The sequence below is a fragment of the Aggregatibacter actinomycetemcomitans genome (assembly GCF_023518055.1).
Lineage (GTDB): Bacteria > Pseudomonadota > Gammaproteobacteria > Enterobacterales > Pasteurellaceae > Aggregatibacter > Aggregatibacter actinomycetemcomitans.
In genome coordinates this window covers 1,902,858-1,960,528 of sequence record NZ_CP085096.1, presented here as the reverse complement: position 1 = coordinate 1,960,528, position 57,671 = coordinate 1,902,858, and the positions used below count along the sequence as shown (strand labels likewise).

The 57,671-nt window shown below is 44.6% G+C and carries 48 protein-coding genes and 2 tRNA genes (2 of these 50 cut by a window edge); 18 read left to right on the top strand and 32 right to left on the bottom strand.

Annotation, left to right across the window (positions count from 1 at the left end; translation table 11 throughout):
* The 7 genes from LIN98_RS09625 to LIN98_RS09595 all read left to right on the top strand — a co-directional run.
* Positions 1–1,200, top strand: partial view of an MFS transporter gene (locus tag LIN98_RS09625; RefSeq protein WP_014167931.1) — the 3' portion only. Its footprint begins 144 nt before the window's first position; the window shows 1,200 of its 1,344 coding nt (coding positions 145–1,344); its start codon lies off the left edge, out of view; the stop codon is at positions 1,198–1,200.
* 237 nt (positions 1,201–1,437) lie between these two features.
* The gene (locus tag LIN98_RS09620) at positions 1,438–2,946 is read left to right on the top strand and encodes a CoA-acylating methylmalonate-semialdehyde dehydrogenase (RefSeq protein WP_014167930.1); all 1,509 of its coding nucleotides are present in this window, start codon (positions 1,438–1,440) and stop codon (positions 2,944–2,946) included.
* Between the two features lie 90 nt (positions 2,947–3,036).
* A complete protein-coding gene (locus LIN98_RS09615; RefSeq protein ID WP_050846464.1) occupies positions 3,037–4,176 on the top strand; it encodes a Gfo/Idh/MocA family protein in 1,140 nt (379 codons plus the stop codon).
* A 300-nt stretch (positions 4,177–4,476) separates the two neighbouring features.
* Positions 4,477–5,415, top strand: a complete 939-nt coding sequence (locus LIN98_RS09610) for a substrate-binding domain-containing protein (RefSeq protein WP_005570606.1) — start codon at positions 4,477–4,479, stop codon at positions 5,413–5,415.
* A gap of 83 nt (positions 5,416–5,498) precedes the next feature.
* Positions 5,499–6,431 carry a sugar ABC transporter substrate-binding protein gene (locus LIN98_RS09605; RefSeq protein ID WP_005570608.1) on the top strand — a complete coding sequence of 311 codons (933 nt, stop codon included), beginning with the start codon at positions 5,499–5,501 and terminating at the stop codon, positions 6,429–6,431.
* A gap of 68 nt (positions 6,432–6,499) precedes the next feature.
* Entirely contained in the window at positions 6,500–8,005 is a 1,506-nt protein-coding gene (locus LIN98_RS09600; protein WP_061869923.1) for a sugar ABC transporter ATP-binding protein, read from the top strand.
* A gap of 50 nt (positions 8,006–8,055) precedes the next feature.
* Positions 8,056–9,009: an ABC transporter permease gene (locus LIN98_RS09595; RefSeq protein ID WP_005592122.1), complete on the top strand. Its 954-nt coding sequence runs from the start codon at positions 8,056–8,058 to the stop codon at positions 9,007–9,009.
* An 82-nt stretch (positions 9,010–9,091) separates the two neighbouring features.
* On the opposite strand, the gene adhE is transcribed toward LIN98_RS09595, so the two are convergent.
* The 6 genes from adhE to tgt form a co-directional block, all read right to left on the bottom strand.
* Positions 9,092–11,713: a bifunctional acetaldehyde-CoA/alcohol dehydrogenase gene (gene adhE / locus LIN98_RS09590; protein WP_014167928.1), complete on the bottom strand. Its 2,622-nt coding sequence runs from the start codon at positions 11,711–11,713 to the stop codon at positions 9,092–9,094.
* Positions 11,714–12,062: 349 nt separating this feature from the next.
* Positions 12,063–14,690 carry a TonB-dependent receptor domain-containing protein gene (locus LIN98_RS09585; RefSeq protein WP_005567602.1) on the bottom strand — a complete coding sequence of 876 codons (2,628 nt, stop codon included), beginning with the start codon at positions 14,688–14,690 and terminating at the stop codon, positions 12,063–12,065.
* 219 nt (positions 14,691–14,909) lie between these two features.
* A complete protein-coding gene (secF, locus tag LIN98_RS09580; protein WP_005569927.1) occupies positions 14,910–15,875 on the bottom strand; it encodes a protein translocase subunit SecF in 966 nt (321 codons plus the stop codon).
* Positions 15,876–15,891: 16 nt separating this feature from the next.
* Positions 15,892–17,742, bottom strand: coding sequence for a protein translocase subunit SecD (gene secD / locus LIN98_RS09575; RefSeq protein ID WP_005545646.1), 1,851 nt, complete (start codon positions 17,740–17,742; stop codon positions 15,892–15,894).
* Positions 17,743–17,772: 30 nt separating this feature from the next.
* A complete protein-coding gene (gene yajC, locus LIN98_RS09570; RefSeq protein ID WP_005540052.1) occupies positions 17,773–18,072 on the bottom strand; it encodes a preprotein translocase subunit YajC in 300 nt (99 codons plus the stop codon).
* Between the two features lie 291 nt (positions 18,073–18,363).
* On the bottom strand, positions 18,364–19,515 hold the full coding sequence (gene tgt, locus LIN98_RS09565; RefSeq protein WP_005545649.1) for a tRNA guanosine(34) transglycosylase Tgt: 1,152 nt from the start codon (positions 19,513–19,515) through the stop codon (positions 18,364–18,366).
* 472 nt (positions 19,516–19,987) lie between these two features.
* Between tgt and LIN98_RS09560 the strand changes: the two genes are divergently transcribed.
* Complete coding sequence (locus tag LIN98_RS09560) at positions 19,988–21,124, top strand: pyridoxal phosphate-dependent aminotransferase (RefSeq protein WP_005588606.1); 1,137 nt, start codon at positions 19,988–19,990, stop codon at positions 21,122–21,124.
* Positions 21,125–21,167: 43 nt separating this feature from the next.
* Here the strand turns inward: LIN98_RS09560 and queA are convergent, their stop codons facing one another.
* The 3 genes from queA to LIN98_RS09545 all read right to left on the bottom strand — a co-directional run bounded on the left by queA (position 21,168) and on the right by LIN98_RS09545 (position 24,567).
* Positions 21,168–22,259, bottom strand: coding sequence for a tRNA preQ1(34) S-adenosylmethionine ribosyltransferase-isomerase QueA (queA, locus tag LIN98_RS09555; protein WP_014167926.1), 1,092 nt, complete (start codon positions 22,257–22,259; stop codon positions 21,168–21,170).
* A gap of 296 nt (positions 22,260–22,555) precedes the next feature.
* Positions 22,556–23,944, bottom strand: a complete 1,389-nt coding sequence (yegQ, locus tag LIN98_RS09550) for a prephenate-dependent tRNA uridine(34) hydroxylase TrhP (protein ID WP_005567594.1) — start codon at positions 23,942–23,944, stop codon at positions 22,556–22,558.
* A gap of 170 nt (positions 23,945–24,114) precedes the next feature.
* Positions 24,115–24,567, bottom strand: a complete 453-nt coding sequence (locus tag LIN98_RS09545; protein WP_006710245.1) for a 50S ribosomal protein L11 methyltransferase — start codon at positions 24,565–24,567, stop codon at positions 24,115–24,117.
* A 340-nt stretch (positions 24,568–24,907) separates the two neighbouring features.
* On the opposite strand from LIN98_RS09545, the gene LIN98_RS09540 reads away from it, so the two are divergent.
* Entirely contained in the window at positions 24,908–25,249 is a 342-nt protein-coding gene (locus LIN98_RS09540; RefSeq protein WP_014167925.1) for a cupin domain-containing protein, read from the top strand.
* A gap of 56 nt (positions 25,250–25,305) precedes the next feature.
* On the opposite strand, the gene LIN98_RS09535 is transcribed toward LIN98_RS09540, so the two are convergent.
* From LIN98_RS09535 to dnaQ, 5 genes are all read right to left on the bottom strand, one after another.
* Positions 25,306–25,596: a type II toxin-antitoxin system RelE family toxin gene (locus LIN98_RS09535; protein ID WP_005540089.1), complete on the bottom strand. Its 291-nt coding sequence runs from the start codon at positions 25,594–25,596 to the stop codon at positions 25,306–25,308.
* The gene (locus LIN98_RS09530) at positions 25,586–25,840 is read right to left on the bottom strand and encodes a type II toxin-antitoxin system Phd/YefM family antitoxin (RefSeq protein WP_005545663.1); all 255 of its coding nucleotides are present in this window, start codon (positions 25,838–25,840) and stop codon (positions 25,586–25,588) included. The genes LIN98_RS09535 and LIN98_RS09530 overlap by 11 nt, the downstream gene beginning before the upstream one ends.
* Positions 25,841–26,022: 182 nt before the next feature.
* Positions 26,023–26,099: transfer RNA gene (locus LIN98_RS09525), tRNA-Asp, on the bottom strand.
* 22 nt (positions 26,100–26,121) lie between these two features.
* Positions 26,122–26,198: transfer RNA gene (locus LIN98_RS09520), tRNA-Asp, on the bottom strand.
* Between the two features lie 93 nt (positions 26,199–26,291).
* A complete protein-coding gene (dnaQ, locus tag LIN98_RS09515) occupies positions 26,292–27,053 on the bottom strand; it encodes a DNA polymerase III subunit epsilon (RefSeq protein WP_005567590.1) in 762 nt (253 codons plus the stop codon).
* 67 nt (positions 27,054–27,120) lie between these two features.
* Here dnaQ and rnhA point away from each other — a divergent pair, with 67 nt between their 5' ends.
* Positions 27,121–27,588 (top strand): ribonuclease HI, encoded by a 468-nt coding sequence (gene rnhA, locus LIN98_RS09510; protein ID WP_005565412.1) that lies wholly within the window; start codon positions 27,121–27,123, stop codon positions 27,586–27,588.
* An 87-nt stretch (positions 27,589–27,675) separates the two neighbouring features.
* Here rnhA and aroA read toward each other — a convergent pair whose 3' ends face one another.
* The 3 genes from aroA to serC all read right to left on the bottom strand — a co-directional run bounded on the left by aroA (position 27,676) and on the right by serC (position 31,272).
* Entirely contained in the window at positions 27,676–29,007 is a 1,332-nt protein-coding gene (aroA, locus tag LIN98_RS09505; RefSeq protein WP_005594223.1) for a 3-phosphoshikimate 1-carboxyvinyltransferase, read from the bottom strand.
* A 10-nt stretch (positions 29,008–29,017) separates the two neighbouring features.
* Positions 29,018–30,115: a histidinol-phosphate transaminase gene (hisC, locus tag LIN98_RS09500; protein ID WP_005567586.1), complete on the bottom strand. Its 1,098-nt coding sequence runs from the start codon at positions 30,113–30,115 to the stop codon at positions 29,018–29,020.
* 74 nt (positions 30,116–30,189) lie between these two features.
* Positions 30,190–31,272 (bottom strand): 3-phosphoserine/phosphohydroxythreonine transaminase, encoded by a 1,083-nt coding sequence (gene serC, locus LIN98_RS09495; protein ID WP_005567583.1) that lies wholly within the window; start codon positions 31,270–31,272, stop codon positions 30,190–30,192.
* A gap of 199 nt (positions 31,273–31,471) precedes the next feature.
* On the opposite strand from serC, the gene LIN98_RS09490 reads away from it, so the two are divergent.
* Positions 31,472–31,804: a DUF496 family protein gene (locus tag LIN98_RS09490; RefSeq protein WP_005540112.1), complete on the top strand. Its 333-nt coding sequence runs from the start codon at positions 31,472–31,474 to the stop codon at positions 31,802–31,804.
* 154 nt (positions 31,805–31,958) lie between these two features.
* Here the strand turns inward: LIN98_RS09490 and LIN98_RS09485 are convergent, their stop codons facing one another.
* The 10 genes from LIN98_RS09485 to LIN98_RS09440 all read right to left on the bottom strand — a co-directional run bounded on the left by LIN98_RS09485 (position 31,959) and on the right by LIN98_RS09440 (position 42,083).
* Positions 31,959–33,548, bottom strand: coding sequence for an L-lactate permease (locus LIN98_RS09485; RefSeq protein WP_005540114.1), 1,590 nt, complete (start codon positions 33,546–33,548; stop codon positions 31,959–31,961).
* Between the two features lie 242 nt (positions 33,549–33,790).
* Positions 33,791–34,936: an FMN-dependent L-lactate dehydrogenase LldD gene (gene lldD / locus LIN98_RS09480; RefSeq protein WP_005545672.1), complete on the bottom strand. Its 1,146-nt coding sequence runs from the start codon at positions 34,934–34,936 to the stop codon at positions 33,791–33,793.
* A gap of 308 nt (positions 34,937–35,244) precedes the next feature.
* Positions 35,245–35,391 carry a hypothetical protein gene (locus LIN98_RS09475; protein ID WP_005540118.1) on the bottom strand — a complete coding sequence of 49 codons (147 nt, stop codon included), beginning with the start codon at positions 35,389–35,391 and terminating at the stop codon, positions 35,245–35,247.
* A gap of 176 nt (positions 35,392–35,567) precedes the next feature.
* Entirely contained in the window at positions 35,568–36,518 is a 951-nt protein-coding gene (locus LIN98_RS09470) for a ribose-phosphate pyrophosphokinase (protein WP_249856116.1), read from the bottom strand.
* A 40-nt stretch (positions 36,519–36,558) separates the two neighbouring features.
* The gene (gene ispE / locus LIN98_RS09465; RefSeq protein WP_005567582.1) at positions 36,559–37,470 is read right to left on the bottom strand and encodes a 4-(cytidine 5'-diphospho)-2-C-methyl-D-erythritol kinase; all 912 of its coding nucleotides are present in this window, start codon (positions 37,468–37,470) and stop codon (positions 36,559–36,561) included.
* The gene (gene lolB, locus LIN98_RS09460; RefSeq protein ID WP_005567581.1) at positions 37,470–38,093 is read right to left on the bottom strand and encodes a lipoprotein insertase outer membrane protein LolB; all 624 of its coding nucleotides are present in this window, start codon (positions 38,091–38,093) and stop codon (positions 37,470–37,472) included. Before lolB ends, ispE begins: the two co-directional genes overlap by 1 nt.
* Positions 38,094–38,127: 34 nt before the next feature.
* The gene (locus tag LIN98_RS09455; protein WP_249856115.1) at positions 38,128–39,432 is read right to left on the bottom strand and encodes a multifunctional CCA addition/repair protein; all 1,305 of its coding nucleotides are present in this window, start codon (positions 39,430–39,432) and stop codon (positions 38,128–38,130) included.
* Positions 39,432–40,043, bottom strand: a complete 612-nt coding sequence (locus LIN98_RS09450; protein WP_005545687.1) for a TIGR04211 family SH3 domain-containing protein — start codon at positions 40,041–40,043, stop codon at positions 39,432–39,434. Before LIN98_RS09450 ends, LIN98_RS09455 begins: the two co-directional genes overlap by 1 nt.
* Before the next feature lie 68 nt (positions 40,044–40,111).
* A complete protein-coding gene (locus LIN98_RS09445; RefSeq protein ID WP_005539270.1) occupies positions 40,112–41,377 on the bottom strand; it encodes an inorganic phosphate transporter in 1,266 nt (421 codons plus the stop codon).
* 25 nt (positions 41,378–41,402) lie between these two features.
* Positions 41,403–42,083 carry a TIGR00153 family protein gene (locus LIN98_RS09440; RefSeq protein ID WP_005539264.1) on the bottom strand — a complete coding sequence of 227 codons (681 nt, stop codon included), beginning with the start codon at positions 42,081–42,083 and terminating at the stop codon, positions 41,403–41,405.
* Positions 42,084–42,247: 164 nt separating this feature from the next.
* On the opposite strand from LIN98_RS09440, the gene LIN98_RS09435 reads away from it, so the two are divergent.
* The 6 genes from LIN98_RS09435 to LIN98_RS09410 all read left to right on the top strand — a co-directional run bounded on the left by LIN98_RS09435 (position 42,248) and on the right by LIN98_RS09410 (position 50,607).
* Positions 42,248–43,402, top strand: a complete 1,155-nt coding sequence (locus LIN98_RS09435) for a CYTH domain-containing protein (RefSeq protein ID WP_005567578.1) — start codon at positions 42,248–42,250, stop codon at positions 43,400–43,402.
* A gap of 2 nt (positions 43,403–43,404) precedes the next feature.
* Positions 43,405–44,778, top strand: coding sequence for a DNA repair protein RadA (radA, locus tag LIN98_RS09430; protein ID WP_005567575.1), 1,374 nt, complete (start codon positions 43,405–43,407; stop codon positions 44,776–44,778).
* Positions 44,779–45,316: 538 nt separating this feature from the next.
* Positions 45,317–45,796: a leucine-responsive transcriptional regulator Lrp gene (gene lrp, locus LIN98_RS09425; protein WP_005540269.1), complete on the top strand. Its 480-nt coding sequence runs from the start codon at positions 45,317–45,319 to the stop codon at positions 45,794–45,796.
* A 3-nt stretch (positions 45,797–45,799) separates the two neighbouring features.
* The gene (locus tag LIN98_RS09420) at positions 45,800–48,544 is read left to right on the top strand and encodes a DNA translocase FtsK (protein ID WP_014167921.1); all 2,745 of its coding nucleotides are present in this window, start codon (positions 45,800–45,802) and stop codon (positions 48,542–48,544) included.
* Between the two features lie 92 nt (positions 48,545–48,636).
* A complete protein-coding gene (gene lolA / locus LIN98_RS09415) occupies positions 48,637–49,254 on the top strand; it encodes an outer membrane lipoprotein periplasmic chaperone LolA (RefSeq protein WP_005540265.1) in 618 nt (205 codons plus the stop codon).
* 12 nt (positions 49,255–49,266) lie between these two features.
* A complete protein-coding gene (locus LIN98_RS09410) occupies positions 49,267–50,607 on the top strand; it encodes a replication-associated recombination protein A (protein ID WP_005568320.1) in 1,341 nt (446 codons plus the stop codon).
* Positions 50,608–51,103: 496 nt separating this feature from the next.
* Here LIN98_RS09410 and LIN98_RS09405 read toward each other — a convergent pair whose 3' ends face one another.
* Positions 51,104–52,771, bottom strand: coding sequence for an anaerobic C4-dicarboxylate transporter (locus LIN98_RS09405; protein WP_025298503.1), 1,668 nt, complete (start codon positions 52,769–52,771; stop codon positions 51,104–51,106).
* A gap of 307 nt (positions 52,772–53,078) precedes the next feature.
* On the opposite strand from LIN98_RS09405, the gene serS reads away from it, so the two are divergent.
* A complete protein-coding gene (gene serS / locus LIN98_RS09400; RefSeq protein WP_005567230.1) occupies positions 53,079–54,395 on the top strand; it encodes a serine--tRNA ligase in 1,317 nt (438 codons plus the stop codon).
* A gap of 78 nt (positions 54,396–54,473) precedes the next feature.
* On the opposite strand, the gene cdd is transcribed toward serS, so the two are convergent.
* The 4 genes from cdd to potB all read right to left on the bottom strand — a co-directional run.
* Complete coding sequence (gene cdd / locus LIN98_RS09395; RefSeq protein ID WP_005547383.1) at positions 54,474–55,370, bottom strand: cytidine deaminase; 897 nt, start codon at positions 55,368–55,370, stop codon at positions 54,474–54,476.
* A 121-nt stretch (positions 55,371–55,491) separates the two neighbouring features.
* The gene (locus tag LIN98_RS09390; protein WP_005573972.1) at positions 55,492–56,589 is read right to left on the bottom strand and encodes an extracellular solute-binding protein; all 1,098 of its coding nucleotides are present in this window, start codon (positions 56,587–56,589) and stop codon (positions 55,492–55,494) included.
* 130 nt (positions 56,590–56,719) lie between these two features.
* Entirely contained in the window at positions 56,720–57,493 is a 774-nt protein-coding gene (gene potC, locus LIN98_RS09385) for a spermidine/putrescine ABC transporter permease PotC (protein WP_005542482.1), read from the bottom strand.
* Positions 57,493–57,671, bottom strand: the 3' portion of a protein-coding gene (gene potB / locus LIN98_RS09380; protein ID WP_005547379.1) for a spermidine/putrescine ABC transporter permease PotB. It continues 682 nt past the right edge of the window; 179 of the gene's 861 nt are visible here — the last part of the coding sequence; its start codon lies off the right edge, out of view; the stop codon is at positions 57,493–57,495. Before potB ends, potC begins: the two co-directional genes overlap by 1 nt.

Here is a 57,671-nt window from a genome sequence, read left to right as displayed (position 1 = left end):
AATGTGGCGAAGCCTGCGTTGGTCAATAACGGCATATTAAGCGCAACGGAATTGGGGGTTATCGGTTCCGCAACCTTTATTACTTATGCGGTCGGGAAATTCGTGAACAGTGCGTTGGCGGATCATTCCAACATCGTTCGTTTCTTTTCCGTCGGCTTGTTCTTTTCCGCGCTTGCCAATTTCGCCATGGGCATGAACACCAGCGCCATTGTGTTGACCATTATTTGGGGATTCAACGGTTGGGTGCAATCCATGGGGGTGGGACCTTGCGTCGTGGCGTTATCCCGTTGGTATGATGACAAAGACCGTGGTTCCTATTATGGTTTCTGGTCTGTTGCGCATAATGCGGGGGAAGCGATTACTTTTGTGGTGACAGCCGCCATTATTACCGCATTCGGTTGGCGCGCCGGGTTTAATTTTGCCGGTATCACCGGCTTGTTAGGTGTGCTTGTGACCATCATGTTCATGAAAGATTCGCCGGAATCCTGCGGATTTAAACCGATTATTAAAACCGAATCAAAAGAAGAAACTTTCGATAATAAAGAAGTATTAAAACACCAATGGGAAGTGATAAAAAATCCGGCGATTTGGATCCTGGCAGTCGCTTCTTGTTGTATGTATATTGCCCGTTATGGCGTGAACAGTTGGGGCGTATTTTTCCTGGAAAACGGCAAAGGCTACACCACCATTGAAGCGGCTTCTATTATTAGCGTAAACAGTATTGTCGGTATTCTGGGAACGGTGGCTTCAGGCTGGTTATCCGATCGTTTCTTACAGGGTAGACGGAATATCATGACCATCGGGGTCAGTTTGCTTAACGTCATTTCTTTGGCAGCCTTCTTATTCGCCCCGAACGGTAATACCTGGTTCTCCATTATTGCACTTTCCGTCTTTGGTATTACACTCGGTATTCAATTATGTTTCTTAGGCGGTTTATTGGCGACGGACATTTCCCATAAATCCGCATCTGGTATCGCATTAGGCATGATGGGCGTATTCGGTTATGCCGGTGCGGCGGCAGGGGAGTTTCTCACCGGCTTTATGTTAGATAAAACCACGGTGATTAATGAAGCCGGTAAGAAAATTTATGATTTCGACAGCTTGTCCTATTTCTGGGTCGGCGCCGATGTGTGCTCCGTATTGGCATCCGTGCTGTTTGCTGTGGTTGTATACTATCAAACCCGACGGGTTACAAATTAATCATGACGGACAAAAAAGTGCGGTAGATTTTCACCGCACTTTTTTATGGGATTGACTAAAATCAGACACAGATCACAAAAGTGAAATAAAAAAATTAATTTAAAATAAAATGATTTGAAAATTTTATTTTATTTTCCTACTCTATAGCTACTTTGGGTGATAAGCGTCATCGTTTTATGTAAATTACCATTCGTTTATCGCAATGTTAATTTCTTAAGCTATAAGAAGGAGTTCAAAATGGAAACCGTTTATAACTTTATTAATGGTAAACAAGTTCCAAGCAGAGGGACAAAAGCGCATCCGATTTATAACCCGGCAACCGGCGAGCAAATTCGTCAGGTGATCATGAGTTCGCCTGAGGATGTCAATGAAGCGATTGAAGTGGCGCATAAAGCCTTTGCCGATTGGTCGGCAACCGCTCCGCTACGTCGTGCCCGTATTATGTTTAAATTTAAGGAATTATTGGAAAGAGATTGGGATTCATTGGCTCGTTTGATTGTTGAAGAACATGGTAAAGTGTATTCCGATGCGTGCGGTGAATTGACGCGTGGCTTGGAAGTGGTGGAATTTTCATGCGGGATTCCTCATTTGTTAAAAGGTGAATTTTCAGAACAGGCGGGACGTGGTATCGATATTCACTCTTCATTGCAACCGTTAGGCGTAACTGTGGGAATCACGCCATTTAACTTCCCGGCAATGGTGCCGATGTGGATGTTCCCGATTGCCTTAGTTTGTGGTAATACCTTCATTTTGAAACCGGCAAAAGCCGATCCTTCTTTATCTATTCGTTTAGCCGAGCTGTTAAAAGAAGCCGGTTTGCCTGATGGAGTATTTAATGTGGTGCATGGCGATCGTAATGACAATGAAATTTTATTGCGCGATCTGCGTGTTCATGCGGTGAGTTTTGTGGGGTCAACACCGGCAGCGGCACATGTGTATAAAGTCGGTTCTGAATTCGGCAAACGCGTACAAACCTTTGGGGCTGCGAAAAATCATGCACTTATCATGCCTGATGCGGATATTGAATCCACGGCGAATGCTCTCTTGGGGGCGGCATTCGGTGCGGCCGGGGAACGTTGTATGGCGTTGGCACTGGCAGTGACGATTGATGATGAAACCACAGATAAATTGGTTGCCGCCTTAAAACCGAAAGTGGAAGCGCTTCGTTATGGTCCGGGCATTCCGAAACCGGGTGAAAAAGAAATGGACTTTGGTCCGCTCATTACGCAACAACACTTGAATAACGTGACCAATTACATTACAACCGGGGTAGAAGAAGGTGCTACTTTAGTGGTTGACGGACGTGGCAAAAAACCGGCAGATTATGAAAATGGCTTCTTTATCGGCGGTTCCTTATTTGACAATGTGACTTCCGATATGGTGATTTATAAAGAGGAAATCTTTGGCCCGGTACTCGGCATTGTCAGAGCGAAAAGCTTTGAAGAGGCGATGAAGCTGATTAATGAACATCCTTACGGAAACGGTACGGCAATCTTTACTTCCGACGGCGGCGCGGCGCGTGAATTCGCTTACCATGTTCAAGCCGGTATGGTGGGGATCAATGTGCCGATTCCGGTACCGATGTCATTCCACTGTTTCGGCGGCTGGAAACATTCTTCTTACAGCACCTTGAATGTTTATGGTCCGGATGGTGTTCGTTTTTATACGAAGATGAAAACGGTAACAACACGTTGGCCGAATAAATATGTGATTGAAAATGCGGCATTTAGTATGCCTACACTTTAATCGGCGTCATTTTTAAATCACGGGGAGGAGATAATGGAACTTGAGGACTTATCTCCTCTTATTTTATGTCATAAACAGTAAGGACATAGTATGAAACAAGTGCGTATCGGTTTAGTGGGAACGGGATATATTGGGCGTTGTCACGCAATTGCTTATGCTCAGGCGCCGACGGTGTTTCCTCTTGATGCCGAGTTGGTTTTAGAGTATTTGGCGGAAGTCACCCCCGAATTAGCGGAAAAAAAAGCAAAAGAATTTGGTTTTAAACGTTTTACCGGTGATTGGCGTGATATCGTGCAGGATCCGAATGTGGATGTGGTGGATATATGCACACCGAATTTTCTCCATAAAGACATTGCGTTGGCGGCCATTGCAAATGGCAAACACGTTTATTCCGAAAAACCGCTGGCATTGACGGCGGCAGATGCCAAGTTAATGTACAAAGCAGCAAAAAAAGCTGGGGTTAAGACTTTAGTCGGGTTTAACTACATCAAGAATCCGACAACCCAATTGGCACGGGAAATTATTGCCAAGGGCGAAATCGGTGAAGTTATTCATTTCTATGGCACACATAATGAAGATTATCTCGCTAATGAAAATACACCGTTGGATTGGCATTGTGTCAAAGAAAAGGCTGGTTTGGGCACATTAGGTGATCTTGCCGCACACATTGTGCAAATGTCTCAGTATTTGTTAGGACAAGAGATTCGCGTGGTTATCGGTGATATGCAAACGGTGATTCAAACCCGACCTAATCCTAACAGTCTGCAAGAGCGTCTGACGGTAGAAAATGAAGACCAGGCGAGCGCGTTGGTGCGTTTCGCCAATGGTTGTATGGGAACGATTGAAACCTCCCGTATCGCTTGCGGGCGTAAAATGGGGCTAAGTTATGTGATTACGGGAACAAAAGGCACAATTTCCTATACTCAGGAACGAATGGCTGAATTGAAGCTTTATCTGCATGATGAAGATCCTGCAAGACAAGGGTTTAAAACCATTCTCACCGGACCGTTACACCCTGATTACAAGCATTTTTGCGTAAGTGCCGGCCATGGTATCGGTTTTAATGACCAAAAAACGGTGGAGATCAGAGATTTGGTCAATGGTCTTGCGTCTTCTGAAAATACCTTATATCCGGATTTTGAAGAAGGTTACAAGGTTTCCCGCGTGTTGGATGCTATTGCGTTTTCATGTGAACAAAAGCGTTGGATAGACGTAGAAGAGGTTGCGTAACGAATTCGTATTGAGCATGAACATAGGAGTCTTTGGACTCCTATTTTTTTGCTAAAAATAAAATATTTAGTTTATTTTTGCAGTAGTTAAATTTTCCTTCCAAAAAATAAGATCTATCTCACACTTTCAAAAAATGGCGGTTGCAGGAAATCTTCTTTTAATGATATAGATACTAAACGGACGATTTGTTTCAAATTGTATATTGGTGAAATTTATATTCGCATGTGATTGTTGTGGTGGGGTATAGCAGTATTTCAATTTTTGTTGTTATTCGTTTAACCGATAAAAGGGAGTAGCATTATGAAAAAGACACTACTTGCGTTACTTTGTGGTGGAATCCTATTAACGTCTCAAGCTGTTATTGCTAAAAATGTTGTAATTGGCGCTCCGATGGTTGCCTTCTCCGATAAATGGCAAACCTATCTTCAAGATGCGATTCGTGAATTTGATAAAACTCACGATGATGTTGAAATCAAACTTGCCGATGCGAACGGTGACCCTGCCCGCTTATTAAATGATGCGGAAACCTTCATTGACCAAAAAGTCGATGCCTTACTGGTTGTGCCGACCGATCCGAATATTGTTAAGGTAATTGGCAGAAAAGCCAAACGCGCCGGCGTTCCTCTCATTATTATTAATCGTAAACCGTTAGATGAAGATATGCAGTATGTCACCAGTTATGTGGGATCTGATGAAATTGAAGGGGGACGTATTCAAGCGGGCTTCATTGTGAATACATTGAAAGGTAATCCTGCCGAAGCCGCCATTTTAATGGGACCTTTAGGTCAGGATGCGCAAATTAAACGGACACAAGGTAACAAAGAAATTTTTGCACAGAATAAAAATATCAAAATCTTTACCGAACAAGAAGGTAAATGGGACAGAGCTAAGGGATTGGAAATTGCAGAAAACCTACTTGCGGCAAACAAAAATCTGAATGTTGTGGTAAGTAATAATGATGAAATGGCGATTGGTGCCGTATTGGCAGGTAGAAAGTTAGGACTTAAAGACGAAGATTTAATTATTGTGGGATTGGATGCGACACCGGATGCGTTGGATTACCTGGGTAAAGGTTTAGATGCGACCGTGTTCCAATCTGCTGCCGGTCAAGGTGCTGCAGGCGCGGAAATGGCATATCTCGCGGCTAAAGGTGAAAAAGTGCCGTCCGTGAAATGGGTACCTTTTGAACTTGTCACACCGGATAAAAAAGAGGAATACCAGGCGAAATATAAAAAATAGTTTTTAATCAGCTATAACGGAAAGGACAGCATTGTCCTTTCCGTTACCCATAAAACATCTATTCACAAACGGAGGGATAAACAATGTTAAAAAAGATGTGCATCTTGGTTCTTGGTCTCTTTTTCACTCCGCTCATTCTTGCCAAATCCATAGTGGTTGGCGTTTCAATGTATAGTCTCGCTGATAAATACCCGACCTATTTGCAGGATTCAATGAATAAATTTGTGCGTTCGCAAACAGATCTTAAATTTAAATATGCGGATGCCAATGGTGATCCGGCAAAAATGCTGAATGACGTAGAGAATTTTATTGATTCCAATGTGGATGCGTTAATTATTATGCCAACGGATCAAAAAATTGTGAAAGCCATCGGCTTAAAAGCAAAAAAAGCCAAAATCCCTTTAATTGTCGTCACTGTAAAACCGAATGAAGAAGATATGCAATATGTAGCAAGTTATGTGGGATCCGAGGAAGTTAAAAGCGGGGAAATGCAAGGTGAATTTATTGTTAATTCGCTGAACGGTAAACCGGCGAAAGCGATTATTTTACTCGGTCCGTTGGGCTTGGAAGCGCAAATTAAACGTACGGAAGGCAATAAAAAGATTTTTGCGCAACATCCTGAAATTAAGGTGGTGGCGGAACAAGAGGCAAAATGGGACCGATCAAAAGGCATGGAAGTGGCGGAAAATCTGCTTTCGGCACATCGCGATGCCAATGTGATTTTGAGTAATAATGACGAAATGGCAATCGGCGCATTGCTCGCGGCGAGGAAACTGGGCTTTAAAGATGAAGATTTGCTTATTGTCGGCATTGACGCGACACCGGATGCGTTGGGGTATTTAGGTAACGGTCTTGACGCGACTGTTTATCAATCGGCATCAGGGCAGGGGCGTTTGAGTGCAGAAATGGCATACAAAGCTGCGTTAGGCGAAGACATTCCGAAATATAACTGGATTCCTTTTGAATTGGTGACACCCGATATGAAGGAGCAATATATCAACAAATATAAGGAGTAAATTGACCGCACTTTATAACGATAACGACGATTTTAGTATTCGTTCTTAACCGATTTAAGGAGTTAAAAATGACTAACAGTTCAAATTCTCCGTATATTTTAGAAATGCGAAATGTGTCAAAAACATTTCCGGGGGTGAAGGCACTTGACGGCATTAATCTTCGCGTAAAACGTGGAAGCGTTCATGCCTTAATGGGGGAAAACGGTGCCGGGAAATCCACCTTGATGAAAGTGCTGTATGGCATCTATATCCCGGATGATGGCGGAGAATTAATTTTGGACGGCAAACCCTTTAAACCAAGTCGTCCTATTGATGCGATTCGTTGCGGCTTAACCATGGTGCCGCAGGAAATTTCCCCGGCTGCCAATTTGACCATCGCCGATAATTTTTACTTAGGGCGTGAAATTACCCAAGCCAAGTTTTTTCTCGATCAGAAAGCAATGGATGAGCAGGCTTCGGCGATATTAAAAGAGCTTGGCGTGCCGATGGACGTGACCGCCAAAATGTCCGATGTATCGGTGGCAAAAGCGCAGTTAGTTGCTATTGCTACGGCGGTTTCTAATGACGCCAAAGTCATCATTATGGACGAGCCGACCACGGCATTGACGGAAAATGAGGTCGAGCAGCTTTACCGCATTATTGAAACGGTAAAAGAAAGAGGCATCGCGATTATTTTTATTTCCCATAAATTAGATGAAGTTTTCCGTGTATCTGATGAGATTACCGTCATTCGTGACGGGCAATATGTAGATACCAAGCCAACCAAAGACGTTAGTAAAGAACAGCTTATTTCCATGATGGTGGGACGAGATATGTCGGAAATGTTCCAGCGTGAGCGTTTTGATTTATCCGATGAAATTGTGCTGGAAATTAAACATTTCACCCGCGCAGGAAAATATCAGGATATTAATTTCGCCGTGCGTAAAGGCGAAATTTTTGGTATTGCCGGATTGGTCGGTGCGGGACGTTCGGAAATCGTGGAAGGGTTATTCGGTTATAAACCGGCGGATAGCGGCGAAATTTATATTAAAGGCGAAAAAGCGATTATCAATAATCCGTTAGATGCCATGAAATATAAAATCGGTTTTGTGACGGAAGACCGGAAACTGACAGGGCTATTTTTAAATTTGAGCATTACAGACAACATGATTATGCCGAAAATGTCGCCATATCTGGAAAATTTCCTGGTGTCTGTCGTCAGAGCAAAAAGAACAGCAAATGAACAAAAAACAAAGCTCAAGATAAAAGCCCCGAATGTGGAAGTGATTACAAACAATCTTTCAGGGGGAAATCAGCAAAAAGTCTTACTTGCCCGCTGGCTATTGTTAGAGCCGGACATTCTGATTTTGGATGAACCGACAAAAGGGATTGATGTGGGGGCAAAAGCGGAATTGTATAAACTAATGGTTGAGCTATCAAAACAGGGCAAAACCATCATTATGATTACGTCGGATATGTTGGAGCTTTTATCGATGAGTGACCGCGTGATGGTAATGCATGAAGGATATCAAGTGGGTATTATTCCTCATACGGATCTGACACAAGAACGCATTCTTGAATTGGCTTCAGGCTAATTTTTTTATTTATCAGGGTCGGTTTTTAATTAGAAAATGAGAGGTTTATTATGGAAAACGTGACATTGAAGAAAATTATCAATGCTTATGGAATGGTCCTAATTTTAATTCTTCTCTTTTTGGGCTTATCTGTTTCAATTGATGGTTTTTTCTCAGCAAGAACAGTGTGGAGTATTGTTGAACAAGTCTCTATGTTCGGTATTATTGCCATTGGGGTGACATTTATCATTATTACTACCGGTATTGATTTGTCATCAGGCTCAGTGGTCGCATTAACTGCTGTAGTTTCCGCGTCAGTGGTAACGGGCGGCGATACTTTTTCTGCCGCATTACTGGCTTTTGCAGTGTCTATTTTAATTGGTGCCGGATTGGGGTTAATTAACGGTGGGCTTACGGCAATTGGCAGCATTCCGCCGTTTATCGCCACATTGGGGATGATGATTATTGCACGTGGTGCAGCGCAACTTTATTCTGATGGTCGTCCGATTGACGCTTCTTCCGAAGCCTTTACCTGGATTGCCGATGTCAATATTTTAGGGTTGCCGGGATTGGTACTGTTATACATTTTAATTGTGATCGTCAGCCATATTTTACTCAGCCGTTCAACATTCGGTCGCCATGTTTATGCTGTTGGCGGAAACTTAAATGCAGCTAAAATTTGTGGTATTAACACCAATCGAACTTTAATCTGGGTTTATATCCTTGGCGGAGCGCTATCCGGTTTAGCCGGCGCATTGTTGGCGGCGCGTACTTATGCAGGTAACCCGTCTTATGGCTTGGCGTGGGAGCTTGATGCCATTGCGGCAGCCGTTATCGGCGGGGTTTCCTTAAGTGGTGGTTTCGGTACGATCCCAATGTGCGTTATCGGCGCATTGATTATCGGTACAACCAATAAAGGATTAAATATGCTCGGCGTTGACCCTTATTGGCAACAAATTGTTAAAGGGGCGATTATCGTTGTCGCCGTATTACTTGATACCTTAAAACGTCGTAAAAAAGGATAATTTTTTTGACCGCACTTTTACTGGAAAAAAGAAAAGCCTAGAAAATATTTCTAGGCTTTTTTGTGGAACTCACAACGGTGAATTAATAATCCTTTGGATCATAACCAAAATAAGCGCGGGTGAGGATGTCTTCCATATCGGTAACCATCGGTAAACGAGGGTTTGCCGGGGAACATTGGTCTTCAAAGGCGAGCAGTGCCACATCACGACGGGCATCCATCCACGCTTTTTCATCCAAGCCTTGTTCTTTGAAAGACATCTTAATGCCACAACGCACAGCTAAATCGTAGCAGGCTTGTGCGTAAGAACGCACGCCTTCTTCCGGTGTGCTGCAAGGCAAGCCGAGCATACGGGCGATGTCTTGGTATTTTACATCTGCTTTGTAGTAATTATATTTCGGCCACGTAGCGGTTTTTTCCGGGCGGGTACCGTTATAACGAATCACGTGCGGCATTAAAATCGCGTTGGTGCGTCCGTGTGGTGTATGGAAGCGACCGCCGATTTTGTGGGCAAGGGAGTGGTTCATCCCTAAAAACGCATTGGCGAATGCCATACCTGCCATGGTGGAGGCGTTATGCATTCTTTCGCGCGCTTCCTGATCTTTTTCGGTCACAGATTTTTCCAGGAACTCAAACACCAGTTTAATGGCTTGCAAGGCAAGACCATCGGTGAAGTCGCTGGCAAGAATGGATACATAAGCTTCGGTGGCGTGGGTTAATACGTCCAAGCCGGTGTCGGCGGCGACATGTGCCGGTACAGTGATCACTAATGCCGGATCCACAATGGCGACGGTCGGGGTAAGCGAGTAGTCGGCAATCGGGTACTTTTTATTACCTTCGGTGATAACCGCAAACGGTGTCACTTCAGAACCGGTACCGGATGTTGTCGGAATACCGATAAATCTGGCTTTACGACCTAGTTGCGGGAATTTAAACGCGCGTTTACGTATATCCATGAATTTCTGTACCAAATCGCGGAAATCCACTTCTGGTTGTTCATAGAATAACCACATCACTTTTGCCGCATCCATTGCCGAACCACCACCCAGGGCGATAATGGTATCCGGTTTGTAGTTACGGATTAACTCCGTACCACGGCGTACGGTTTCAATGGACGGATCCGGTTCTACATCGGCAAATAATTGGTAGGTTACGTGATTGCCACGAGCCGTAATTTGGTGGGCGATTTTTTCTACGAAACCTAAGTCCACCATGGTACGGTCGGTGACGATGACCACGCGTTCCATGCCGCCCATGGATTGAAGATATTGAATTGAATCCCGTTCAAAATAGATTTTTGACGGCACTTTAAACCATTGCATATTGTTTCTCCGTCTGCCTACTCGTTTAATGTTAATTAAATTGACCGCACTTACGTTGTTGCCCACGGAATTTTTACCATAAGAACCACAACCTAACGTGAGGGAAGGCAGGAAGGCGTTATACACATCACCGATACCGCCGAAGGTGGAAGGCGAGTTCCAGATAACGCGAATGGCTTTCACCCGTTTACCAAATTCTTTGGCAAGCTCCGCATCGGAGGTGTGAATGGCGGCGGAGTGACCCAAACCATGGAATTCCACCATTTGTTCCGCTTTTTCAAGACCGTCTTCACGGGAGGTAGATTTAATTAAAGCCAGTACCGGAGAAAGTTTTTCACGGGTTAGCGGCTCTTTTTCGCCCACTTCTTTACATTCGGCAAGCAGAATATTGGTTCGCGGTAGCACTTTGAAGCCCGCCTGTTCCGCAATCCAGGCGGCAGGTTTACCCACCACATTGGCATTCAGTTTCGCGCCGCCACAGTTCTTGCTGTTGGCTTTTGTGCCGAACATGAATTCTTCCAGCATGGCTTTTTCTTTCTTGTTCACCATATAAACGCCGTAAGAAAGCATTTCTTTTACAAAATCGTTATAGATTTCTTCATCGACGATGGCCGCCTGTTCGGAGGCGCACACCATGCCGTTATCGAAGGATTTGGACATCACGATGTCGTGCACTGCTTGTTTTAAGTTGGCGGATTTTTCCACATAAGCCGGCACGTTACCTGCACCGACGCCCAATGCCGGTTTGCCGCAGGAATAAGCAGCTTCTACCATGGCGTTCCCGCCGGTGGCAAGGATGGTGGCGATGCCCGGGTGTTTCATTAATGCGGATGTGCCTTCCATAGATGGTTTTTCGATCCATTGAATACAATTTTTCGGCGCACCGGCGGCAATAGCAGCTTCATACACAATGCGGGCGGCGTGCGCGGAAGATTGTTGGGCGGAGGGATGGAAGGCAAAAATGATTGGGTTACGGGTTTTTAGCGCAATGAGGGACTTGAAAATGGCGGTGGATGTCGGGTTGGTTGTCGGGGTGATCCCACAGATGACGCCCACAGGATCGGCGATTTCGGTGATGCCTGTTACATCATTTTCACTTATTACGCCGACGGTTTTTAAATGCCGCATATTGTTCACGACATATTCACAGGCGAATAAATTTTTGGTCGCTTTATCCTCAAATACGCCACGCCCGGTTTCTTCATAAGCGTGCATTGCCAGCACACCATGTTGATCCAGCGCCGCCACAGAGGCTTTCGCCACAATGTAGTTCACCTGCTCTTGGTTTAATTGGCGGAATTCTTCCAGCGCAACCAAACCTTTTTCAACCAGAGCATTCACTTCTGCTTGTGCAGGACTTACTGCATTTTCAACATTACTCATAATGTTTTCTCCTAAAGTTTAAAAATTAAAATATAACTACTTAGAATTATATTGTATGCACAAGTGATCTTAATCACATTTTTTGGTGATTAGCTGAAATGTTTGATCTGGGTCAAAAAACAAACTGCTTTGACTACCGTTATTTATTTGGGGTTGATTGGATTGGCGCGGTTATGCTGGTCATATAAAAATAAAGGTAACGCATTGCAAACCAAAGAAATTGAGAAATATAACGGAATCGATAAAAAATCTTTTCCGTTATTTTTTGAAAGAATATAAACTTAGATTTAACTTTGAGGACATAAACGCATTAATTAATAACCTTATAACACTAGTGTGGCATTTAAGGCTAATCAAATATAGACCCAAATTTATAATCCAGGTTTAACCTCAAGGTTCTGCCCGGTGCAGGATTTAATCCCATATTGTTCGCGTCTAAATAATATCTGTTAGTTAGATTATCCAGCGTTGCAGATATTGTTAGATCCTTTGAAATTTTATAATTTGCGAAAAGATCGACTATTGCATATGGCTTCCATTCGGCAGAATTTGTCTCCCCGGTACTATTGTTTGGCGAAAATATCGAAACTATGCGTTTTGAGTAGTAATTGTGGCGCGCACCCAGTTCAAGTTTATCATCCCAGAATCTAAATCCGACTGTAGTCGTTATCGTTGTTTTAGGAGGCAACGTATTGGCGAGATTGCTTCCGCTGATACCGCCCTCAAAGCACTGCGGTGTATCTCTTATTCGTCCGACTTGATCGTCCCTACGGCAAAATTTCGTTTTTAGATAGTGTGTCATACCTATCTGTGTATAGAAGCTTCTCATATCAAAATATGCCGAAGTCTCATACCCACGAAAAAGGGCAGATCTAATATTGACGGTTTGTAGTCTGCCTTGCGTACTCGTTCTGGTGAGATAATCTTTCGTGAAGTTATTAAAATAAGCAAATTTAAAACCTAAAAAATTATCTCCACCGCCTATATCATCAAATAATAGATTTGTGCCAATTTCCCAGTTCTTTTGTCTCTCAGGCTTTAACTTGTAGGTTTGATAATCGACTATTTGTGTGCTAAATCCGCGTGATGCTTGAAACAAACTCGCTGAGCGTACAGCCTCGGCATATTTTATGTAAATTTGCGCGTTCTCATGTGGTTCGAAGGTAAACATCGCGATTGGTGATGTGGCCTTAACGCTTGGAGGTTGCGGCCAAGAATAAATCCGACATCTTTTTTGAAACGGGTTGTTGCGCACCGGTTCACAGACGGAATTCTTCGGATCGGGCATATTTTTGCGTACGAATTTATCTTCGACTCTGGGCTGAAAATCATGAATTGCGGTGCGGATGTGTCGCAGACCTAGATCTATTTTAAGCCAGTTCGTGATTGGATAGTTAAGCGAAATGAAGGCACTTTTTTCTTTGCGCTTTGCGTTTCTGATGTAAAACGGTGCTACAGCATTGTCAGGATAGCCTTTTGCGCGTACTCTAGCAGCCATATCTTTAGGCGGATGAATTCTTTCGCGCGAGTAACTTATGCCGTAGTTTATCGTTAGTGGTCTATCGAAAATTTGCGCTACACTGGTGTTGCTTAAATTTAGTCCCTTCTGCTCGGAGATTGTAAAGTGCGCGTGGCGAGAGCTGAAATCAACCAGATCCTCGATGAAAGGTGTAAAGCTAGAAGTGTCACTTTTAGTGTAATATCCGCTTAAAGTTAGCTTGATAAATGGATTTGTCGGATCGAAGATATATTTTGCGCTGTAGCTATCGGTCTTTACTTCCGTGCCTTCTCCCTGCAGCGCACCGTCTCCACGAAAGCTCGTAATGGACGGCATCAGCTCGCCGAATTTGCTTCTATAGCCGCGGTAGGTCAAATTTAAAGCATGCGTGTCGTTGTAAGTGTTAAACTTAGCCAGATAGGACTTATTATCCTGGCTGGTATTTAGTACTTCCTCGCCACCACGAAAGTAGGTATAACCGTTTTGCTCTTTAAATCTCAGCCTACCGATCCTAACATCTTCTTCAGTCACAAGAGGTCTGCCGAATCTGTCCTTTCTCGTAGGGTCTCTGTGTACTTCAAAATCATCTTCATTTTTATATTCGATATCTTCTATCACTGGTACGGCGCCATGGCGTCCGACGAAATAATTGCCCTGCTTCTTTTTGGCGTAGGCCAACACAATGTCGGCGTTTTCCCACTTTTTAGAAAATGCGAGCGAGTAGTTGTAGCTTTTGCCTAAATTCTGAAAAGGATTTTTGGATGCGTATTTCGCGTTGGGGTTGTAGGTTTGCTTCGGACATTTACCCGAACGGTTGGTACGACATTCGTCTATCCATTTAGTGCGGTATCCGCCGCGTGTATAAAGAGGCGGTTTGTCTGTAGTATTAGACATCGTGCCGAACCGCAAGCGAAGTCCCCAGTTCTTATTTTCGGGGATTATGTCTTTGTAGCCTACGGTATTCATTCTCACTACACCACCTGTGGCGCCGGTAGCATCTGCTTTGAGTGACGGGCCTTTTTCTATTTCTACGCGCGAGATAAGATCAGGATCCAGATATGTTCGGGTACTTGAACCTGCATAGCCTTGCCACGAAGGGATAGACTGAAGCGAATCATCGATCAAAACAGGAATTCTGTTTTCGTTGGCTATACCTCTAATTATAGGGGTTATAGCGCCGCTGTTTCGTTTGTTGCCGACCATAACGCCCGGAATTCCGCTTAAAAAATCACCTACTGATGAGCCGCGAAAACGTTGAATTTTTGTATCATTGAGATATGAGTACGAACCGGATTTTAGATAGCTTTCCAGTTCATCCTCATATGAAGTTTTACTTTGCCCGGTAACTACTATGTCCGGTAGAACCGTAGTTTGAGGGGCAGCATCGATACTTTGTGACGTGCAGATCAAAGTGGTCAAAAAGAGTAGTGTAGGGTTGCGTTTGTCACTTTTTTGAGATTTTTTAAATTTAAAATTCATACTGCTCCTTTAAAATATAATTATAATTTTAGGGACGGTATTAGATTAGCAGTTATATTACTTTGTGAAAATTAACATAATTAATTGAAATAACTGCACTTTCATCTGAGAATTTATTAGATATTACTCCTGATTCTCCGTCTTATTCTATTGAAAAATTTGAAAGTAAAAAGTGCGGTCGAAATTCACTATGAATTTTAACCGCACTTTTGTTATTGACTAAGGCAGCTCATCAATATCATCTTTGTTCACTTTGGGTTGCACCATGTGTTCACGGTCAAGACCTAAGTCATATGCAATAGCAATCGCAACGAAGATAGAAGAGTATGTCCCGAATCCGATACCTATTAAGAGGGCCAACGAGAAACTATGGATTGTCGGACCGCCGAAGACAAAAAGGGCGATGACCACAATTAACGTCGTCACTGAAGTCATAATAGTTCGGGAGAGAGTTTGTGTTAATGAAATGTTAATAATGTCGATAGAAGCAATCCGTCTGATTTTACGGAAGTTCTCACGCACACGATCGAATACCACGATACTGTCATTGAGGGAATAGCCCACCACGGAAAGAATCGCTGCGATAAAGGTTAAATCCATTTCAATTTGCAAGTAGGAGAAAGCACCTAAGGTAACAATCACATCGTGCGCAAGGGAAAGTACGCCGCCAACAGCTAAGCGCCATTCAAAACGTATACCGACATAAAGTAACAACATGATAAGAGTTGTTAACGTGGCATAAATGGCGCCTTGAGTCAGTTCTTCTCCAACATTCGGACCAACAAACTCAGTAGAGCGAATCTGAATATCGCTATCTAACGTACTTAGCATTCTCTTAACATTATCACCGATTTGTGCGTTATCCGTCGCGGGCAGGCGAATCATCACATCACGCACACCACCGGTGGTTTGTACCAATGGACTTTCAATCCCGTTTTGGACCAGAGTAGAACGGATTTTTTCCAAATCTGCCGGTTGAGAAAAGTGGGTGTCCACCACCACACCCCCGGTAAAATCCAGACCCCAGTTGAAGCCTTTGGTAAATACAAAGAACAGGGAAACGGCAATGATGATCACCGATGCAAGATAACCCCACATGCGGTATTTCATAAACTCAACTAAACGGAAAGGGAGTTTAATGCCTTGAATTTCTCGAATTGACTGACTTCTGTTTTCTAAATTCACAATATGTTCCTCACCATTAAATTGATAATTTATCAATTCGTTTGCCGCCGTATAAGAAATTCACGATTGCCCGTGTTCCGGTGATTGCGGTAAACATTGAGATGGCAATACCTAAAGATAGGGTGATTGCGAAACCTTTAATCGGACCGGTACCCACCGCGTAGAGGGCGACTGCGGTTAAAATCGTGGTTAAGTTGGCATCGAAGATGGAACTGAATGCGCCGCTATAACCTTCATTAATGGCTTGCTGGATTGGACGACCGTTGCGGATTTCTTCTTTAATTCGCTCGAAAATCAATACGTTCGCATCCACCGACATCCCTACTGCCAATACGATACCGGCAATGCCCGGCATGGTGAGCGTGGCGCCTGGCAATAACGATATTAAACCGACCAATAAAACGATATTGGCGATTAAAGCAATATTGGCGATGATGCCGAATTTACGGTAGTAAATAACCATAAATGCCACCACGATCATTAAGCCCCAGAAGCTGGCCTGTAAGCCTTGTTCTACATTTTGTGCCCCGAGAGACGGACCGATGGTACGTTCTTCCACAATTTGAATTGGCGCAATTAACGCACCGGAACGGAGTAGCACGGCAAGGTTTTGTGCTTCTGCCGGGGAGTCGATACCGGTAATTTGGAATTGACTGCCGAAACGACCTTGAATAGTCGCGACGTTAATGACTTCTTCGTGTTTTTGTAAAATGGTTTTACCGTTTTCGTCTTTTTTACCGCTGTCTTTATATTCTACATATAAGGTCGCCATCGGTTTTTTCAGGTTTAAACGGGTGGTTTGTGACATGATTTCGCCGCCCTCGCTATCCAAGGTCACGCTCACTTGCGGCAACGACGTGTTTTGATCGACACCGGAGCTGGCATTGGTAATGTGCTCGCCACCGAGTACTGCGCGTTTATATAACACCACAGGACGATTGTTTCTGTCGTATTTGACTTCGGAATCGGAAGGCACCATACCACGCGCTGCCGCTTCTAAATTAGCGCTTGCATTAACTATACGAAATTCAAGGGTAGCCGTTGCACCGAGAATTTCTTTCGCACGGGCAGTGTCTTGTACCCCCGGTAATTCAACCACAATGCGTTCCGCCCCTTGACGCTGAATAACGGCTTCGGCGACGCCCAATTCGGTAACACGTTTACGTAAAATACTCAGGTTTTGCTCAATAGCGCTCTCACGAGCTTCATTCAATACGGAATCAGATAAGCCTAGGGACAAGGTGTTCTCGGATGTGACACTAACATCTAGATTCGGGTGCTGTTTGCGTAAGTAGCGTTGTACGTCAGAAAGTTGTTCAGAATTGGTTAAGGTTACGCCGGTGCTGAAATTATCAATGGATTTAATGGCGCTGTATTGATATTTTTCTTTGCGCAGTTCGGTACGCAAAGAATCCTGCAACTGTTCCTGACGTTTGGACAGTGCGGAATTCATGTCCACCTCCATCAGGAAGCGCACGCCACCACGTAAGTCCAGACCCCATTTCATCGGGTTACCGCCAATGCTACTTAGCCATTTCGGGGTTGCCGGTGCAAGGTTTAACGCGACGGAATAGTTGGTGCCTAATTTTTCGGTAATTTTGTCTTTGGCGAGTAATTGTGTATCCGTATTGTTAAAACGCACTAAAATCGATCCGCTTTCCAATACGATGGATTTGGTTGTCAGATTATTATCTTTAAGCACGGATTGAACATCGCTAAGTACAGCAGAATTGGCTTCCTGACCGCGAGTTCCTGAAATTTGTACGGCAGGATCTTCACCGTAAAGATTTGGAAGAGCATATAAAATACCAATGGCGACCACGAAGATCACCATTAGATTCTTCCATAAAGGGTAACGATTTAACATAGATTTCCTGTTCCCTTGAGGAATGTAAGATTAAAGGGTTTTGATTGTACCTTTCGGTAATACCGCGGCAATGTAATTGCGGTTGATGGTCACTTCGGTACTGTCGTTTAATGCGATAACAATGTTGTCACTGTTTTCAACCATTTTGGTGATTTTACCGATGATACCGCCGGCGGTAAGCACTTCAGTGCCTTTGGCTAATTCAGACATAAGTTTTTTATGTTCTTTATTTCTTTTTGCCTGCGGACGATAAATCATGAAATAGAAAATCAATCCGAATATGACGAAAATAAATAACATTGACATTGGGCTGCCTTGTTGCGTTTCCATTCCAATTTCCTTTTAGTTAATGAAAATATAAAGACGCCGTGAAGCGTCCGTAACTGATAAAAAAACCGTCGCCTAAAATACCACAAATCTGTTGGAATGTGAAAATGATATTGTAAGCATACCGTGAAAAAAGACTACGATTTTGTGCATTGAGCAAATTTGTTTATTTAGCAGATTTGATGATTTTTAAGCTTCTTCAGATCCGGTAGAAAAAAGATGTGGTTGTTTCTGTCGTTGAGAAAAGTGCGGTCGATTTAAAAAACGTTTTTTAAAATGACCGCACTTTTCGGATTACTGATTTGCTTCTGCTAATTGCAACGGCGGAACAGGTTTGCCGATTCTGGCATAAAATTCCACCACGAAATCATCAAAACGATCCGCTTCGATCGCCTGGCGAATTTCTGCCATTAAGCGTTGGTAATAACGCAAATTGTGGATGGTATTAAGGCGTGCACCAAGAATTTCGCCACATTTGTCCAGGTGATACAAATAGGCTTTGGTATAGTGTTTGCAGGTGTAACAGTCACAGTGCGGATCCGGCGGGCTGGTGTCGTCTTTGTATTTGGCATTACGGATTTTAACGATGCCGTCGGTGACGAATAAATGCCCATTACGCGCATTGCGGGTTGGCATCACGCAATCGAACATATCAATGCCGCGACGTACGCCTTCCACTAAATCTTCCGGTTTTCCTACACCCATTAAATAGCGCGGTTTGTCGGCGGGAATCTGCGGGCAGATGTACTCCAAAATGCGGTGCATATCTTCTTTTGGTTCGCCCACGGCTAAACCGCCCACCGCATAGCCGTCAAAGCCGATATTGATTAAGCCTTCCAGTGAAACTTTGCGCAATTCTTCAAAGGTTCCGCCTTGGATAATGCCGAACAGCGCGTTTTTGTTGCCTAATTCGTCAAAACGAGCGCGGCTGCGTTGCGCCCAGCGCAGGGACATTTCCATGGATTGCTTGGCATAATTAAACGTGGCGGGGTAGGGCGTACATTCATCGAAAATCATCACGATGTCGGAACCTAAATCATATTGAATTTCCATGGATTTTTCCGGCGATAAGAAAATACGTTCGCCATTAATCGGGTTTTGAAATTTCACGCCTTCTTCAGTGATTTTGCGTAACTTGCCCAAACTGAACACTTGGAAACCGCCGGAATCCGTCAAAATCGGACGATGCCATTGCATAAAATCGTGTAAATCACCGTGCTTGCGCATGACTTCCTGCCCCGGGCGCAACCACAAATGGAAGGTATTACCGAGCAAAATTTCCGCACCGGTGGTGCGCACTTCTTCCGGCGTCATGCCTTTCACTGTGCCATAAGTGCCTACGGGCATAAATGCCGGCGTTTCAACGGTAAAGGTGCCTTGCGGGCGTTCAAATACCAAGCGACCACGACGGGCATTGCCGCTGGTTTTGTCTAATTCATACTTCATTAAATTTCCTCAACGAATAAACAGTTCGAAGATTTTTGGTTAATAAAAAAGCCTGTTTAAATATACAGGCTTCATGCTATAATTTTTCGCAATGCTCTTACGAGCAGAGGCGGACTCTACTAATGATAGTCCGCCAGTTGCCGCTGTTGGGCTAGATTAGTAGATCCTTGTTATAATCATAAGGATAAAAATATGATTAAATTTTTTATTAAATTGGTCATCATTATTCTACTTTGCCTGTTATTGAAAAGTAGCACTGGCTCATAGTAATTGATGCCGCAAGGAATGGTTATCGCCATTCCTTGTTTTTTATTTTATGACTTGCCCGAAAATAAGTCAAACACCGCCTTCTTTCGGCGCTTAATAAGTTTCAATTTTTGGCATAGCCCAAGGTTTTTCTTGAAAAAGATATTTATCGTATTAATATTTATACTTATATTTTAAATGTGATTATTCATAAAGGTAGAGCTTTATGCAACGGAGAAAACTTCTGAAATTAACCGGCGCCGCAGTTATCGGGATGACTATTGCGCCGGGGTTGATAGCAAAAAAGAAAGGCAGAGGTAGTGGTTCCGGTATTCTACATTTGAATTTCAATGAAAATTCATTGGGTATGTCGGAAAAAGCAAAACAGGCGATTATTAATAGCATTGGGATTGGTTCCCGTTATCCCGATGAGCATCGTAGTGAATTAATCCGTCAATTAGCTGAAAAATATAATCTGGAAGATAATTTCGTTTCCTTGGGGAATGGATCCTCTGAAAATATTCGTGGAATTATTCAGTCACAGGTATTTAAAGCCAGACAGGCGAAACAGACGGTTCAGCTGGTGGTGCCGGATCCGACGTTTAATTATGCCGAATTATATGCGCAAGCCATGAATGTGCCGGTTGTTAAGGTGCCGCTGACTAAAGATTTCCAATTTGATTTGGCAAAATTACAAGAAACCGCCGAGCAGTTTAGTGGCGTGAGTATTTTCTATTTGTGTAACCCGAATAATCCAACTTCAACCGTTACGCCGGCAAAAGAGTTATTCCGTTGGATTAAAAAAGCGCCGGAAAATTATTTCTTTTTACTAGATGAAGCCTACGCCGAATATGTACAGGATCCTGCTTTTGAAAGTGGCGTTAAGCTGATTAAACAGGGTTTTAAAAATGTTGCCGTCACCCGCACTTTCTCTAAATTTTATGCCATGGCAGGTTATCGCGTGGGGTATATGCTGGCGAATTCCGATGTGGTGGAAGAAGTGGATAAATTCATGTCCATTGACAATATCAACATTGCCGGTGCTGTTGCCGCGCTTGCTTCCTTGAAAGACAAAACTTTCTCCCAACTGAGCTTACAAAGCAACGAAGCCTCCCGTAAAATCGTGCAAAACGCATTGCGAGAACTGGGTTTAAAATTTGCACCGTCTAACGGCAACTTTATTTTTCATGAAATTAAAGGGGATGTCCAAACCTACCAGGAGCGTATGAAAGAAAATGGCATTTTGGTCGGACGTGAATTTTTACCGATTCAAAGCTGGAGCCGTTTAACCTTAGGAACGCCGGAAGAAATGCAACGTTTTGTTAAAGTCCTCAAAGAATTCAGACAAAACGGTTGGGTATAAAAATAAAGGTGGGACAGCCCATCTTTATTTTTTCTGAGACCCGTTATTTCAATCCCTTCACATCAGGATTTTTACTGATAAACATTGCATCGCCGTAACTGAAAAAACGATAGCGATTTTCTACCGCACTTTTATAGGCATTCATCGTATAGGAAAAACCCGCAAAGGCGGAAACCAACATAATTAACGTGCTTTCCGGCAAATGGAAATTGGTAATCAGGCAATCCACCACGCGGAACGATTTGCCCGGATAAATAAAAATGGACGTATCGGAAAAATAAGGCTCAATAAGCACCGCACTTTTCTTCTCTTCCGCTGCCAATGCCGCACTTTCAATGGAACGCACGGAGGTTGTCCCTACCGCAATCACCCGTTTACCGGCTTTTTGGGTCGCCAAAATGGCATCACACACTTCTTGCGGCACTTCCACATATTCCGCGTGCATCACGTGATCTTCAATATTTTCCACGCGAACCGGCTGAAATGTTCCCGCCCCAACGTGTAGCGTAACAAAGGTAAAATTTACCCCTTTGGCTTTGAGTTTCGTCAACAATTCATCGTCAAAATGTAGCCCTGCCGTTGGGGCGGCAACCGCGCCGGGCACTTTGTTATACACGGTTTGGTAGCGTTCCTGATCCGCTTCTTCATCGGGGCGATCGATATACGGCGGCAACGGCATGTGCCCGATTTTCTGCAATACATCAAAAAGTGCGGTCTGTTTTTCGGCTATTTCGATCTCAAACAAACTGCCTTGACGCCCCACCATGACGGCGTTTACGCCGTGACCTTCTCCCAGTTTATCCTCGCCTAAGATCAATTCCGCGCCTTCCTTCGGTGCTTTGGAGGCGCGAACATGAGCTAAAAAAAGGGATTCGCTTAACACCCGCTCCACCAACACCTCTATTTTCCCGCCACTGCTTTTACGCCCGAACATCCGTGCAGGAATCACACGGGTATTATTGAAGATCATCAAATCGCCGGGGTTAATCAGATCCAACACATCACTAAAAGTGCGGTGAAAAATTTCCCCGTTTTCACCATCCAGTTGTAACAATCGGCTGGCTGTCCGCTCCGTTTTCGGATAACGGGCAATCAACTCATCAGGTAAATCAAAATAAAAATCGGCAACACGCATAATGGAATATTTGGTTTAAAAAAGAGGGCGGTAGTCTAGTGCGGATTGGGGAGGATCTCAAGGGGAATGAATAATCTATTAAAAAGAAATTGCGCTGGTTTCTGTTAGCAATACAAATAGCAGGTAATTGTGAGCATACTTAAAGGTATTTTTTACTCAATTCTACTTTCTACAAGACGAAAAAAAGCCCTTTCAAGGGGGAAGGGCTGAATAATGTATTTTGAGTTATATTTTTCTAGGGTATGTGCGTATTATATAGACCCAAATTAATATTGCAACATGATTTTAACAAAATATTAACTTTTCTTTTCGTGAGGGTTGCGTGTGTTAGTGTTGACCAGGTTTCGCATTAACAGCGCGTAATCCAAGTTGATGTCTTGCGGCACGTCTAAGAAGACAAAATGTCCGTCGCCTAATGCGGCATCTACTTCGACGTTTTTGCGATTAAGCATTTTATTGATTTTGAAGACGATATTGCCTTGCGGTGTCATTATTTCCACTTCGTCGCCAAGCAGGAATTTATTTTTCACCGCCACTTCCGCCATGCCTTGTTCGTTACGTTTGCCGGTGAATTCACCGACGAATTGTTGACGTTCGGAAATGGAATAGCCGTATTCGTAGTTTTGGTATTCATCATGGGTGTGGCGGCGCAGAAAGCCTTCGGTGTAGCCACGGTGCGCCAAAGATTCCAACGTATCCATCAGGCTTTCGTCGAATGGTTTGCCGGCAGCCGCATCGTCGATCGCTTTGCGGTAAACTTGCGCAGTACGGGCGCAGTAATAGAAGGATTTGGTGCGCCCCTCAATTTTTAAGGAATACACGCCAAGTGCGGTCAATTTTTCCACATGTTGCACGGCGCGTAAATCTTTGGAGTTCATGAAATAAGTACCGTGCTCGTCTTCAAAGGCGGTCATTTGCTCGTCGGGATTTTGTGCTTCGGTGTAAAGGAACACTTTGTCGGTCACGGTGCCTTCGCCCAACGTCGGGGCGACGTTTTTCACTTCAATTTGTTGGCGCGGATCGATTTTCGGCACGATGTTGCCGACGTCATCCACTTTGCCTTCTTCCATTTTATATTCCCAACGGCAAGCGTTGGTACAGGTGCCTTGGTTCGGGTCGCGTTTGTTGATATAGCCGGAAAGCAGACAACGACCGGAATACGCCATGCAAAGTGCGCCGTGAACGAAAATTTCAAGTTCAATATCCGGCACGTGCTGGCGGATTTCGGCGATTTCATCAAGGGAAAGCTCGCGGGATAAAATCACGCGGGTTAAGCCCATTTGTTTCCAGAATTTCACCGTCGCCCAGTTTACCGCGTTGGCTTGCACGGAAAGGTGAATGTCAATGTTGGGGAAGTTTTCGCGTACCAGCATGATCAAGCCCGGATCGGACATAATTAACGCATCCGGCCCCATGTCGATGACCGGTTGTAAATCTTTGATAAAGGTTTTGAGCTTGGAATTATGTGGCGCGATGTTCACCACCACATAGAATTTTTTGCCGAGGGCGTGAGCTTCATCAATGCCGATTTTTAAATTGGCGTGATTGAACTCGTTGTTGCGCACGCGCAGGCTGTAACGTGGCTGACCGGCATAAACCGCATCTGCACCGTAAGCAAAGGCATAGCGCATATTTTTCAACGAGCCGGCAGGAGAAAGTAATTCAGGTTTAAATGGGGTTGTCATAAAAGTCTCTTTGTCTGATTTCAAGTCAGGAATTTGCCCAAGGCAAATCGTAAGGACGGCTATTTTAGGCGGATTTTGGTTTTTGTAAAGGAAAAGTGCGGTGGGTTTTTTCGGTGTTTTTTAACGCAAAACGCCCGCTTGGTTTGCGGGCGTGGAAATTTCGGTAAAGGTTAAATCTTGGATTTATTCGTCAGTCCGATATAAAGGCAGACCACAAAACCGATGACGAATACATAAGGCGTAAATTGTGTCACGCCGGCAGGGGAAGCAGCGAGCGCAAAATTATGCGCGGCGGTAGCACCTAACACCATTCCTAATACAAAGAGGGCGGCGTCATTATTGCCTTCGCCGATGTTCACCAATTTTTTGCCCGGGCAACCGCCACCGAGCGAGAAGCAAAGTCCGCAAAGTGCCATGGAGAATGCGCCCAATACCAAACCGATAAGTTCGGGGCGTAAATATTGTAACGGTGTGGCGCGATGCAGACCGAGTGCGCCCGCTGTGTCGCGCAAGAAACAGGCTGCGCAGAAGCCCATATTGCCGGGATTGCCATTGTAGGTTAGAAGTGGAGCAACGATACCAAGTGCAGCACCTGCAACCACAGGCCAAGTTAAGATTTTCATAATAAGACCCTTGTGATATCTGAAGTAAATGTGAATGGTGTTTTTAATGTTTTAAAAACGCTTTCATTGTAAAAAGACGCTCAAAATAAGAAAAGCATCTTGTGGTCATATTGTGAGCGGGATCAAGGATTTATTTTTAAATGCAAAAACGACCGCACTTTTGGCGACGGGGAGCGTATTTTTCTCTAAAGTGCGGTGGTTTTTGGCGATGTTTTTTTGATGTAAACCAATAAATATTCAGATGATAATGAATTGCATTTGTTGTAGGGGTATAATCGGCTTGTCGCCTATTTATTGAGCGACAAGCAGTTTGATTTGACGATTTAAAAGGAGCAAAAATATGTTAAAAAACATTGAAAAAGCCACCGTTCTTAAATTGAATGATCTTCTGGCATATCAAGACGGACAAGTTATCAGCAAAACATTTTCACAAAACCCTGCCGTGGGCTTAACCATGTTTTGTCTGCCGAAAGGCGAGGAAATCAGCGCCCATAAATCCCGTGGTGATGCTTTGGTGACAATAATATTGGAAGGCAAAGCCAGAATCACTATCGACACAACCGACTACGAAGTCAATGCCGGCGAAAGTATCGTGCTGCCTGCGGACATTCCCCATGCTTTGTATGCCTTGGAGAATTTCAAAATGTTCTTGACGGTGGTGTTCCCGAAAGAGGGGAGATAGTGAGGTAAGCAGAGAGGCACTTGGATTGTAAATTCAAGGGTTAAAAAAAGCCCGTTTTACCGAGCTTGTCTGAATTCTGCATTTTTGTATGCGTCTAATCTATTCCGTTTACCCACGGATAAAACAAGAATATAAATTTGGTTATCATTAACTTCATAAACTAAGCGATAACCGGCTGCGCGGAGTTTGATTTTATAAAGGTTTTGATAACCTCTTAATTTGTCGCCCGGTACTCTCGGATTTTCTAAGCGTTCCGCAAGTTTATTTTTGAATTGTTGGCGTATGGTATCGCCTAACTTTTGCCACTCTTTTAAAGCCCTTTTATCAAAAGTGAGTTTATAAGTCATCAAGGCTTACCTCAATCGGATCAAGGGTTGCCAGACGCTCTTCAGCAATTCTGCCTAATTCTGCATCTTCTACCAGATTTTGAAAATATTCAAATAATGCAGGCGTGACGCAATAAAAGGCTGGTTGGTTACGGTTTAATATGGCTACGGCACCATCTTGGCTTGCGTACGCAATGCCCATTGGGTCCCGTTTTAAATCGGTAATGCTTGCGGCTTGTTGTGTCAAAATTTGATGTATTGCCATAATGTTTCCCCTTTCTACTGATTCTGGCGTCTTATAATAATACTTTTAAAAATTTTTTAAAGGTATTCTTGCGTTATTTGGACGGATAGATAATAGTAAATCTTTAATAAAGAAGGTCGGCGTGGATGTGAATTATAAAATTTTAGGCGATAAAATAATGTGAACGTTTAGTTTAGAGAAATTGGCGGAACGGACGGGACTCGAACCCGCGCCCCCCTGCGTGACAGGCAGGTATTCTAACCAGCTGAACTACCGCTCCGAATTAGAATAGATAAAACAATTGGCGGAATGGACGGGACTCGAACCCGCGACCCCCTGCGTGACAGGCAGGTATTCTAACCAGCTGAACTACCACTCCGCACAGGTGAGGTGCATAATAATGGCGCAGGGACACTCCGTCAACTTTTTTTTTCTCTTTTGGGGTTACTTGTTTAATCGGTGAACGATTTTATTAATGCAAGGTTTCTTCCTGGGCTTGACGCTCCCAAAGGCAATTATCCTTGCTTTTTTTATTGATTAATTTGAGGTACTCCAAATGCGCCTGCAGTTCTTCTTCCGTCGGGGTGAGCAGGCGTAAATTGTGTGAAAAAACGACCGCACTTTGTACTTGCTGTTCGCCGGCGTGCTGAATAATTTCCGGTTCACTTTCATCAAACAGGCTGGTTTGCCCGCCCGTCATGGCAAGATATACATCCGCCAGAATCTCCGCATCCAGTAACGCGCCGTGTAGCGTACGTTTACTGTTATCTATCCCCAAACGGCTACAGAGCGCATCCAAGTTATTTTTCTTGCCGGGATACATTTGACGCGCCATGGTCAGCGTGTCGGTCACCAGGCAAATGTCGTTGGTTTTAATCGGCAGGTTCAGCTTGGCGAATTCATAATCCATGAAGCCCACGTCGAAGGGCGCGTTGTGAATAAGCAACTCGGCGCCTTTGATATATTCGATGAATTCATTGGCGGCCTGACTGAAATCCGGTTTGTCCGCCAGCATTTCGTCGGTGATACCGTGTACCTTAATAGCATCGGGATCCACCGGACGATTCGGCTTAATATAAATGTGAAAATTATTGCCGGTATAACGGCGGTTAATCATTTCCACCGCACCGATTTCAATGATGCAATGACCTTCATAATGGGCGCCTAACTGGTTCATACCGGTGGTTTCCGTATCCAGTACAATTTGGCGATTCGGGTTAATTTGAATACTCATAACGCTACTTTTTATACGCAAAAATTTCGGGTATTATCGCCTCATTTGAAATAAATTAGTAGTCAATATGCGCAAACAAATCGAAATTTTTACCGACGGATCCTGCCTCGGCAACCCCGGTGCGGGCGGTATCGGCATTTTGTTACGTTACAAACAACACGAAAAAAAACTGTCCAAAGGCTTTTTTTTGACCACTAATAACCGCATGGAATTATTGGCGGTGGTGGAAGCCCTAAACAGCCTAAAAGAGCCCTGCGACATTCATTTATACAGCGACAGCCAATACATGAAAAACGGCATCACCCAGTGGATTTTTAACTGGAAGAAAAATCATTGGAAAGCGAGTAGCGGCAAACCGGTGAAAAATCAGGATTTGTGGATGGCGTTAGATCAGGCGATCGCCCGCCATAAGGTGGATTGGCGTTGGGTGAAAGGGCACGCGGGGCATCGTGAAAATGAAATTTGCGATCAACTGGCAAAGCAGGGCGCAGAGAACCCGACGTTAAACGATGAAGGTTATCAACCGGAAGCATAAAATCCGCCCGAAAAAAGAACCGCACTTTATGTGATGAAGCATAAAGTGCGGTTTGTTTTTACGGCGTTTTTCATTTGCCTTGTGCGGCTAGTTCGTTTCGCCGGTCGGTTGTTGCGCGATGGCTAAAAACTCCTTGAAAAAGGTCGGGAAGGTTTTTGCCGTGCAATTCGGATCCAAAATCGTTACCGGCGTGTCGGAAAGGGCGATGAGCGCAAAGCACATTGCCATGCGGTGATCGTTATAGGTTTCGATTTCCGCCACTTTAAATTCCGTCGGTTTTAACGGTTGAATGCGAATAAAATCTTCGCCTTCCTCCACCTCCGCGCCCACTTTGCGCAGTTCCGTCGCCATGGCGGTTAAACGATCCGTTTCTTTCACGCGCCAGTTGTAAATGTTACGAATCACGGTTTCGCCTTCCGCAAAAAGGGCGGTGGTGGCGATAGTCATGGCGGCGTCGGGAATGTGGTTCATGTCCATATCCACACCATGTAACGGCGCTTGTTCCGCTTGAATGAAATCCTCGCCCCAAGTGATGTGCGCGCCCATTTTTTCTAAGACGTCGGCAAACAGACGATCGCCCTGAATGCTGTTTTTGCCGATGCCTGTCACTTTCACTTTGCCCTTAATGGCGCCTGCCGCTAAGAAATAAGAGGCGGAGGAAGCATCACCTTCCACTAAAAATGAGCCGGGTGATTGATAGGATTGTTTGCCTTTTACGATGAAGCGTTGGTAATGTTGATTTTCCACGCTCACGCCGAAGATTTTCATCATGTTGAGTGTGATGTCGATGTACGGTTTGGACACCAATTCACCGATAATTTCGATTTCGCTGTCACTCTCCGCAAGGGGCGCCGCCATTAAAAGTGCGGTCAAAAATTGCGATGAAATGGAACCGTCGATTTTAATTAAACCGCCGCGTAATCCCGTGTTACGAATGGCGATAGGCGGGTAGCCTTCATTTTCTAAATAACGAATATCGGCGCCCGCTTGTAACAACGCATCCACTAAGTGTCGAATCGGGCGTTCTTTCATGCGCGGTTCACCCGTTAAAATCACTTCATTTTGCGCGGAATCGCCTGCACGCGCCAAACAAAGTGCTGCCGCCAACGGGCGCATGGCGGTGCCGGCATTGCCTAAAAATAATGCCAAGCCGTCGTGCCACTGAAAGGCGCCACCCAAGCCTTGTACTTCGCATACGGATTTGTCTTCAGACAACGTATATTGCACACCGAGCTGTTTTAAGGCGTTGAGCATATGGCGGATGTCGTCACTGTCCAGCAGGTTGGTCACTTTGGTGGTGCCGTGCGCCAATGCCGCCAACAATAAGGCGCGGTTGGACAGGCTTTTCGAGCCCGGCAAATTGATGGCACCTTCAACGCGGGCAATGGGATTGAGCGTAATGGAAATTGCTTGCTGCATAAGTCGTCCGTTATAAGCCTAAAATTTCGCTAAGTGCGGTTAAAAAAAGTTGATTTTCTTCCGGCAAGCCGATGCTGATGCGCAAGTGATTCGGCAAACCATATCCTGCAAGCGGGCGCACGATCACGCCTTTACGCAGTAACGCCTGATAAATGGGGACGGCAGGCTGTTGCAAATCCAACATGACGAAATTTCCCTTGGACGGCACATAGCGCAGTCCTTTTTCGTCAAAGAAGTTTTGCAGCAATTGCAAACCGATTCGGTTATTTTCGGCAACTTTTGCCACAAATTCGTCATCTTTAATGGCGGCTGTGGCGGCGGCAAGTGCCAGACTGTTGCAGTTAAAGGGCTGACGTACGCGATTTAACAGCCCTGCGATTTCCACTGAGGAAGCCGCATAACCGATACGCAAGCCGGCTAATCCGTAGGCTTTAGAAAGGGTGCGGCACACGATAAGGTTCGGGTATTTTGCCAACAAACCGAAAGAATCCACCCGTTCGCTCGGCTCGGTAAATTCCACATAGGCTTCGTCCAATGCCACAATCACTTGCGGTGGCACTTGCGCTAAAAAGTCGGTAATCTCTGTCGCATTTGCAAAGCTGCCCGTCGGGTTATTCGGGTTGGCAATGTAGATCAATTTGGTTTTTGGCGTGATGGCGTTCAGAAATTCTTTCAAATCATTGCCATAATTTTTCGCCGGAATTTCCACGCGCTTGGCGTTCAAAGCCTGGCTGATCAGCGGGTAAACAATGAAGCCGTATTGGGAATAAATCACTTCATCTTGTTCGGAGGCAAAGGTGTGGGCGATGAGCTCGATTAAATCGTTGGAGCCGTTGCCGAGTGTGATTTGCTCCGGTTGTAAACCGAATTTCTCGGCAACCGCCTGTTTGAAATAAAATCCGTTGGAATCGGGATAAAGGTTGAGGTTGTCTAATTGCGCTTGAATGGCTTTTTTCGCACTTGGCGGCAAGCCGAAAGGGTTTTCGTTAGAGGCGAGTTTGATGATGTTTTCAATGCCTAATTCGCGTTCCAATTCTTCAATGGGTTTGCCGGCTTGATAAGGCAAAAGGGTTTTGACGCCTTCATTGGCGCGATCGATATATTGCATGGTTGCTCCGAGTGGTGATGAAAGAAAAGTGCGGTTGATTTTTATCATGAATTTCAACCGCACTTTTATGATCGTTACGCGTTTTCTTCCGCGAATTTTTGCATGAAGGCAATCAATGCTTGTACGCCTTCAATCGGCATGGCGTTATAAATGGACGCGCGCATACCGCCAAGCACTTTGTGCCCTTTTAACGCCTGTAAACCTGCGGCGGTGGCTTCGGCGATGAATTTGGCGTTCAGTTCATCATCGCCGGTGGTAAAGGTGACATTCATTAAAGAGCGGTTGGCTTTCGCCACATTATTGCGGTAGAAATCGCTGCCGTCCAAATAATCGTAAAGCAGTTTCGCTTTTGCCAGGTTGCGTTTTTCGATTTCCGGCAAGCCGCCGATAGCCGATAAATGTTTGAATACCAAGGCACATAAATACCATGCGAAAGTCGGCGGGGTGTTGATCATGGAATCGCTGTTTTTCTGAATTTCGTAATTCCAAATGGACGGTGTGGCTTTACGTGCCTTACCGATGAGATCGTCACGTACGATCACGATGGTAATCCCTGCCGGACCGAGGTTTTTTTGTGCACCGGCATAAATTAAGCCGAATTTGCTGACATCCACTTTGCGGGAGAGAATGGTGGAAGAGAAATCGCCTACCAACACGCCGTTGCCTACATTCGGCACATCAAAAATTTCTACGCCGCTGATGGTTTCGTTCGGGCAGTAATGCACATAATCGTATTGTTCGGCGATGTCGCTGAAATCTAAAGGTTTTACTTTTAATTCGTCACCCGGTTCCAGAATATTGATTTCGTCAATTTCGCCGAAGGAACGGGCTTCTTTGGCGGCGGTGGCAGACCAGTGACCGCTGTTTAAATACAGGGCTTTGCCGTTTTCACGTAATAAATTCATCGGAATGGCGGCGAATTGACCGCGCGCACCGCCTTGCAAAAACAGGATTTGGTAGTTTTCAGGAACGTTATAGAGCTTACGAAAATCCGCTTGGGATTGGGTGATTAATTCCATGAACAATTTGCCACGGTGGCTAACTTCCATCACCGAAGTGCCTTGCCCTTGCCAGTTCAGTAATTCTTGTTGCGCCTGTTCTAACACCGCTTGCGGCATCATCGCCGGACCGGCACTGAAATTAAATACGTTCGCCATATAATTATTTCCTTAAAATAAATAAAAAGAGGGTTACGTTTTATCACCTAGCCGTTTTCTAATCAATGATTTTTACGGAAATTTTTTTAATTTGCGGGAAAGAAAAATAATCCCCTGTAAAAAGTGCGAATTTTTTGACGAAATTCACAAAAAAGGCTACATTATCGCCATTCATTTTTTATAACAAGGGAGCAAATTGATGGACAATGTGAATAAATCTTTTCAGGATGTTTTGGAGTATGTGCGTATGTATCGCTTAAAAAATAAACTATTGCGCGATATGGACGATAATAATCGTAAAATCCGTGATAACCAGAAACGCGTATTGTTGTTACAAAACTTAGATCAGTACATTCGTGACGATATGTCAATTCGTGATGTGCGCACGATTATCGAAAATATGCGCGATGACTACGAAAACCGCGTGGACGACTATGTTATCCGCAATGCCGAATTGTCTAAACAACGTCGCGAAATCAGCAGCAAAATGAAGTCACAACAGAAATCCCATGGGGAATCCGCGAAAAAATAAAGTAGGGCGGTAGGTAAAAGAATGGTGAGGTAACTCGCCATTTTTGTGGTGAAATGGTGTTAATGTTAATAAAGTGCGGTCAAAATCCACAGTAAATTTTGACCGCACTTTTTCTTTTATAAGCTTTAAGGGAACCTTAAGTTGAGGCTAGTCCTTAATAGATAAGAGGGACAATTGTAATGGCAACAATGGCCGCGATAATACCGTAAATGATCATCGGTAACACGGTACGCTTGATTATTACGCCTTCTACATTGTTAATGTTCAGTACTGAGCTAACGGCAACGATGTTGTTGATGCATACCATATTACCCATTGAACCGCCTACAGATTGTAATGCAAGTATCAAAGTAGAGGACAATCCGGTCAGTTCAGCAGTAGAAAGCTGTACGCTACCGAAAGTTAGATTAGACACTGTATTTGAACCGGAGAAGAAAGCCCCTACTGCCCCTAAGTATGAAGAAAATATAGTCCAATACTGACCGGTTGCTTCTGCAAAACTTTTACCGATGATTTTTACCATTGAATTATCGCCACCGACTAACATCAGATTTACCATGATTAATGCCCCGACAAGCGCAAAGAATGGGTTCTTTGTTTGTTTGAAACTACTGGCAAAAATATCTTTAGCTTGGGTTTTAGTAATAGAAAATATCGGAATTGCAATCAATACAGTGACAATAAATGGCAGTAATGCCGGTACATAGAGTAATTTATAGCTTGCGCTGATTTGAGTTGAGAAAATATCTTTTAAGCTGAGAATTAACCCTCTGCTTATGTCGAAAGTTCCTAATGAACCCAGCTGAACACTGAACCATGACGTAGTGTCGTTCATTATAGATTTAAATGGAAGTTGCTGTAGGCGGGTTATGATTAAGATTATGATTAATAATCCGGTAGGGAATAACGCTTTAACTACATTTGGGAAATTAACCACAGGACCATTTAATGCATTCTCGGTTTTTTCCAAACCAATACCTCTATTAGCTAGAAAAATTGAAATAAACAGACCGATAGCGCCTCCTACCAGTGCCGGAAATTCATAATTAACTTGCGCCAGTAAAAAGTAGGGTACGGTACAAGAGAAAATTGACAGATAAATATATCGAATATTTTTGATGATTTCTTTGCTACTGACGATAAAGCGCAATGCAATAAGTGGAATAATAAGTGCCGCTATACTATGAATTAGAGCCGACATAGAACCAATTTCAAGAATTTGATTTTCTGTTAGATTTAACGGACCAAAACCGAACCATGTTGGCGTGCCCACTGCACCGAAAGAAACCGGTACGGAATTCATTACCAGCGTTAACATTGCTACTTTTAGTGCAGGAAAGCCTAGCCCTACTAAAATAGGTGCGGCAATCGCTGCTGGTGTACCAAAACCACTGGCACCTTCAATCATGAAAGTGAAAGACCAGCCGATAATCATAATCTGAGCAACAGGATTAGGATTAATATTTCCTAACCATTTGCGCAGTGTATTTGTGGCTCCGGAGATTTCTGAAAAGCGGTTAAATAAAATTGCACCAAAGATTACTGTAACCGGTGTCTGTACTGCAACTAATGCTGAAGCGATGTTTGCACTAACAATAGTAATATCGGTACCGAAGAATACTAGTTGGATAATAAATACCACGGCAGCAATCCAAGGGAGCGCTATATAAGATGGTAAAGCATTGCGGTTAACCATTAAATAAATTAATAGAATTATTGGAAAGACACTTAAGAAAAGAGCCATAGAGTACTCCGATGCTAAATTAGTTAAATTAATAGCTCATGTACTGAATATATGAGCTGTGTAAATTATGGTAAAACTGACAACCCTGATTTAACCACAAAAGTTAATTTTCTTGGTTAACAGGGTGATTTTTTATGCTTATTTTTTAGGCGTGAATTCTTGGTTTTTGATTATTATGGTTTCACTCAAATTAAAGGCGGCGTATATAAAATACGCCGTTTGATATTTTACGTATTAATAGGTTATAGCTTACTTAAATCTACTAATGCGTCTTTAGTAATGTCACTAATTTTTTGATTGCTGGTAAGTGTCATGGCAACATGCATTTCCTTTTTGAAAATATCCAGCATATTTTCCACGCCCAACTGACCTGCCGCACCAAGTGCATATACAAAAGAGCGTCCGATCATGCAGGCATCTGCCCCCAGCGCAATCATTCTGACAATATCTAACCCGTTACGAATACCCGAATCTGCCAGAATTTTAATTTCACCTTTTACAGCTTCTGCAATCGGTGGAAGGGCGCGTGCACTGGATAACACACCATCTAATTGACGACCACCGTGATTTGACACCACAATACCATCTGCACCGAAAAGTACGGCGTCTTTAGCGTCTTTTGGATCTAAGATCCCCTTAATAATCATCGGACCATCCCAGAATTCACGGATCCACTCCAAATCTTTCCACGAGATAGAGGGATCAAAGTTTTCTGTAAGCCAACCAATGTAGTCATCTAAACCAATTTGCTTACCCATATAGTGAGACACATTGCCTAATGTATGAGGTTTACCTTTAACTCCGACATCCCATGCCCAAAAGGGATGGGTTATCCCTTGAATGATACGACGGATTTCCTTATAAGGACCACTCATACCTGAGTGCATATCCCGATAACGTGCACCGGGAGTTGGCATGTCAACAGTAAATACTAAAGTTGAACAACCGGCGGCTTTTGCCCGCTCAAGAGCATTACGCATAAACCCTCTGTCTTTCAACACATAAAGCTGAAACCACATCGGACGATCAATCTTTGGAGCAACTTCTTCAATAGAGCAGATTGAAACTGTCGAAAGAGTAAATGGAATATTTCTGCTTGCAGCAGCTTTAGCGGCTTGTACTTCACCGCGGCGCGCATACATACCCAGCGCTCCCACGGGCGCAAGAATTGCAGGTATGGATAATTTTTCTCCAAACAGCTCAATTTGAGTGTCCAGTTGTGACATGTCTTTTAATACACGTTGCCTAAGCGCGATATTTTCCAGATCGTTTACATTACGTTTTAGGGTTTGTTCTGCATAAGAACCACCGTCAGCATAATGAAACATGAAAGGTGGAACTTTGCGACGTGCGGCTTCACGATAATCGTTAGCGGACGAAATAATCATTGGTATTACCTCTTTTTATATTACATATTGATAACTATTATTTAACAATAATGTAAGTAATTTTTCTTTGCAAACAATTTAGTCAAGATACTTACATATTTTTTGTAAAATGTGCAGAAGATCACAAAATTATGACGATTATTTGAGTGAGTTTACCTGTGGAGGTATCAATACTTAGCCGGAAAACCGGAAAATGCAAGTGCATGATACCGAACAGGCCGGATTCACTCTAAGAGATGAATATTCATAAATAGCGGAAAGAAAGTGCGGTAGAAAAAACAGATAAATTTCTACTGCACTTTTACCTCTTAGTTATTAACACCAAAAGTCTTAGTACTTTTGTCGTATTTCAAACCGGAGTGGGAACCTTCGGAACCGTTAAAATAGATGTCTTTTGGCTGGGAGCAGGCGGCGATGGTTAAAATGCCGGCGAGGACAAAAAGTAATTTTTTCATGGAACACCTTTACTGATAAATTAAAATAAAATGGGTTGTTAAATTAAATGTGGCGCGATTATAGCACAACAATGTGGCGGGCAGTTAGTTCGGCATAACGTATAAAAACAAAAGGTTTAGTTTTTGCTAAACCTTTTGTAGTTTAAAGTGCGGTGGTTTTTACGGGTCTTTTTTTATTATTCGTTAAACATTGCGGAAATGGACTCTTCGTTGCTGATGCGACGAATAGCTTCGGCAAGCATACCGGATAAGGTTAAGGTGCGGACTTTGCCTAATACGCGGATTTCCGGAGAAAGTGGGATGGTGTCAGTGACGACTACTTCGTCAAGGGCATCGCTGGCAATATTTTTTGCCGCAGAGCCTGAGAATACGGCGTGGGTGGCATAGGCGAATACCCGTCTTGCACCACGTTCTTTCAGGGCTTCCGCTGCTTTGCATAAGGTGCCGCCTGTGTCGATCATGTCGTCAACCAAGATACAGTCACGATCCGCGACATCGCCAATAATGTGCATGACTTTGGATACATTAGCGCGCGGGCGGCGTTTGTCTATAATCGCCATTTCGGTGTCGTTCAATAATTTGGCAACGGCACGGGCACGAACCACACCACCAATATCCGGGGAAACCACAATTGGGTTGGTAAGGTCGGTTTTTTTGCGGATATCGTCAAGTAATACCGGTGAACCGAATACATTATCTACCGGCACATCAAAGAAGCCTTGAATTTGTTCGGCGTGCAAATCACAGGTTAATACACGGTCAACACCGACACCGGAGAGGAAGTCTGCCACCACTTTAGCGGTAATCGGTACGCGCGCGGAACGTACCCGACGATCCTGACGGGCATAGCCGAAATAAGGGATGACAGCAGTAATACGCCCGGCGGAAGCGCGGCGCAATGCGTCAACCATCACTAATAATTCCATTAAATTATCGTTAGTCGGTGCGCAGGTGGATTGGATAATGAATACATCGCTGCCACGCACGTTTTCGTTAATTTGGACTTGTACTTCACCATCGCTGAAACGGCCCACGGTGGCATCACCTAATTTGGTGAACAGGTTTTCGGAAATGCGTTTCGCGAGCTCCGGTGTGGCGTTACCGGCGAAGAGTTTAATATCAGGCATCGTAAATTGACCTCAGGAGTTAGGTTGTAAAATAAATTGGTTAATTCGTTGAATCAGGCACGTTTTTCAACATTTCATGCAAGGGAGAATGATTTAATCCTTTTGCGACGAAACCAAAACAATTTTTTGGTTTGGCTTGGAGAACTGATTGGGCAGATTTTTTATCATCAAATTCCGCAAAAACGCAAGCACCAGTCCCGGTTAATCTGGCCGGTGCATATTTTACCAACCAGTTCAGTGACTCTTCAACCTCTGAATAATGATCTCGCACAACTTTTTCACAATCGTTTGCGTATTTTCCCGCCAATAATTGTGCCAGCGATTTTTTCGGTGTATTACGTGGCAAGTGCGGGTCAGAGAACACAACGGCAGTGGAAATAGACACATTCGGCTTGAGCACCAGATACCATTTTTCCGGCGGTTCGCAGTATGTGATTTTTTCGCCTATGCCTTCCGCAAACGCCGCTTTGCCGTGCACGAAAATCGGTACATCCGCGCCAAGGGTTAAGCCCAGTTCGGCAAGTTGCCCGGTGCTCAAGCCGGTTTTCCATAAATGATTTAAGGCGACCAATGTCGTTGCCGCATTGGATGAACCGCCACCCACGCCGCCACCGATCGGCAGGATTTTATCTAAGGTTAACTCGGTGCCCAGCGTGCAGCCGGTGTACTGTTGCAGCAATTTTGCCGCGCGATAAATTAAATTATCTTCTGCTTTTAAATCGGCGATGACGGAGGTTAAACGAATCTTGCCGTCCGGGCGCACTTTGATGTGTAGCCAATCGCCGAAATCAACAAACTGAAACAGGGTTTGTAATTCGTGGTAACCGTCCGCCCGCTTGCCGTTAATGTACAAAAAAAGATTCAGCTTCGCCGGGCAGGGGAAGCGTACACCCTGTTCGCTTTGCAAGGTTTCGGGCGTGAAAAGTGCGGTGGAAAATTGATAAGTTTTCATTAAAACAGCCATTCATCTACACGGATTTTCAAAGTTTGTCCTTCCGTTTTCAGCAAAATATTTTCCGGCATCGGCGGACGGCGATTGACATGGTATGACAAATAGTCCGCCGTCCAGGGTTTACCGTCGATAGTGCGACTGAAGGTGGCTAACAAATGGTTTTCTCCCACTTGATAATCGGCGTTATCTTCCGGTTGACCTTTCAGCCAGAAAGCGAATTGTTCCAACGGGAAATCCATGCCGATAATTTCACGTAGCAGCATTTTTGCGTCGGCGGCGGAGCGTTGGCGCCCTTTGTTGTCGGAAATGGTCATGCCTTGCGCGTGCATTTGAATCTGCAGGGTTTCGCTGCTGATGGTGGAATACAGTTGCAGGGTGTAATCGCGTGGGTTGTTATATTGCCAGTCGAAGCGCGTGGAAAAGCGTTCTTTGCTGCTGATATAACCTAACTGCCCAAGCGCCTGATAACCTTGAATTTGTTTTAATTGGGTGAAATGCTGCTGCCAAGTGCGGTCGGTTTTTTCGATGTATTTTACGTTAGTCGGACGTTCCTGATCGGTGACGCAAGCGGTTAAAAATAACACGGCTAACACAAGTAAAACGTAGGATTTTAATTTTTTCATAAACAATTTTTATCCCCAGAAAATGGTGGTTATTTTACGGTTCGCAACGAGGGCGGCAATCTGATGTCGATGGTTTAAAGTGCGGTAGGATTTCCGTGCGTTTTTGCTTCACGGCGAAAATCCGTCCGCGGTTTAACTGATCGCGAATGGCTTTATTTTCAAAGCCTGCCGCGATGATGGATTGAATATCCACTTTTAATGCCGCCCGATATAGGGCGATAGTAAATTCCTGTTGCGGGTACGCAATGTGCGAGAAGCCTTTGCGTCCGCGCGTATCGGCAAAACACACCAACAAAAATTCCATGAAACGTAACGGTTTGCGCCAAACATCAAAGGTATTGAACAGTTTGACGATAGTTTCCGGGCGTAATTCAAAAATTTTGTGAATGTGGGTGTGATATTCACAGGTGAGTTCCGCCAGTTGTTGATAATAACCGGGTACTTTTAAGCGCTTGCATAGGCTTTGGGTCGGCGCCATGCCGAGCTTTTCATGACCGTGATGATGAGGCCAGCTTTGTTTAGGCGTTTTGGCTTTGCCCAAGTCATGGCAAATGGCGGCAAAACGCACCGCACTTTTGTGGCAATCCACTTGCTCAGAAAGCAACGTCGCCTGTTGTAACACCATCATAGTGTGCACGAAGCTGTCAATTTCCGGATGATACTTCGCCGGGTTCGGCACGCCATATAGAGCGTCCAATTCAGGAAATAACACCTTGAGTGCGCCCACCAGGCGTAAGGTTTCAAAATAAATTTCAGGATTTTTCTCGTTTAACGCTTTTTCCGTTTCCGCCCATACCCGCTCGGCGGTTAAATGTTGCAGCTCCCCTTGGGCAGTGAGATCTTTCATTAATTGCAGGGTTTCTTCGGCAATCTTGAATCCTAAATAATGATAACGGGCGGCAAAGCGCGCCACGCGTAATACGCGCAGGGGATCTTCAACGAATGCGGGGGAGACGTGGCGTAACACACGGTTGGCTAAATCCTGTGCGCCGCCATAAGGGTCGAACAGATTGCCCTGCAAATCCTGTGCCATGGCGTTGATGGTGAGATCGCGGCGGATTAAATCCTGTTCCAGATTAATATCGGGAGAAAAATCGCAAATAAAGCCGGTGTAGCCCGTACCGGATTTACGTTCCGTGCGGGCGAGTGCGTATTCTTCTTTGGTTTGTGGGTGCAAAAAAACGGGGAAATCTTTTCCCACTTGATAATAGCCTTGTTGGAGTAGTGCTTCCGGCGTCGCACCTACAATGACCCAATCGCGATCTTGAACAGGTAGGTTGAGGAGCTGATCGCGCACAGCCCCGCCAACCAAATAAATTTGAAAATGATTTTCGGACATTATGCCCAACCATCGCGACGACGGCGTTTCGGCATGATTAACGGTAAAATCAACCCGATTAATAAGCCGACCCCAAGCACGGAACCGCCATAAATGAACCATTGAATGGCAATTTCGCGTTTGCCCGCATCTAACATGGCTTCCAAATCGCGGTTTTTGTTTTTGGTGATTTCCAATTCGCGTTTTAGCTGTGAATTTTGTTCTAAGAGTTCGCTACTTTGTTGTTCCGCTTGTTTGGCACGTCGTTGCATTTCAATAGTACGTTGTTGCCAGTCGCTGTCTATACGGCCTAGCTTCATGCTTAATTCCTGAATTTGGTGTTTTAATTTCGGATTTTCCAGTTTGCTGCTGGCTTCATTACTTAGCTCACTGCTTAAAATCCAGGCCTCGCGATCTTTGCCATCGCGGATTAGAGTATATCGATCTTTTTGATCCAATACGGTTACCGGTTCACCTGATTTAATAGCACCGGCAATTTTATATTGGTCACCTGCACCTTTACGTAAGTAGGTGGAAAGGTTTTCTGTTACATATTTGGTTTCTGCTTGTGCAGTAGTGATACCTAAGCCCAGAAAGGTTAGTGTGAGAAGGTATTTAATGGTTTTTTGCATACTGTAGACCCTAAGTTAGTGAATAAGAATTAAAAGTGCGGTAAGGAATGACTGCACTTTTAGTCTGATTAATGAAAAATTGCTTTGAGCAAATAGTAAATAATAATAGAGAACAATGCGCCGGCAGGCAGAGTAACAACCCATGAAACCACGATGTTGCGAATTACGGTCAGGTTAATTGCCGCAATTCCACGCGCGAAACCGATGCCTAATACAGCACCCACTAAGGTTTGTGTCGTAGAAATCGGCAAGCCTGTACCGGATGCCACGACCACAGTCATTGCGGTGGCGAATTGGGCGGCGAAGCCACGACTTGGCGTTAAATCGGTAATGCCCGTACCGATAGTTGCCATCACTTTGTAACCCATGACGATCAAACCGACCATGATACCGGATGCGCCCAGGGGTAAAATCCACCAAGCGAGAGGAGTGTTGTTTGCGATTTGACCGCCACTTTTGATAATAGCGACCACCGCAGAAAGCGGACCGATAGCGTTCGCAACATCGTTAGAACCATGGGCAAATGCCATAGCACAAGCGGTCATTAGCATTAAAATACTGAAGATCTTTTCTACGCCGCTAAACGTACCGCCATGGAGCATTCTTTGTTTGAATTTTTTACTACGAAAGTAGAAATAGCAGTAAATAACGGCTACTGCGCTGATAATAAAAGAAATCAGGAAGTTTTCCTGACTGCTTAAATTTAACCCTACATGCTTTAACCCTTTGGTCAGGGTAACAATGCACAAGATGAAAATAGTAATACCCATATAGTAAGGGCCATATTTTTGTGCGTTTTTAAGCGGGTTTTCTGTGTCAAAAATCAGTTTTTGCGTGCTGATAAAAATGGCGTAAGCCAACACTCCGGCAATTACCGGTGTAACAAACCAACTGCCGACAATATTTCGGATATTGCTCCAATCCACCGAATGAGGACCTGCCGTAACGCACGCAAAACCAATAACAGCACCGATGATGGAGTGAGTGGTGGACACCGGCCAGCCCATTTTGGAAGCGATTAATAACCAGGCCCCTGAAGCGAAGAGGGCAGCCATCATCCCGAAAACTAAAACTTCCGGTTCATTGACGAATTCCATGGTGTCGATGATGCCGCTTTTGATAGTTTCTGTGACTTCACCACCGGCTAAATAAGCACCGGCGGCTTCAAAAATTATTGCAATAAAAATAGCTTGTTTTGCTGTGACTGCCCCTGAACCAACAGATGTTCCCATAGCATTTGAAACATCGTTAGCTCCCACACCAAAGGCCATAAAAAAGCCGAAAATTGCGGTAATTATGATTAATAAGGAACCATATTGATTGAGTAATTCCATTGAAAAAATCCCGGATAAATGGAAATTATGAACGTGCTAACATCAGCTCAATGCGTGCTCCGACACGTTGTGCCTGATCGGCAAGTACACCGACCCATTCAATGACTTTGTATAAGAACATTACATCAATCGGGTTAAAGCGATCTTCAATATCAAATAACATTCTTCGCAATTTAATTTGTATTTGGTCGGTATCGTCTTCAATGATATCCAGTTCGTTAATCATTTGATTGACGAAATTCAATTCGCGACCTTTGAAACCGGTTTCCAGTAGTTGATCCATTTCTTCAATCACTTTATGGGCTTGTTCGGTAGCGTCCAAACTGCGACGTACATAGCTCATAAATTCGTTTTTCATTTCCTCCGGAATACTTAACTGACGACCAATCATACGGCCGGCAATGTCTTTGGTGTAGTTTGCCAATTTATCTTGTTGAGTCACTAATTCCAACAAATCCGTACGATCGATAGGCATGAATAAACCGCGCGGTAATTTTAAACGAATCTCACGTTTTAACGCGTCAGCCTGACGTTCGTGTGCAGAAATATCTAAACGAATTTGCTCCGCTTTTACCCAGTCGGTATTAAATGTTGCTTCAAAAAAAGGGATTAATAATTCACAACATTCGGTAACTTTATTAGAGTGTTTTTGCAGAGGCTTTAAAGGGGAGTGGGCAAATAATCCGAGTATATTATTCATTGCCATAAAAAGTGACTCCTTTAAGGAAGGTTAATAATTCACGCGCATATTACATTATGTTGGTGAAAAATTCACGATTTTAATCGAAAAATCCCCTTATTTATTGGATAATAAATCCCTTATAAATCAGGTAAGAAGATAAAACCTCATGATCTTTAAGGGATTTTATAATGCAGGATGAAATTGAATTAAAGTTAGCGGTGGATTTTGTCGATGTAGCACAATTAGACAAAATTTTGAATCATTTCAAAGTGGTTGAAAAACAATGCGATTTTTTAGCCAATACCTATTACGACACCTCCGATCAGTTTTTTACCCGACATAAAATGGGCTTGCGGGTTCGCCGTCAGCAGGATAATTACACCTTAACGCTAAAAACCGACGGCAATGTTTCCGGCGGGTTGCACATGCGCCCCGAGTATAATGTGACGTTGCCCGATGCCAAGCCTGATCTGAATGCCTTAATCGAAGAACATGGCTTACAGCTCGGCAATCTAAAAAATGAATTGCATCCTATTTTCAGCACAGATTTCGAACGCCAAAGCTGGTTGGTACAATATGCGCCCAATTGCCAAATTGAAGTGGCGTTCGACCAAGGCAATGTGATAGCAGGCGATAAACGGCAACCTATCCGTGAAATAGAATTTGAAATCAAATCCGGCGAATTGGCACCATTTTTTGCCTTCGTCATGGATTTCTTAACCCGTTATGAGGGCAGCGTACATTTTTATTCTGTGAGCAAAGCCAAACGCGGTTATCAATTGGTGCAGGGCAAATGTGCTAAATCAAGTGATTGGATCGAACATTGGCGCGGCGTTTTACAGACGGAAAAACGGGCACAAAAAACATCGGAAAAATTACTCACAATCGAATCAAGTTCGATTGTTCGCCCTGATGAGGCCGTTGGCAAAGCCAACGTTCAAAATCCGTTGGATTTTGTGACCGCACTTTTGGCTTACGAGCAGCCTTTAATTGAAGAAACCTTGGCGTTAGGGGCAAATTTCTTTGCTTCTGATTTCATCAAAAGCGTTGAACGGGTAGGAGCGTTTTTCAATTTGTATCATTATTACGAAGACAATAAATCCCTGTTGGAAACAGCATTGAACGAGCAATTAGCAGGCAATAGGCATTATGCGCAGGACGATGTATTGACGGCGTTGACCGAAGAAAATGATCGCATATTGGCGCAACTTCATGACATTATTCGTCTGCACAGCGAAAGCAAAGATAACGCGTCGGCGATGAATAAATTGCTTGAACTGATTCAAACGCCGCAATACGCCCAACGTATGCTCTACCTCATCACTTTAACCATCGGCGGGTAATTATGGCAAAAGCAAAAACGGCTTATGTATGTAACGACTGCGGCGCGGAATATTCCCGCTGGCAGGGGCAATGTTCCGCCTGTAAAGCCTGGAACACCATCACCGAAGTGCGGTTGGTTTCTACGTCAAATAATAAAGCGGATCGATTTAGCGGCTACGCGGGTGAAACACGTGCGAAAATTCAAACCTTAAGTGAAATCAGCCTGCAGGAAACACCGCGTTTCAGCAGTGGATTTTTTGAGCTGGATCGTGTGTTGGGTGGCGGTGTCGTACCGGGCAGTGCGATCCTCATCGGCGGTCACCCGGGGGCGGGGAAAAGTACCCTGTTGTTGCAGGTGATGTGTAATTTATCGCAAAAAATGACCGCACTTTATGTCACCGGCGAAGAATCCTTACAACAAGTGGCGATGCGTGCCAAACGCCTTGGCCTGCCGCCGGAAAAATTGAATATGCTGTCGGAAACTTCTGTAGAGCAAATTTGTAACCTGGCGGATCAGCTCAAACCGCAGATTATCGTCATCGACTCCATTCAGGTTATGCACTTGGCGGATATTCAATCTTCCCCCGGCAGCGTGGCACAAGTGCGCGAATGTGCTTCTTTTTTAACCCGTTACGCGAAAACCCGTCAAGTGGCAATTGTGATGGTTGGGCATGTTACCAAAGACGGTACTCTTGCCGGGCCAAAAGTGTTGGAGCACGCTATTGACTGTTCCTTATTATTGGAAGGAGAAACGGACTCGCGCTTTCGCACCTTACGCAGCCATAAAAACCGTTTCGGCGCAGTGAACGAATTAGGCGTGTTCGCCATGACGGAACAAGGGCTGCGCGAAGTGAAAAACCCGTCGGCGATCTTTTTAAGTCGCGGCGACGAACAAACCTCCGGCAGTTCCGTGATGGTGTTATGGGAAGGCACGCGCCCGCTGTTGGTGGAAATTCAAGCCTTAGTGGATCATTCCATGCTCGCTAACCCGCGCCGTGTCGCTGTGGGGCTGGAACAAAACCGTCTTGCCTTATTACTTGCCGTATTACACCGCCACGGTGGCTTGCAAATGGCGGATCAGGATGTCTTCGTGAACGTGGTCGGCGGCGTCAAAGTGACCGAAACCGGCGCAGATTTAGCCTTACTCCTCGCACTCATCTCCAGCTTCCGCAACCGCCCGCTGCCACAGGATTTAGTGATCTTCGGCGAAGTGGGCTTGGCAGGCGAAATCCGCCCCGTACCAAGCGGTCAGGAACGTATCAGCGAAGCTGCAAAACACGGCTTCAAACGCGCCATCGTGCCTTTTGGCAATAAACCGAAACATAAAGTGGAGAATATGGAAGTGTTTACGGTACGGAAGTTAGGTGATGCGATTGAGGTGTTGGATCGGTTTTAAATTGGGTTTCAGCCGATAGTTCCTTTTCTTTGCGTCGCCAAAGAGAATGAACCAAAAGAAAGGCGCCGTAAACGGGGGAATTATTCTTTCTCCGAATAACCTTTCTTTATTTCGCAAAACTTAAAGTGTGGTGTATTTTCCACTTGTTTTTAAGCTTAAAAAACAAATCTAAAATACACCGCACTTTTCAAATAACGCTCCAACGGGGTCCCCGTATAAATTGCCCGAACGTGCGTTAATTTTTAGGAAAATTTCTTTTGTTTGAGCGTAGCGAGTTAGAAATTTTCCGTGAAAAAAATTAATGCTAAGAGAGGAAAAGCAATTTATCCGGGGTGCCCTTTTCTTTGCCTTCTTTCTTTTGGGCAAACAAAAGAAAGAAGGTCGCCTTGGCGAAAATAGGAACTCGCCATCGGCGAAACCCTATCTTAACAATGAAATACAAAGCCCCAAAACAACATTCCTCACTTTATTACTGAATTTTCCCTCAAATTACGTTAAAATCTCCTCCCCTAAATTTTCAAACTCAACTCAAAACCTCATGGAAAAAAAGCTACCCAAAGCTCTTGATGCTATTGACATAAAAATTCTCAATGAATTGCAACGGAACGGAAAAATTTCCAATATTGATTTGTCCAAGAAAGTAGGGTTATCGCCGACACCTTGCCTGGAACGGGTGAAACGGTTGGAGAAGCAAGGGGTGATTATGGGGTATCGTGCTTTGCTGAATCCCGCATTATTGGATTCGCCGTTGTTGGTGATCGTGGAAATTACGCTGGTACGTGGCAAGCCCGATGTGTTTGAAGAATTTAACGCGGCGGTGCAGCAGTTAGATGAAATTCAGGAATGCCATTTGGTTTCCGGTGATTTCGATTATTTATTGAAAACACGGGTGGCGGATATGGCGGCGTATCGTAAATTGCTGGGGACCACCTTGCTGCGCCTGCCCGGGGTGAACGACACGCGCACTTATGTGGTGATGGAAGAAGTGAAACAAACGAATTTTTTACAGTTAAAATAGCGCATGATTAAACATATTACCGAACATTTTTCGCCGAAGTATTACCTATTACATTTGCTGTTAGGATTGACCGCACTTTTCGGTTTGTATTTGATAATCGCCTGGTCGGGCTATACGCCGCTGGACAATTCTTGGGCGACCTCCGGCTTCGCGCCGGAAACCATCAACAAAGCGGGTGCGTTCGGTGCGTGGTTTGTGGATTTGTTTTTTGTATTTTTCGGTTATATCGGCAACCTGATCCCTTTCATTTTATTTTTTATCCCCATTTATTTAATTCGTTCCAAGCGGGTGGAAAATCTCACTTGGACTAAATTCGCATTGCGTTCATTCGGTTTCATTTTGTTGCTTTGCGGTTTAACCGTGCTTGCTACACTTTCACTGAATAACCCGCCCTCTTACCTTGCGGGAGGCGTGCTGGGCGGTAGTTTAACCCTGAATTTATACCCGAGTTTAGGCAAATTCGGCGTATCCTTACTGGCTGTGATTTTTGTGGCGGTGGGCTTTATTTTCTGTTCGGGCGCGTTTTTTATTCGTCTATTAATGAAATTCTACCGCTGGCTGACCATGCAAAATCCGCCTGAAGACCTGGAAAAAACCGACGAAACTGAAAGTGAGGAAACGCACATGGCAGAACCGCCGGAAGAGATCGTGATTGGGAAAACTCCGGCGCAGGAAGCGGTGGAGCAGCTTACGGAATTAGTCAATCCTGCGGATCGCATTAATATTTCCGGCTTATCAAAAGCGCAGGATATGTTTTATGTGCCGATGAATAATGGGAACGAGGTCAATGCTTTTGCACCGGAAAACCCTGAATTCGTTAAATACGATTTTGAGCAACAGGAAACCTTGCCGAATGTGAGTATTTCTATGCAGCGCGGTCAGACAGAATTGTCGACGCAACATGATTTCACTCCGGTATGGCAACAGACAAATGTCTTCGGTGAAGAGAAAAGTGCGGTTGATTTTGGCAGTAAATTTACGACGTCAGAAGACATGCCGAGCGTATCACTGGCTGAACCGGAAGTAAACGTGGCGGAGGAAGATCCTGAACAAAGCGAACTTGCCCGCCAATTTGCCGCGCAAGAGCAACAACGTTTGCGGGAAATGGAACGGCGCGCGAAAGACATGGGCGTGCAGGACGTCTATCAGCAAATTGTGCAGGGACCAACGGCGGAAACCGCACCTAAGACAGCTAATTATCGCCCGTATGGCGATTCCTTGATTCATCCGGCATTTCAGCAACATAAAAAGAACATCGAAAAACCGAAGACGCCGTTGCCGAGCCTGGATTTATTGGAACATCGTCCGACCCGCGAACAGGATATTACCCAAGCGGAAATTGTCGAAACCTCACAACGTATTGAACAACAATTGCGCAATTTCAATGTGAAAGCGAAAGTCAAAGATGTTTTAGTGGGGCCGGTGGTGACACGCTATGAATTGGAATTGGATCCGGGTGTGAAAGCCTCCAAAGTCACGGGATTGGATACGGATCTGGCACGCGCCCTGATGTTCCGTTCCATTCGTGTGGCGGAAGTGATTCCGGGCAAACCTTATATTGGTATCGAAACACCGAACGATCACCGTCAAATAGTACCATTGCGTGATGTGTTGGACAGCGATGAATTCCGCAATTCCAAAGCCTTACTTTCCATGGCGTTAGGTAAAGACATTAGCGGCAAACCAATGGTGGTGGATCTTGCTAAAATGCCGCATTTATTGGTGGCGGGCACCACGGGTTCCGGTAAATCCGTCGGCGTAAATACCATGATTTTAAGCCTGCTTTACCGCGTTAAACCGGAAGAAGTGAAATTCATCATGATTGACCCGAAAGTGGTGGAATTGTCTATTTATAATGATATTCCGCATCTTTTAACGGAAGTGGTCACGGACATGAAAAAAGCGGCAAACGCGTTGCACTGGTGTGTAGACGAAATGGAGCGCCGTTATCAATTATTGTCTGCTTTGCGGGTGCGTAATATTGAAGGATTTAACGAGAAAGTTGATGAATATGAGGCCTTAAATATGCCGATTCCGAACCCGTTATGGAAGCCGGGCGATTCCATGGATACTTTGCCGCCACCATTAGAAAAACTGAGTTACATTGTGGTGATTGTGGATGAATTCGCCGATTTGATGATGGTGGCAGGCAAACAGGTGGAAGAGCTTATCGCACGTTTGGCGCAAAAAGCCCGTGCGGTGGGGATTCACTTAATTTTGGCAACCCAACGCCCTTCCGTAGATGTGATTACCGGTTTGATTAAAGCGAACGTACCGAGTCGAATTGCGTTTACTGTGGCGACTAAAATTGACTCGCGTACTATTCTTGATGCAGGCGGTGCGGAATCCTTATTGGGTAAAGGTGATATGCTGTATTCCCCACAGGGTTCTACCGAATTAGTCCGTATTCACGGTGCCTTTATGACTGATGACGAAGTCGTGCGCGTGGTAGATGATTGGAAAGCACGCGGTAAACCGAATTACATTGATGGTATTTTAGAGGGTGATGAAGAAGATGCCGGTGCGGAACGCTTAAGTGAGCGTGGCGGCGAAACCGACGGGTTGTTTGATGAAGTGGTAGAGTTTGTGGTCAGCACAGGCACCACGTCTATTTCTGCGATTCAACGCCGTTTCCGAGTAGGCTTTAACCGTGCCGCCAATATTATGGATCAGCTGGAAGAGCAGGGCATTGTTTCGCCGGTGCAAAACGGTAAACGTGAAGTGTTGGCGCGCAGTGCGGATTATTAATCCGTGATATGAATTAAACGACAGTTTGTTTGTCTATTGATGAAAAAATCGCAGGGCGCACGTGAATGCACCCATAGAATACAGGTAACGCTATGAAAAAAACACTGCTAAAACTGACCGCACTTTCTTTGCTCGGGCTCTCTTCTGTGGTTTGGGCGAATGCCGATATTGAGCTGCAAAACCGCTTAAATAAAGTAGATGTGTTAAGTGCGGATTTCGCGCAAACCGTGAGTTCGGCGAACGGTAAAAACGTGCAACAGGGCAACGGAAAATTGCAAATCAAACGCCCGAATTTGTTCCGTATGGACACCAAAGCACCACAGGAAACCCAAATCATTGCCGACGGGCAAACCCTGTGGTTCTACGATCCTTTTGTGGAACAAGTCACCGCCAACTGGGTGAAAGATGCGGTGAATAATACCCCGTTCGTGTTGTTGACCAGCGGTGATAAAAGCCATTGGTCGCAATATACCGTGCAACAAAAAGACGACACGTTTGTGTTAACCCCGAAAGCGAAGAATAGCAACGTCAAACAATTTGATATTCGCATTGATTCAAACGGCGTATTAAAAGGCTTTAGTACCATTGAAAAAGACGGGCAGTCCAATCAATATGTGCTGCGCAATATCACCAATCAAAATTTAGACGACGGATTGTTTAAATTCAGCGTACCGAAAGGTGTCGAATTGGACGACCAACGGAAAAAATAAGCGGGTTCGAGCATGTCTAACTTCAGCTTTGATTTCAACGAAAATGACTTTCGCCCGCTTGCTGCAAGAATGCGCCCCACCACCTTGGCGCAATATTGCGGTCAGTCTCATTTATTGGGCGAAGGAAAACCGTTGCGCAAAGCTATTGAAGCGGGATATGTTCATTCCATGATTTTCTGGGGCCCGCCCGGCACCGGTAAAACCACCTTGGCGGAAATTATCGCCCATCGCATTAATGTGGAAGTAGAGCGCATTTCCGCCGTCACCAGCGGCATTAAAGAAATCCGTGAAGCCATCGACAAAGCCAAACAAAACAAACTGGCAGGTTTGCGCACCATTTTGTTTGTAGATGAAGTGCATCGTTTCAACAAAAGCCAGCAAGACGCTTTCCTGCCGCATATTGAAGACGGCACCATTATTTTTATCGGCGCTACCACGGAAAATCCCTCTTTTGAACTCAATAACGCGTTGCTTTCCCGCGCGCGGGTTTATATTCTAAAACCGCTTTCCGCGCAGGAAATCGAACAGGTTTTACAACAAGCCATAGATGACCCCGAAAACGGTTTGGGTAAAGTGCGGTTAAATTTACAAGAGAATTTATTGTCCCTGTTGGCAGAATACGTCAATGGCGACGCCCGCCTTGCTTTGAACTGCCTGGAAATGATGGTGGACATGGCGGGCGAATCGGAAAACGGCAAAATTTTAGACCGCACTTTACTCACGGAAGTGTTGGGCGAACGGCAGGCGCGTTTTGATAAACAAGGTGACCTTTTCTACGATTTCATTTCCGCACTGCACAAATCCATTCGCGGATCCGCCCCTGATGCGGCGTTATACTGGTACGCGCGCATTATCACTGCCGGCGGGGATCCTCTTTATGTGGCACGTCGATTATTGGCAATTGCTTCCGAAGATGTGGGCAACGCTGACCCGCGCGCCATGCAGGTGGCACTTGCCGCCTGGGATTGTTTCACCCGCGTCGGCGCTGCCGAAGGCGAACGCGCTATTGCGCAAGCCATTGTGTATTTAGCCGTCGCACCGAAAAGCAACGCCGTTTATCTCGCTTTCAAAGCCGCCAAAAAATTGGCAACCGAATCCGCCGATTTCGACGTCCCTGAACATCTCCGCAACGCCCCGACCAGCTTCATGAAAGACCTCGGCTTCGGCGCCGAATACCGCTACGCCCACAATGAACCTAACGCCTACGCTGCCGGCGAAAACTACTTCCCGCCACAACTGAAAGACACCCAATTCTATTTCCCGACCACCAGAGGCATGGAAATTAAGATTAAGGAGAAGTTGGAATGGCTGCGGGGGTTAGATCAGGAAAGTGGTAAGAAGCGATATAAATAGGTTTGTTTCGGCATCGACCTACTTTTACTGCGCTGCGCTTGCACTTCGTACCATTGGCAAAGCCAACGTTCAAAATCCTTGGATTTTGTCTTTGCTTGTGAAAAGAAAGGTAGGCAAAAGAAAGCACTCCGCTAGGGTATGATAAAAGTGTAGTCGGTTTTTGTTGATTATTTATCCCCGTGTAAGACGCCCATTTTTTTAAGGATTTTTTAGGAAAGTTACGCCAGCGATGCGTTAGGCGGAGTCTGCTAACTTTTCGTTAAGAAAAATTCTTAAAAAAAGGGAAAAGCGGCTTATCCGGGGTGCCTTTTTCTTTGCCTTCTTTCTTTTGGGCAAGCAAAAGAAAGAAGGTCGCCATCGGCGAAATGCGATATTAATTCAACAATAAACAGAAAAAAGCGCTCCAAAATTTAACCGCAGTTTATCGGCGAAGCAAATAAAAAGGCTACTCCCAACGAAATAACCTTTCCATTCAACAAGATTAAATCAACCTCAATTACAAATACCCAAACATTCCCGTAAAGATATATCCGAAAATACAGGACGTAATCACACCGATTAAGCCCGGTAGGATAAAGCTGTGGTTGATAACGAATTTACCGATGTGGGTGGTGCCAGAGCGGTCGAATTGGATTGCTGCTAAGTCACTTGGGTAGGTCGGTAAGATGTAGTAGCCGTAACAAGCGGCAGCGAAGGCAAGGATGATTGCCGGGTCAACGCCGATGTTTAATGCCAACGGCACGAAGGCAACCAAGGCGGCGGCTTGTGAGTTTACGAATTTGGAGATTAATAACAACATCACGGCGTAAGTCCAAGGGTGGGCTTTCACGATGTCGCCTAATGCCGCTTTCATCATCGGGGTATGGACGGTGAACATGGTTTCTGCCATCCAGGAGATTCCGAAGACGGCAACTAATGCAATCATACCGGAACGGAAGATTTCATTTTTACTGATTTTGCTTGCATCGGTTTTGGTAAAGATGATGATTAATGAACCGGCTAACAACATGAAAATTTGGATAACGTGAACCATGCCTAACGTCACTTTTTTCTTCGCGGTATCTTTTAACGCGATAGTGGCGTTGGCAATGCTGTCTGTTTTATCGCTGGTGGTGATAACCACATTGTTATTTTGTGCGGATAAAGTTTGTGTCAACACGCCTTTGTTGTCGTAAATTTCAACACTGTCATAAGCAGTTTGCGCTTTGGCTTTGCTGTCTTTCACATCAAGCGCCACTTTGCTGTCTTTTGCAATAGCAACGATTTTGCCTTCTTTCACGTTGAAACTTTGTACCGCTTTATTGTCGGAAACCACTTCAACCACTTGTGCCGGTGCGCTTTTCTCAAAGGACGGACGCAAGTCTTTAAAGTAACCCAGCAAAGCAACGATAAGAATGGCACCGAAGAAGATCCACATGGCGTTCCAGCTGGATTGCGGTAATTTTTTGTCGAGTAGGGAAGTGCTGTCGCCGTACACGTATTTTTTGAATTCCGGATCTTTTAACTTCTCTTGGAACTCTTGGTCTTTATCTAAATCTTTGCCACGGAACCAGCTGAAAATACCGATGGCTAACACACCGCAGAGCGTAGATGGCACGGTGATTTTTAATAAATCCAAATACCCGTCGAAACCGGCTAAGTGATTTTGTGCATTCACCAAGAACGCGGTTAAGGTCACTACCGCAACGGACACCGGAGACGCGATGATCCCCATTTGGGAAGCGATGGAACTAGCCGCCATCGGACGTTCCGGACGAATGTTATTTTTGATGGCGATGTCGTAAATAATCGGCAGCATGGTATAAACCACATGACCGGTACCGCAAAGAATGGTGAGGGTACAGGTAACGAACGGTGCGAGGATACTCACATATTTCGGATTTTTACGCAGTAGTTTTTCTGCAATTTGCAACATCACGTCCAAACCGCCACTGGCTTGTAATGTTGCGGATGTGACTACCACGGCGAGGATGGTAAGCATAACGTCGATTGCCGGTTTACCCGGTTCGATGCCAAAGCCGAAGACCAATACGATCAGACCGATACCGCCCAGTAAACCCAGTGCAATACCGCCTTTTTTCGCGCCGTAGAACAAACAGATTAAGACGATGGCAAGCTGAATAGCAAATTGCGTGCCTTCGCTGAGGTTAGATAAAAACTCCATAGATACTCCGGAAATTAATGTCATTTTATGATTGAAAAATCGGCATTAGTCTAACATTAAGGCTACTTCTTAAGTAGTAGAATTATGTAGATTGTTGCGATAAATCAAAATTCCTGACATTAAGAATTCAGCGTTTGGCACACTAAATCGCTTAAGCTTTTTGGCTAAAAATTTTTAGCGGCGGAGAAAAACATTGATAAAAACAACCGCACTTTAGTCCATGTTTTTGCTAGTCTATTTTGTTAATACGATATAGAATAAACACCGTTTTCAACTGGTATTAGCAATAGAATAAAGGTAACAACTTATGATCGATCCGAATTTATTACGCAATAATCCGGCGGACGTCGCTGAAAAATTAAAAATTAAACGCGGTTTCGTGTTGGATACGGCAAAAATTACCCAATTAGAAGAACAACGCAAAGCGTTACAAGTTAAAACCGAAAATTTACAGGCGGAGCGTAATGCCCGTTCCAAAGCCATCGGTGCGGCAAAAGCCCGTGGTGAAGACATCGCCCCTTTATTGGCGGAAGTAGATCACATGGCGGAAGAATTGGAGCAGGGTAAAATTGAATTAGATAAAGTACAAAACGCTTTAAATGACATCGCTTTAAACATTCCGAATATTCCCGCCGATGAAGTGCCGTTAGGCAAAGACGATAGTGAAAATCTTGAAGTGTCCCGCTGGGGCGAACCGCGTAAATTCGATTTTGAAGTGAAAGATCATGTGACCCTAGGTGAAAATCTACAAGGCTTGGATTTTGCCGCAGCGGTGAAATTAACCGGTTCCCGTTTTGTGGTGATGAAAGGGCAAATTGCCAAATTACACCGCGCCATTGCGCAATTTATGTTGGATTTGCACACCGAACAACATGGTTACACTGAAGCCTACGTGCCTTATTTGGTCAACCATGACACCCTTTACGGCACAGGTCAGTTGCCGAAATTCGGCGAAGATTTATTCCACACTAAACCGTTGGAAGGACAAGATCCGAACGAAGTACAACGCACTTACGGCTTAATTCCGACGGCAGAAGTGCCTGTGACCAATTTGGTGCGTGGTGAAATTTTGGACGCGGAAAATTTACCGTTAAAAATGACCACACATACGCCGTGTTTCCGTTCCGAGGCGGGCTCTTATGGGCGTGATACGCGCGGCTTAATTCGTATGCACCAATTTGATAAAGTGGAATTGGTGCAAATCGTTGAACCGGAAAAATCCATGGAGGCGTTGGAAGAGTTAACCGGTCATGCGGAAAAAGTGTTGCAATTGCTCGGTTTGCCGTATCGTAAAGTGTTGCTTTGCACCGGTGACATGGGCTTCGGTTCCTGCAAAACCTACGATTTGGAAGTGTGGGTGCCTGCGCAAAACACCTATCGTGAAATTTCTTCCTGCTCCAATATGTGGGATTTCCAAGCCCGTCGTATGCAAGCCCGTTGCCGTTCAAAAGGCGACAAGAAAACCCGTTTGGTGCACACCTTAAATGGCTCGGGTTTGGCTGTGGGACGTACTTTGGTGGCGGTGTTGGAAAACTACCAAAACGCCGACGGTTCCATTACCGTACCGGAAGTCTTGCGTCCTTACATGGGCGGATTGGATGTGATTGGCAAATCCGCGAAATAATCTGAAATATTTGTGGGTGCGTTGGCACCCACATTTTCTATCCACCCTTAAAAAAATGTCGTCAAAATCCACCGCACTTTATACGGCAAAATAGTCTAATTTCACGTCGCTCAATGTGCCGAGCAATTCTTCCGCCATGGCTTTGTAATGGAGCGTATTGGATTTTTCCACCATCACAACGCGAACGATATTCTCAACCTCCTCACCGCTTAAAATCAGATGATTTAATGCCACCTGCATTGCCGGCAGGCTTGGATTGAAGGCGGCATTTTCTGCATAACTGCCGTGATAAATTTGCTGATTTCGGGTTTGAATGGCAATGCCGTGGAAAGAATTGGAATAGGGCGCATGGGCTTGATTTGCCATGGCGAGCGCTTGCAATACCAACGGATTGTCGTTATTTAGGGATAATTGGTTATCGTGTTGATCCAGCAAACTCAGCTGAATATTTAAATCTTTCGGACCGAACGCATCGGGCAAATACTGGTGCAACAAATTATTTTGGCTATGCGGCAAGTGAATTTGCAGCGTTTCCGCACTGTTCAATTCATTCATAAACTGGCGACAATGCCCGCACGGAGTGTAGTTTACCGTGACATCGGTCAGTTGTTTTTCACCGCGCATCCAAGCGTGGCTAATGGCACTTTGTTCCGCATGAATAGTTTGTTGAATGTCCGTTTGGCAAAATTCCTGATTGGCACCGAAATAAAAATCGCCACCGATCCCATGTACAACCGCACCCACATTAAAATGTGAAATCGGCGTGGTGGCATAACAGGCAGCGATAGGCAGGAGTTTCAGCGCGAGCTGTTTAGGCGTGAGTTGATGTTTGTTGCACAGGTGTTGCACGGCAAAGTGCGGTAGAAATCCGAGGTATTTTTGTTCTTGCAAAATATGCCAAATATCTTGTGCCAAGACGGAATGTTCTATCTTGCCTAAAGCATCTTGAATTTTGTCTGAAATGTGGGATGACATAAAATCTCCTTTTTGCGTATTATTTTTCTTATCTTAGCACTTTCACAATAAAAAAGTGCGGTCGAAATTTTACATGAATTTTCAACCGCACTTTAGCTTCTCTTTTTTGTGTTGGAACTAATTATTTCGCTGCTTTCAGCTCTTGATAATATTGCTCGTAGTATTGAATCGCGTCGCCCACATCATCTTGCCAGTAGCTTTTTTGTAGCACGTCGGCAGATGGGTAAATCGCCGAATCTTCAGTGATTTCTTTCGGTAAGGCTTTTTTCGCTTCAAGGTTAGCGGTTGGATAGCCGATAGCTAAGGTTAATTTTTCCGCCGCTTTTGCGCCCAACATATAGTTAATTAATTTGTGTGCGCCGTCCGGGTTTTTAGAAGTAACCGGAATCGCGAGGGTATCTACCCAAAGGACCGGACCTTCTTTCGGGAACACCATGTCTAAAGGTGCCTGTTCTTTTTTCGCAATACGTACGGAACCATTCCATAATTGACCGACTTCCACTTCACCGGAAATGAAAGAGTTTGCCGGGTTGTCGGAATTGAAAGAAAGCACGTTTGGACGTAATTTCAGTAATTCTTCATAAGCCTGTTTGATAATCGCCGGATCTTGTGTGTTCGGATCCTGGCCGATTTTCAATAACGCGATATTGAATACTTCGCGGGCATCGTCTAATAATTGTACTTTATTGGCAAATTCAGGTTTCCATAAATCGCCCCAGGAGGTGAAATCGCTGCCTTTGTAAGTGTTAGTGTTAAAGGCAATGCCCGGAGCGCCTAATAATTGCGGAAGGGAATATTTGTTGCCTTTGTCGTAAGGTTTGTCGAGCCAATCAGGGTCTAATTCTTTAATGACGGGTAATTTGCTGTGATCAAGTTCTTTTAACATGCCTTCGCGCGCCATTTTGGACACGAAGTAGTTGGAAGGCGCAATAACATCATAACCGCCGGCAGCACCTTGGGTTTTGATTTTTGCATACATGGTTTCGTTGGATTCGAGACTGGAAACAATCACTTTAATACCGGTTTCTTTGGTGAATTCATCGAGAAGACCATCCGGTACATATTCAGTCCAAGTGTAAAGATACACGGTATCATTTGCGGGTGCTTCAGCTTTAGGGGCTTCCGGCGTTGCTTGCGCTTGCTTGTTGTCTTTATCGTTACAACCGGTAAGTGCAACAGCGATCATACTTGCGGTGAATAAACCGGCAAATTTTTTCATTTTTGTTTGTTCTCCGTAAAAGAGGGGGTAAAAAACCACCTGCATGAAATGCAGGTATAAAAAAACGCCTTGATTTTGCGTCAAGGCGTATTGTATGTGCTATTAAATTATTTGTGAAGCATTATTATATCTAGATGTCTTTGTGTTTCTTGCCAATAAATTGACTGGCAATGACTAGTAATAATGACAACACAATCATGATGGTTGCAAGGGCATTCACTTCCGGCGTCACTCCGGTTTTCACCAAGGAGAAGATACGCAACGGCAGGATTTCGTAGCTGACACCGCTCACAAAGGAGGACACCACAACGTCATCCAGTGAAATGGTGAAACTTAACAACCAACCGGACACCACCGCCGGTAAGGCAAGCGGCAGGATGATTTTACGTAAAATGGTGATTTCGCTTGCACCCAAATCTTTCGCCGCTTCCAGCATTCTGGCGTCAAAACCGTTTAAGCGGGAGAAAATGGTGACGGTAACGTAAGGCAGACAAAAAGTTACGTGTGCCAAAAGCAATGACCAGAAACCTAAGGAAATCCCCACCACCATAAATAAGGCGAGTAAGGATACCGCCATTACGATATCCGGCGACATCATCACGATAAACAACATACCGCTTACCGCCTGTTTGCCACGGAAACGATAACGATAAAGCGCGATAGCCGTTAAGCCGCCAACGATGGTCGCAAGTGTTGCTGCAAAAAAAGCTATGGTAACGGAGTGAATCGCCGCCTGAATTAAGGTGTCGTTGTTAAATAAACGCTCGTACCAGTTCCAACTGAAGCCTTTCCAACTTAAACCGTAGCGGTCTGAATTGAAAGAGTTCGTCACTAAAATAACAATCGGGATATACAAATAAGCGTATACCACAAACATAAAAATATTGCGTAGTAAACGGCTCATTATTCCAACTCCACTTTTTTGTTCAATAATTTATTCGCGCGGTAATACACGAAGATGAGTAATGCCATCAAAATGGTCAATCCGATACTGATTGCGGAACCGAACGGCCAGTTGCGGGAAATTAAGAATTCGCTCTTAATCACGTTACCCACAAGCAACACTTTCGCGCCGCCGAGTA

Excerpts from the sequence above, each read along its gene's own strand:
- LIN98_RS09605 (WP_005570608.1), top strand. The coding sequence starts at position 5,499 with ATGTTAAAAAAGATGTGCATCTTGGTTCTTGGTCTCTTTTTCACTCCG.
- cdd (WP_005547383.1), bottom strand. The coding sequence starts at position 55,370 with ATGTCATCCCACATTTCAGACAAAATTCAAGATGCTTTAGGCAAGATA.
- LIN98_RS09595 (WP_005592122.1), top strand. The coding sequence starts at position 8,056 with ATGGAAAACGTGACATTGAAGAAAATTATCAATGCTTATGGAATGGTC.
- LIN98_RS09615 (WP_050846464.1), top strand. The coding sequence starts at position 3,037 with ATGAAACAAGTGCGTATCGGTTTAGTGGGAACGGGATATATTGGGCGT.
- LIN98_RS09545 (WP_006710245.1), bottom strand. The coding sequence starts at position 24,567 with ATGAAAATCTTAACTTGGCCTGTGGTTGCAGGTGCTGCACTTGGTATC.
- LIN98_RS09620 (WP_014167930.1), top strand. The coding sequence starts at position 1,438 with ATGGAAACCGTTTATAACTTTATTAATGGTAAACAAGTTCCAAGCAGA.
- LIN98_RS09470 (WP_249856116.1), bottom strand. The coding sequence starts at position 36,518 with ATGCCTGATATTAAACTCTTCGCCGGTAACGCCACACCGGAGCTCGCG.
- rnhA (WP_005565412.1), top strand. The coding sequence starts at position 27,121 with ATGCGCAAACAAATCGAAATTTTTACCGACGGATCCTGCCTCGGCAAC.
- LIN98_RS09530 (WP_005545663.1), bottom strand. The coding sequence starts at position 25,840 with ATGGCAATACATCAAATTTTGACACAACAAGCCGCAAGCATTACCGAT.
- ispE (WP_005567582.1), bottom strand. The coding sequence starts at position 37,470 with ATGAAAACTTATCAATTTTCCACCGCACTTTTCACGCCCGAAACCTTG.
- dnaQ (WP_005567590.1), bottom strand. The coding sequence starts at position 27,053 with ATGAGTATTCAAATTAACCCGAATCGCCAAATTGTACTGGATACGGAA.
- lolB (WP_005567581.1), bottom strand. The coding sequence starts at position 38,093 with ATGAAAAAATTAAAATCCTACGTTTTACTTGTGTTAGCCGTGTTATTT.
- serS (WP_005567230.1), top strand. The coding sequence starts at position 53,079 with ATGATCGATCCGAATTTATTACGCAATAATCCGGCGGACGTCGCTGAA.
- LIN98_RS09560 (WP_005588606.1), top strand. The coding sequence starts at position 19,988 with ATGCAACGGAGAAAACTTCTGAAATTAACCGGCGCCGCAGTTATCGGG.
- serC (WP_005567583.1), bottom strand. The coding sequence starts at position 31,272 with ATGGCGAACGTATTTAATTTCAGTGCCGGTCCGGCGATGATGCCGCAA.
- LIN98_RS09420 (WP_014167921.1), top strand. The coding sequence starts at position 45,800 with ATGATTAAACATATTACCGAACATTTTTCGCCGAAGTATTACCTATTA.
- radA (WP_005567575.1), top strand. The coding sequence starts at position 43,405 with ATGGCAAAAGCAAAAACGGCTTATGTATGTAACGACTGCGGCGCGGAA.
- LIN98_RS09475 (WP_005540118.1), bottom strand. The coding sequence starts at position 35,391 with ATGAAAAAATTACTTTTTGTCCTCGCCGGCATTTTAACCATCGCCGCC.
- LIN98_RS09485 (WP_005540114.1), bottom strand. The coding sequence starts at position 33,548 with ATGGCTCTTTTCTTAAGTGTCTTTCCAATAATTCTATTAATTTATTTA.
- aroA (WP_005594223.1), bottom strand. The coding sequence starts at position 29,007 with ATGCAGCAAGCAATTTCCATTACGCTCAATCCCATTGCCCGCGTTGAA.
- potC (WP_005542482.1), bottom strand. The coding sequence starts at position 57,493 with ATGAGCCGTTTACTACGCAATATTTTTATGTTTGTGGTATACGCTTAT.
- LIN98_RS09610 (WP_005570606.1), top strand. The coding sequence starts at position 4,477 with ATGAAAAAGACACTACTTGCGTTACTTTGTGGTGGAATCCTATTAACG.
- LIN98_RS09440 (WP_005539264.1), bottom strand. The coding sequence starts at position 42,083 with ATGGCAATGAATAATATACTCGGATTATTTGCCCACTCCCCTTTAAAG.
- LIN98_RS09585 (WP_005567602.1), bottom strand. The coding sequence starts at position 14,690 with ATGAATTTTAAATTTAAAAAATCTCAAAAAAGTGACAAACGCAACCCT.
- LIN98_RS09445 (WP_005539270.1), bottom strand. The coding sequence starts at position 41,377 with ATGGAATTACTCAATCAATATGGTTCCTTATTAATCATAATTACCGCA.
- LIN98_RS09405 (WP_025298503.1), bottom strand. The coding sequence starts at position 52,771 with ATGGAGTTTTTATCTAACCTCAGCGAAGGCACGCAATTTGCTATTCAG.
- LIN98_RS09535 (WP_005540089.1), bottom strand. The coding sequence starts at position 25,596 with ATGACTTATAAACTCACTTTTGATAAAAGGGCTTTAAAAGAGTGGCAA.
- LIN98_RS09600 (WP_061869923.1), top strand. The coding sequence starts at position 6,500 with ATGACTAACAGTTCAAATTCTCCGTATATTTTAGAAATGCGAAATGTG.
- secD (WP_005545646.1), bottom strand. The coding sequence starts at position 17,742 with ATGTTAAATCGTTACCCTTTATGGAAGAATCTAATGGTGATCTTCGTG.
- lldD (WP_005545672.1), bottom strand. The coding sequence starts at position 34,936 with ATGATTATTTCGTCCGCTAACGATTATCGTGAAGCCGCACGTCGCAAA.
- LIN98_RS09455 (WP_249856115.1), bottom strand. The coding sequence starts at position 39,432 with ATGTCCGAAAATCATTTTCAAATTTATTTGGTTGGCGGGGCTGTGCGC.
- lolA (WP_005540265.1), top strand. The coding sequence starts at position 48,637 with ATGAAAAAAACACTGCTAAAACTGACCGCACTTTCTTTGCTCGGGCTC.
- LIN98_RS09490 (WP_005540112.1), top strand. The coding sequence starts at position 31,472 with ATGGACAATGTGAATAAATCTTTTCAGGATGTTTTGGAGTATGTGCGT.
- LIN98_RS09540 (WP_014167925.1), top strand. The coding sequence starts at position 24,908 with ATGTTAAAAAACATTGAAAAAGCCACCGTTCTTAAATTGAATGATCTT.
- LIN98_RS09390 (WP_005573972.1), bottom strand. The coding sequence starts at position 56,589 with ATGAAAAAATTTGCCGGTTTATTCACCGCAAGTATGATCGCTGTTGCA.
- yegQ (WP_005567594.1), bottom strand. The coding sequence starts at position 23,944 with ATGACAACCCCATTTAAACCTGAATTACTTTCTCCTGCCGGCTCGTTG.
- queA (WP_014167926.1), bottom strand. The coding sequence starts at position 22,259 with ATGCGTGTTGCCGATTTTTATTTTGATTTACCTGATGAGTTGATTGCC.
- lrp (WP_005540269.1), top strand. The coding sequence starts at position 45,317 with ATGGAAAAAAAGCTACCCAAAGCTCTTGATGCTATTGACATAAAAATT.
- LIN98_RS09410 (WP_005568320.1), top strand. The coding sequence starts at position 49,267 with ATGTCTAACTTCAGCTTTGATTTCAACGAAAATGACTTTCGCCCGCTT.
- tgt (WP_005545649.1), bottom strand. The coding sequence starts at position 19,515 with ATGAAGTATGAATTAGACAAAACCAGCGGCAATGCCCGTCGTGGTCGC.
- yajC (WP_005540052.1), bottom strand. The coding sequence starts at position 18,072 with ATGGAAACGCAACAAGGCAGCCCAATGTCAATGTTATTTATTTTCGTC.
- hisC (WP_005567586.1), bottom strand. The coding sequence starts at position 30,115 with ATGCAATATATCGATCGCGCCAATGAAGGCGTCAAAACCCTTTTGCCT.
- LIN98_RS09450 (WP_005545687.1), bottom strand. The coding sequence starts at position 40,043 with ATGCAAAAAACCATTAAATACCTTCTCACACTAACCTTTCTGGGCTTA.
- adhE (WP_014167928.1), bottom strand. The coding sequence starts at position 11,713 with ATGAGTAATGTTGAAAATGCAGTAAGTCCTGCACAAGCAGAAGTGAAT.
- LIN98_RS09435 (WP_005567578.1), top strand. The coding sequence starts at position 42,248 with ATGCAGGATGAAATTGAATTAAAGTTAGCGGTGGATTTTGTCGATGTA.